This window comes from Kitasatospora sp. NPDC058218, from assembly GCF_042882445.1.
GTDB lineage: Bacteria > Actinomycetota > Actinomycetes > Streptomycetales > Streptomycetaceae > Kitasatospora.
This window is the reverse complement of the sequence record NZ_JBHVWC010000021.1, coordinates 1-57,177: the sequence shown is the minus strand read 5'-3', so window position 1 is coordinate 57,177 and position 57,177 is coordinate 1. Positions and strand designations below refer to the sequence as shown.

General features: G+C 71.9%; 49 protein-coding genes and 4 pseudogenes. 35 read left to right on the top strand and 18 right to left on the bottom strand.

Going from position 1 to position 57,177, the window contains the following annotated elements; translation table 11 throughout:
- The first annotated feature begins 17 nt into the window (after positions 1–17).
- The 3 genes and pseudogenes from ACFVYI_RS15610 to ACFVYI_RS15600 all read left to right on the top strand — a co-directional run.
- The gene (locus tag ACFVYI_RS15610) at positions 18–2,792 is read left to right on the top strand and encodes an AAA family ATPase (protein ID WP_387885403.1); all 2,775 of its coding nucleotides are present in this window, start codon (positions 18–20) and stop codon (positions 2,790–2,792) included.
- 238 nt (positions 2,793–3,030) lie between these two features.
- The gene (locus ACFVYI_RS15605) at positions 3,031–5,790 is read left to right on the top strand and encodes an AAA family ATPase (RefSeq protein WP_387885402.1); all 2,760 of its coding nucleotides are present in this window, start codon (positions 3,031–3,033) and stop codon (positions 5,788–5,790) included.
- Between the two features lie 186 nt (positions 5,791–5,976).
- Positions 5,977–6,612 (top strand): annotated as a pseudogene (locus ACFVYI_RS15600) (sigma-70 family RNA polymerase sigma factor); the annotation flags it as partial.
- A 154-nt stretch (positions 6,613–6,766) separates the two neighbouring features.
- Here ACFVYI_RS15600 and ACFVYI_RS15595 read toward each other — a convergent pair.
- The 3 genes from ACFVYI_RS15595 to ACFVYI_RS15585 all read right to left on the bottom strand — a co-directional run bounded on the left by ACFVYI_RS15595 (position 6,767) and on the right by ACFVYI_RS15585 (position 12,140).
- Positions 6,767–7,642 carry a ribosome-inactivating family protein gene (locus tag ACFVYI_RS15595; RefSeq protein WP_387885399.1) on the bottom strand — a complete coding sequence of 292 codons (876 nt, stop codon included), beginning with the start codon at positions 7,640–7,642 and terminating at the stop codon, positions 6,767–6,769.
- A gap of 105 nt (positions 7,643–7,747) precedes the next feature.
- Positions 7,748–8,092 carry a glycoside hydrolase family 88 protein gene (locus ACFVYI_RS15590; protein ID WP_387885486.1) on the bottom strand — a complete coding sequence of 115 codons (345 nt, stop codon included), beginning with the start codon at positions 8,090–8,092 and terminating at the stop codon, positions 7,748–7,750.
- Between the two features lie 235 nt (positions 8,093–8,327).
- Positions 8,328–12,140: an endonuclease/exonuclease/phosphatase family protein gene (locus ACFVYI_RS15585; protein WP_387885397.1), complete on the bottom strand. Its 3,813-nt coding sequence runs from the start codon at positions 12,138–12,140 to the stop codon at positions 8,328–8,330.
- 346 nt (positions 12,141–12,486) lie between these two features.
- On the opposite strand from ACFVYI_RS15585, the gene ACFVYI_RS15580 reads away from it, so the two are divergent.
- The 5 genes and pseudogenes from ACFVYI_RS15580 to ACFVYI_RS15560 all read left to right on the top strand — a co-directional run bounded on the left by ACFVYI_RS15580 (position 12,487) and on the right by ACFVYI_RS15560 (position 16,709).
- A complete protein-coding gene (locus tag ACFVYI_RS15580) occupies positions 12,487–13,404 on the top strand; it encodes an MBL fold metallo-hydrolase (RefSeq protein WP_387885395.1) in 918 nt (305 codons plus the stop codon).
- 310 nt (positions 13,405–13,714) lie between these two features.
- The gene (locus ACFVYI_RS15575; RefSeq protein WP_387885484.1) at positions 13,715–14,962 is read left to right on the top strand and encodes a cytochrome P450; all 1,248 of its coding nucleotides are present in this window, start codon (positions 13,715–13,717) and stop codon (positions 14,960–14,962) included.
- 132 nt (positions 14,963–15,094) lie between these two features.
- Positions 15,095–15,258 (top strand): annotated as a pseudogene (locus tag ACFVYI_RS15570) (pirin family protein); the annotation flags it as partial.
- Positions 15,259–15,657: 399 nt separating this feature from the next.
- Positions 15,658–16,341, top strand: coding sequence for a hypothetical protein (locus ACFVYI_RS15565; RefSeq protein ID WP_387885392.1), 684 nt, complete (start codon positions 15,658–15,660; stop codon positions 16,339–16,341).
- The gene (locus ACFVYI_RS15560) at positions 16,338–16,709 is read left to right on the top strand and encodes a hypothetical protein (protein ID WP_387885390.1); all 372 of its coding nucleotides are present in this window, start codon (positions 16,338–16,340) and stop codon (positions 16,707–16,709) included. Before ACFVYI_RS15565 ends, ACFVYI_RS15560 begins: the two co-directional genes overlap by 4 nt.
- A 127-nt stretch (positions 16,710–16,836) precedes the next feature.
- Here ACFVYI_RS15560 and ACFVYI_RS15555 read toward each other — a convergent pair whose 3' ends face one another.
- Positions 16,837–17,361, bottom strand: coding sequence for an NUDIX hydrolase (locus tag ACFVYI_RS15555; protein WP_387885389.1), 525 nt, complete (start codon positions 17,359–17,361; stop codon positions 16,837–16,839).
- Between the two features lie 79 nt (positions 17,362–17,440).
- Here ACFVYI_RS15555 and ACFVYI_RS15550 point away from each other — a divergent pair, with 79 nt between their 5' ends.
- The 3 genes from ACFVYI_RS15550 to ACFVYI_RS15540 are packed head-to-tail and all read left to right on the top strand — an operon-like array spanning position 17,441 to position 18,617.
- Positions 17,441–17,755, top strand: coding sequence for a hypothetical protein (locus tag ACFVYI_RS15550; protein ID WP_387885387.1), 315 nt, complete (start codon positions 17,441–17,443; stop codon positions 17,753–17,755).
- Complete coding sequence (locus ACFVYI_RS15545) at positions 17,752–18,078, top strand: helix-turn-helix domain-containing protein (RefSeq protein ID WP_387885386.1); 327 nt, start codon at positions 17,752–17,754, stop codon at positions 18,076–18,078. Before ACFVYI_RS15550 ends, ACFVYI_RS15545 begins: the two co-directional genes overlap by 4 nt.
- Positions 18,075–18,617, top strand: a complete 543-nt coding sequence (locus tag ACFVYI_RS15540; protein ID WP_387885385.1) for a hypothetical protein — start codon at positions 18,075–18,077, stop codon at positions 18,615–18,617. Before ACFVYI_RS15545 ends, ACFVYI_RS15540 begins: the two co-directional genes overlap by 4 nt.
- A 97-nt stretch (positions 18,618–18,714) precedes the next feature.
- Here the strand turns inward: ACFVYI_RS15540 and ACFVYI_RS15535 are convergent, their stop codons facing one another.
- Both ACFVYI_RS15535 and ACFVYI_RS15530 read right to left on the bottom strand, forming a co-directional pair.
- Entirely contained in the window at positions 18,715–19,032 is a 318-nt protein-coding gene (locus ACFVYI_RS15535; protein WP_387885384.1) for a hypothetical protein, read from the bottom strand.
- Positions 19,033–19,345: 313 nt separating this feature from the next.
- Positions 19,346–19,723: a VOC family protein gene (locus ACFVYI_RS15530; RefSeq protein WP_387885382.1), complete on the bottom strand. Its 378-nt coding sequence runs from the start codon at positions 19,721–19,723 to the stop codon at positions 19,346–19,348.
- Positions 19,724–19,871: 148 nt separating this feature from the next.
- Between ACFVYI_RS15530 and ACFVYI_RS15525 the strand changes: the two genes are divergently transcribed.
- Positions 19,872–20,078 carry a hypothetical protein gene (locus tag ACFVYI_RS15525; protein ID WP_387885381.1) on the top strand — a complete coding sequence of 69 codons (207 nt, stop codon included), beginning with the start codon at positions 19,872–19,874 and terminating at the stop codon, positions 20,076–20,078.
- A 114-nt stretch (positions 20,079–20,192) separates the two neighbouring features.
- Positions 20,193–20,513, top strand: coding sequence for a zinc-binding dehydrogenase (locus ACFVYI_RS15520; protein WP_387885379.1), 321 nt, complete (start codon positions 20,193–20,195; stop codon positions 20,511–20,513).
- 114 nt (positions 20,514–20,627) lie between these two features.
- On the opposite strand, the gene ACFVYI_RS15515 is transcribed toward ACFVYI_RS15520, so the two are convergent.
- On the bottom strand, positions 20,628–21,011 hold the full coding sequence (locus ACFVYI_RS15515; protein WP_387885378.1) for a hypothetical protein: 384 nt from the start codon (positions 21,009–21,011) through the stop codon (positions 20,628–20,630).
- A 270-nt stretch (positions 21,012–21,281) separates the two neighbouring features.
- Here ACFVYI_RS15515 and ACFVYI_RS15510 point away from each other — a divergent pair, with 270 nt between their 5' ends.
- The 7 genes from ACFVYI_RS15510 (at position 21,282) to ACFVYI_RS15480 (ending at position 28,525) form a co-directional block, all read left to right on the top strand.
- Entirely contained in the window at positions 21,282–22,157 is an 876-nt protein-coding gene (locus ACFVYI_RS15510) for a terpene synthase family protein (RefSeq protein WP_387885376.1), read from the top strand.
- Between the two features lie 82 nt (positions 22,158–22,239).
- Entirely contained in the window at positions 22,240–23,895 is a 1,656-nt protein-coding gene (locus ACFVYI_RS15505; RefSeq protein WP_387885374.1) for a prenyltransferase/squalene oxidase repeat-containing protein, read from the top strand.
- Positions 23,889–24,731: an SAM-dependent methyltransferase gene (locus ACFVYI_RS15500; RefSeq protein WP_387885372.1), complete on the top strand. Its 843-nt coding sequence runs from the start codon at positions 23,889–23,891 to the stop codon at positions 24,729–24,731. Before ACFVYI_RS15505 ends, ACFVYI_RS15500 begins: the two co-directional genes overlap by 7 nt.
- A gap of 44 nt (positions 24,732–24,775) precedes the next feature.
- Positions 24,776–26,173, top strand: a complete 1,398-nt coding sequence (locus ACFVYI_RS15495; protein WP_387885369.1) for an SDR family NAD(P)-dependent oxidoreductase — start codon at positions 24,776–24,778, stop codon at positions 26,171–26,173.
- The gene (locus tag ACFVYI_RS15490) at positions 26,170–27,528 is read left to right on the top strand and encodes a cytochrome P450 (RefSeq protein WP_387885367.1); all 1,359 of its coding nucleotides are present in this window, start codon (positions 26,170–26,172) and stop codon (positions 27,526–27,528) included. The genes ACFVYI_RS15495 and ACFVYI_RS15490 overlap by 4 nt, the downstream gene beginning before the upstream one ends.
- 160 nt (positions 27,529–27,688) lie before the next feature.
- Positions 27,689–27,907 (top strand): biotin/lipoyl-containing protein, encoded by a 219-nt coding sequence (locus ACFVYI_RS15485; protein ID WP_387885481.1) that lies wholly within the window; start codon positions 27,689–27,691, stop codon positions 27,905–27,907.
- Positions 27,908–28,144: 237 nt separating this feature from the next.
- Positions 28,145–28,525 (top strand): hypothetical protein, encoded by a 381-nt coding sequence (locus tag ACFVYI_RS15480; RefSeq protein WP_387885366.1) that lies wholly within the window; start codon positions 28,145–28,147, stop codon positions 28,523–28,525.
- Between the two features lie 667 nt (positions 28,526–29,192).
- Here the strand turns inward: ACFVYI_RS15480 and ACFVYI_RS15475 are convergent.
- Positions 29,193–29,411 carry a DUF2252 family protein gene (locus tag ACFVYI_RS15475; RefSeq protein WP_387885364.1) on the bottom strand — a complete coding sequence of 73 codons (219 nt, stop codon included), beginning with the start codon at positions 29,409–29,411 and terminating at the stop codon, positions 29,193–29,195.
- Between ACFVYI_RS15475 and ACFVYI_RS15470 the strand changes: the two are divergent.
- A pseudogene (locus ACFVYI_RS15470) lies at positions 29,347–29,572 on the top strand (IS5/IS1182 family transposase); the annotation flags it as partial. The gene ACFVYI_RS15475 and the pseudogene ACFVYI_RS15470 sit on opposite strands and share 65 nt — an antisense overlap.
- A gap of 4 nt (positions 29,573–29,576) precedes the next feature.
- On the opposite strand, the gene ACFVYI_RS15465 reads toward ACFVYI_RS15470, so the two are convergent.
- Positions 29,577–30,857: a condensation protein gene (locus ACFVYI_RS15465; protein WP_387885362.1), complete on the bottom strand. Its 1,281-nt coding sequence runs from the start codon at positions 30,855–30,857 to the stop codon at positions 29,577–29,579.
- 338 nt (positions 30,858–31,195) lie between these two features.
- On the opposite strand from ACFVYI_RS15465, the gene ACFVYI_RS15460 reads away from it, so the two are divergent.
- From ACFVYI_RS15460 to ACFVYI_RS15440, 5 genes are all read left to right on the top strand, one after another.
- Entirely contained in the window at positions 31,196–32,110 is a 915-nt protein-coding gene (locus ACFVYI_RS15460) for an SDR family NAD(P)-dependent oxidoreductase (RefSeq protein ID WP_387885360.1), read from the top strand.
- Complete coding sequence (locus tag ACFVYI_RS15455) at positions 32,107–33,318, top strand: hypothetical protein (RefSeq protein ID WP_387885358.1); 1,212 nt, start codon at positions 32,107–32,109, stop codon at positions 33,316–33,318. Before ACFVYI_RS15460 ends, ACFVYI_RS15455 begins: the two co-directional genes overlap by 4 nt.
- A gap of 39 nt (positions 33,319–33,357) precedes the next feature.
- Positions 33,358–34,344, top strand: coding sequence for an SDR family oxidoreductase (locus ACFVYI_RS15450; RefSeq protein ID WP_387885355.1), 987 nt, complete (start codon positions 33,358–33,360; stop codon positions 34,342–34,344).
- 88 nt (positions 34,345–34,432) lie between these two features.
- Positions 34,433–34,666 carry an acyl carrier protein gene (locus ACFVYI_RS15445; protein WP_387885354.1) on the top strand — a complete coding sequence of 78 codons (234 nt, stop codon included), beginning with the start codon at positions 34,433–34,435 and terminating at the stop codon, positions 34,664–34,666.
- 1 nt (position 34,667) lies between these two features.
- On the top strand, positions 34,668–35,975 hold the full coding sequence (locus ACFVYI_RS15440) for a cytochrome P450 (RefSeq protein ID WP_387885351.1): 1,308 nt from the start codon (positions 34,668–34,670) through the stop codon (positions 35,973–35,975).
- A gap of 85 nt (positions 35,976–36,060) precedes the next feature.
- On the opposite strand, the gene ACFVYI_RS15435 is transcribed toward ACFVYI_RS15440, so the two are convergent.
- Positions 36,061–36,525 carry a hypothetical protein gene (locus tag ACFVYI_RS15435; RefSeq protein WP_387885349.1) on the bottom strand — a complete coding sequence of 155 codons (465 nt, stop codon included), beginning with the start codon at positions 36,523–36,525 and terminating at the stop codon, positions 36,061–36,063.
- A gap of 782 nt (positions 36,526–37,307) precedes the next feature.
- On the opposite strand from ACFVYI_RS15435, the gene ACFVYI_RS15430 reads away from it, so the two are divergent.
- Positions 37,308–37,811 (top strand): SRPBCC family protein, encoded by a 504-nt coding sequence (locus tag ACFVYI_RS15430; RefSeq protein ID WP_387885348.1) that lies wholly within the window; start codon positions 37,308–37,310, stop codon positions 37,809–37,811.
- Between the two features lie 65 nt (positions 37,812–37,876).
- On the opposite strand, the gene ACFVYI_RS15425 is transcribed toward ACFVYI_RS15430, so the two are convergent.
- Positions 37,877–38,299 (bottom strand): hypothetical protein, encoded by a 423-nt coding sequence (locus ACFVYI_RS15425; protein WP_387885346.1) that lies wholly within the window; start codon positions 38,297–38,299, stop codon positions 37,877–37,879.
- A gap of 249 nt (positions 38,300–38,548) precedes the next feature.
- Positions 38,549–39,772, bottom strand: coding sequence for a hypothetical protein (locus ACFVYI_RS15420; protein WP_387885344.1), 1,224 nt, complete (start codon positions 39,770–39,772; stop codon positions 38,549–38,551).
- A gap of 1,165 nt (positions 39,773–40,937) precedes the next feature.
- On the opposite strand from ACFVYI_RS15420, the gene ACFVYI_RS15415 reads away from it, so the two are divergent.
- From ACFVYI_RS15415 to ACFVYI_RS15400, 4 genes are all read left to right on the top strand, one after another.
- Positions 40,938–41,897, top strand: a complete 960-nt coding sequence (locus ACFVYI_RS15415) for a formylglycine-generating enzyme family protein (protein ID WP_387885342.1) — start codon at positions 40,938–40,940, stop codon at positions 41,895–41,897.
- 465 nt (positions 41,898–42,362) lie between these two features.
- Positions 42,363–44,720, top strand: a complete 2,358-nt coding sequence (locus tag ACFVYI_RS15410; RefSeq protein WP_387885340.1) for an arylsulfatase — start codon at positions 42,363–42,365, stop codon at positions 44,718–44,720.
- 190 nt (positions 44,721–44,910) lie between these two features.
- A complete protein-coding gene (locus tag ACFVYI_RS15405) occupies positions 44,911–46,029 on the top strand; it encodes an HAD family hydrolase (protein ID WP_387885337.1) in 1,119 nt (372 codons plus the stop codon).
- 355 nt (positions 46,030–46,384) lie between these two features.
- Positions 46,385–47,935, top strand: a complete 1,551-nt coding sequence (locus tag ACFVYI_RS15400) for a DUF1254 domain-containing protein (RefSeq protein ID WP_387885335.1) — start codon at positions 46,385–46,387, stop codon at positions 47,933–47,935.
- Between the two features lie 93 nt (positions 47,936–48,028).
- Here ACFVYI_RS15400 and ACFVYI_RS15395 read toward each other — a convergent pair whose 3' ends face one another.
- From ACFVYI_RS15395 to ACFVYI_RS15385, 3 genes are all read right to left on the bottom strand, one after another.
- The gene (locus ACFVYI_RS15395; protein ID WP_387885333.1) at positions 48,029–49,339 is read right to left on the bottom strand and encodes a cation:proton antiporter; all 1,311 of its coding nucleotides are present in this window, start codon (positions 49,337–49,339) and stop codon (positions 48,029–48,031) included.
- A gap of 111 nt (positions 49,340–49,450) precedes the next feature.
- Positions 49,451–49,708, bottom strand: a complete 258-nt coding sequence (locus tag ACFVYI_RS15390; protein ID WP_387885330.1) for a hypothetical protein — start codon at positions 49,706–49,708, stop codon at positions 49,451–49,453.
- Between the two features lie 652 nt (positions 49,709–50,360).
- Complete coding sequence (locus tag ACFVYI_RS15385) at positions 50,361–50,525, bottom strand: hypothetical protein (protein ID WP_387885329.1); 165 nt, start codon at positions 50,523–50,525, stop codon at positions 50,361–50,363.
- A gap of 163 nt (positions 50,526–50,688) precedes the next feature.
- Here ACFVYI_RS15385 and ACFVYI_RS15380 point away from each other — a divergent pair, with 163 nt between their 5' ends.
- Positions 50,689–50,913 (top strand): hypothetical protein, encoded by a 225-nt coding sequence (locus ACFVYI_RS15380; protein ID WP_387885328.1) that lies wholly within the window; start codon positions 50,689–50,691, stop codon positions 50,911–50,913.
- Here the strand turns inward: ACFVYI_RS15380 and ACFVYI_RS15375 are convergent.
- A pseudogene (locus ACFVYI_RS15375) lies at positions 50,884–51,231 on the bottom strand (ABC-three component system protein); the annotation flags it as partial. The gene ACFVYI_RS15380 and the pseudogene ACFVYI_RS15375 sit on opposite strands and share 30 nt — an antisense overlap.
- Before the next feature lie 12 nt (positions 51,232–51,243).
- A complete protein-coding gene (locus ACFVYI_RS15370) occupies positions 51,244–52,152 on the bottom strand; it encodes an SDR family oxidoreductase (RefSeq protein WP_387885326.1) in 909 nt (302 codons plus the stop codon).
- A gap of 691 nt (positions 52,153–52,843) precedes the next feature.
- On the opposite strand from ACFVYI_RS15370, the gene ACFVYI_RS15365 reads away from it, so the two are divergent.
- The gene (locus tag ACFVYI_RS15365) at positions 52,844–53,824 is read left to right on the top strand and encodes an oxygenase MpaB family protein (RefSeq protein WP_387885325.1); all 981 of its coding nucleotides are present in this window, start codon (positions 52,844–52,846) and stop codon (positions 53,822–53,824) included.
- A gap of 47 nt (positions 53,825–53,871) precedes the next feature.
- Here the strand turns inward: ACFVYI_RS15365 and ACFVYI_RS15360 are convergent, their stop codons facing one another.
- The gene (locus ACFVYI_RS15360) at positions 53,872–55,050 is read right to left on the bottom strand and encodes an acyltransferase family protein (RefSeq protein WP_387885323.1); all 1,179 of its coding nucleotides are present in this window, start codon (positions 55,048–55,050) and stop codon (positions 53,872–53,874) included.
- A 222-nt stretch (positions 55,051–55,272) separates the two neighbouring features.
- Here ACFVYI_RS15360 and ACFVYI_RS15355 point away from each other — a divergent pair, with 222 nt between their 5' ends.
- The gene (locus tag ACFVYI_RS15355) at positions 55,273–56,751 is read left to right on the top strand and encodes a flavin-containing monooxygenase (RefSeq protein ID WP_387885321.1); all 1,479 of its coding nucleotides are present in this window, start codon (positions 55,273–55,275) and stop codon (positions 56,749–56,751) included.
- Positions 56,666–56,974, top strand: a complete 309-nt coding sequence (locus tag ACFVYI_RS15350; protein ID WP_387885479.1) for an MFS transporter — start codon at positions 56,666–56,668, stop codon at positions 56,972–56,974. Before ACFVYI_RS15355 ends, ACFVYI_RS15350 begins: the two co-directional genes overlap by 86 nt.
- Positions 56,975–57,177: the final 203 nt, after the last annotated feature.

Here is a 57,177-nt window from a genome sequence, read left to right as displayed (position 1 = left end):
CTGCATGGTGGTGGCGGATGGCGGGCAGCGCTCCGTGGCGCAGGCTGCGCGGCCGGCGCAGCGAGTGCGGAGTGCTGGATCAGGTGATCGCCGGGGCCCGGGAGGGCCGGGGCCAGGTCCTCGTGCTGCGCGGCGAACCGGGGGTCGGCAAGTCCGCCCTCGCGGAGTACCTGGTGGAGCGGGCGAGCGGGTGCCGCGTCCTGCGGGCGGTCGGCGTCGAGTCCGAGATGGAACTGGCGTTCGCCGGACTGCACCAGCTCTGCGTGCCCCTGATAGGGCGGCTCGACCGCATCCCCGGCCCCCAGCGCGACGCCCTGTCCGTCGCGTTCGGCCTGAGCGCGGGGACCGCGCCGGACCGCTTCCTGGTCGGCCTGGCGGTGCTCAGCCTGCTGGCCGAGGCGGCGGAGGAGCAGCCGCTGGTCTGCGTCGTGGACGATGCCCAGTGGCTCGACCGGGTCTCCGCCCAGACGCTGGCCTTCGTCGCCCGGCGGTTGTTGGCGGAAGGGGTGGCGCTGGTGTTCGCAGCGCGCACCCCGGCGCCCGTCGCGGGCGGCGACCCCTTCGGGGGGCTGCGCGAGATCGCGGTCCGGGGCCTGCGCGACGACGACGCGCGGGCGCTGCTGGAATCGGTGGTGCCCGGGCGGCTGGACGAGCGGGTCCGGGACCGCATCGTCGCCGAGACCCGCGGCAACCCGCTGGCCCTGCTGGAACTGACCCGCGGGCTGTCGGCGGCGGAGCTGGCCGGCGGGTTCGGGCGCCCGGACGTCCGCCCGCTGGCCGGCCAGATCGAGCAGGCCTACCTGCAGCGCATCGGCGCACTGCCCGCCGCTGCCCAGCGGCTGCTGCTGGCGGCTGCCGCGGAGCCGATGGGGGACGCGCCGCTGCTGCGGCGGGTCGCCGAGCGGCTCGACCTCGGCGCGGACGCCGAGGGAGCGGTCGAGGCCACGGGGCTGATCGAGTTCGGCACCCGGGTGCGGTTCCGCCACCCGCTGGTCCGCTCGGCGGCCTACCGTGCTGCCGACCCCACCGTGCGCCGGGACGTGCACCGCGCGCTGGCCGAGGCCACCGACCCCGCCTTCGACTCGGACCGCCGGGCGTGGCACCGCGCCCACGCGGCGGTGGACCCGGACGAGGCCCTGGCGGGCGAGCTCGAACGGTCGGCCGGCCGGGCCCAGGCCCGCGGCGGGATCGCGGCGGCGGCGGCCTTCCTGCGGCGCGCGGCCGAACTGACGCCCGATCCGGCCCTGCGGGGCACGCGCGCGGGTGCCGCCGCCCAGGCCGCGTTTGACGCCGGATCCCCGGACGCGGCGCTCGAACTCCTCGCCGCGGCCCAGCTCGGCCCGCTGGACGAGGCGCAGCATGCCCGACTGGTCCGGCTCCGCGCCCAGGTCGCCTTCGCCCGCCGGCGCGGCGGAGAGGCGCTGCCCCTGCTGCTCGACGCGGCCGGCCGGCTGGCGCGGGCCGGGGACGCGTTCGCGCGCGAGGCGTACCTGGACGCCCTCGGATCGGCGGTCTTCGCCGGCCGCCTGGGCCGACAGATCGGGGTGCGGGAGGTCGCCGAAGCCGCCCGCACGGCACCGCCCGGGGTGCTGCCCGCACGGCCCACGGACCTTCTCCTCGACGGCTTGGCGGCCTGGTTCCTCGACGGCTGCGCCGAGGGCGGGCCGCTTCTGCGGTCCGCCTTGGGGGCCTTCCGGCAGGCCGCCGTCCGCGAGAGCGGCGACGCCATGCGCTGGCTCTGGCTGACCTGGCTGGTCGCCGGGGAGCTGTGGGACGACGAGGCATGGCACTGGATGACCGAGCAAGCGGTCCGCTCGGCCCGCGAGGCCGGCGCCCTCAACGTCCTCCCCCTGGCCCTCGGCTACCGGGCCGCCCTGTCCGTGCACGCCGGCGACTTCGACCTCGCGGCGGCGCTCATCGACGAGGCCGACACCATCGCGGAGGCGACCGGCCACTCGCCGATGGCGTACCCCGCGCTCCTGCTGACGGCCTGGCGCGGCGAGGACGCGCGGGCCGCCGAGGTGATCCGCAGCGCCGCCCGGGACGCGAACTCATGGGGCGAGGGTCGCGCGATCGGCCTGGAGCACTACCTCCTCGCTGTCCTCCACAACGGCCTCGGCCGCTATCAGGACGCCCTGGCCCACGCGGAACGGGCCGTTGCGCACGAGGACCTGGCCGTCCACGGCTTCGCCCTCGCCGAACTCGTCGAGGCGGCCGCCCGCGCCGACGCCCCCGAGCGGGCCGCGGCGGCCCTGCGCCGGCTGGAGGACTGCGCCGGGGCGGCCGGCACCGACTGGGCCCTCGGCGTGCTGGCCCGCTCGCGCGCCCTGCTGGACGACGGCCCGGGTGCCGACCGGCTCTACCGCGAGGCCCTGGCCCGCCTCGAACGCAGCCGCATCGCCGTCCACCTGGCCCGTACCCACCTGGTGTACGGCGAGTGGCTGCGCCGCGAGAACCGGCGCGGCGACGCGCGCGGGCACCTGCGCACCGCCCACGAGCTGCTGCGGGGGTTCGGCGCGAAGGCCTTCGCCGAGCGCGCGCGGCGCGAACTGCTGGCCACCGGCGAGACGGTCCGGCCGCGACCCGCCGACGCGGGCGGGGCGGGGCGCGAGGCCCTCACGGCCCAGGAGGGCCAGATCGCCCGCCTGGCCGCCGACGGCCTGACCAACTCCGAGATCGGCGCCGAACTCTTCATCAGCCCCCGCACTGTGGAATGGCACCTGGGCAAGGTGTTCACCAAGCTCGACGTCAAGTCCCGCAACCGGCTCCGCGCCGCCCTGGCCGACGCCTGAAGGCCTGCCCTCCCCGGACCCCTGGGAGCCCCAGGGGGACACCCGGGGGTCGACCCGGGGTTCCCCGGGCGCCGGCCGGCGGTCCGGGGCGGCAGGGTGGGCCCGGCGGCGCCGACCGGCGCCGCGCGCGAGCGCGGCCGCCCTCGGGGACGGCACCGCGGTTCGCGCCAGGAACGACCGCGCGCCGGGCCCGGGGACCTGGGTCCGGCGGGGACGCGAAGGGGAGGCCGGCCGGCCCATGAATCAGGAGATGCTGGGGCGCAGCCGCGAGTGCGGGGCACTGGAGGAACTGCTCGACGCCGTGCGCGGCGGCGGGAGCCGGGTCCTGGTGCTCCGCGGCGAGCCGGGCGTGGGGAAGACCAGACTGCTGGAGCACGCCGCCGCCGGGGCGCGGGGACTCCGGACCGCCCGGGTCACCGGCGTCCAGTCCGAGATGGAGCTCCCGTACGCCGGGCTCCACCAGCTGTGCGCACCGCTCCTGGACCGGCTCGGCCGCCTGCCGGCCCCGCAGCGCGACGCGCTGGGCACCGCGTTCGGCCTGACCGCGGGCACCCCGCCGGATCGCTTCCTGGTCGGCCTCGCCGTGCTCAGTCTGCTCGCCGACGCCGCCGGACAGGACCCGCTGCTCTGCCTCGTCGACGACGCCCAGTGGCTGGACGAGGTCTCCGTGCAGACGCTGGCCTTCGTCGCCCGGCGCCTGCTCGCCGAGCGGATCGGCCTGGTCCTCGCCGTGCGCGAGCCGTCCCTGGAGCCCCGGTTCACGGGGCTGCCGCAGCTCACGGTCGGACGGCTCGGCGACAGCGACGCCCGCGCCCTGCTGGACTCCGTGGTCCCGGGCCGGCTCGACGAGCGCGTCCGCGACCGCATCGTCGCCGAGACCCAGGGCAACCCCCTGGCCCTGCTCGAACTGCCCCGCGGGCTCGGCCCCGAGGAACTGGCAGGCGGCTTCGGACGCCCCGACGCGCGGCCGCTGGCCGGGCAGATCGAGCAGAGCTTCATGCACCGGATCCAGGCCCTGCCGCCCGCCGCCCGGCACCTGCTGCTCCTCGCCGCGGCCGAACCGGTCGGGGACGTCGCCCTGCTGGCCGAGGCCGCCGCCCTGCTGGGCATCGAAGACTCCGCCGCCCCGTCGGCCGAAGCCGCGGGCCTGGTCACGATCGGCACCCGGGTGCGGTTCCGGCACCCCGTGGTGCGCTCGGCGGCCTACCGGGCCGCCGCGCCCGAGGTCCGGCAGCAGGTGCACCGGGCCCTGGCCGAGGCGACCGACCCGGACACCGACCCCGACCGCCGCGCCTGGCACCTCGCCAACGCCACTGCGGGGCCCGACGAGGAGGTCGCCGCCGAACTGGAGCGCTCCGCCGGCCGGGCGCAGGCCCGCGGCGGGGTCGCGGCCGCCGCCGCGTTCCTGGAACGGGCGGCCGAGCTCACCCCCGACCCGGCCGCCCGCGCCGTCAGGGCCCTGGCGGCCGCCCAGGCCAAGTACCAGGCCGGCGGCTACGACACCGCGCGCGAACTGCTGGACGCCGCCGCCCTCGGCCCGCTGGACGAGCGCCGGCTCGCCCAGGCGGACCTGCTGCGCGGGCGGATCGTGTTCGCCTCCCAGAACGCCGGCAGCGCCCTGCCGGTGCTGGTGCGGGCCGCCGGCCGCCTGGAGGCGCTGGACACCGGACTCGCCCAGCAGACCTACCGCGACGCGCTGCACGCCGCCCTCATCATCGACCGGCCGCCGAGCGGCGCCGCGCTGGCCGACATCGCCCGGGCCGCGCTCGCCGCACCGCCCGGGCCGCCCCCGGAGCACAACGACCTGCTGCTGCGCGGCCTGGCCGCGATGACCGTCGACGGCTACCGGGCGGGCGCGCCCACGGTGCTGCGCGCCCTGGGCGCCCTGTGCACCGAGGAGGTCTCCGCGGAGGAGGGCCTCGGCTGGTTCCCGCTCGCCGCCCGGATGGCCTTCAACGTCTGGGACTTCGACAGCAACACAGTGCTCTCCTCGCGCCTGGTCGAGCTGGCCCGCGGGACGGGCACGCTGTCGGTGCTGCCGTCGGCCCTGCTGCAACTCGTCTCCAACCGCGTCCTGGCCGGCGAACTCGACCTCGCGGACGCGCTCATCGCCGAGGCGCAGGCGATCGGCGAGGCCACCGGCAGCCGCTACCTCGCCCACTACGCCTCCCTGGTGACCGAACCGTGGAGGGGCCGGGAGGCCGAGGTGCTCAGGGCGACCGACGCCATGGCCCGGGACGCCGGCCCCCACCGGGGCAGGCCGGGCGACGTCCCCGGCTCTGGCGAGTGGGCGAAGGCCGTGTTGTACAACGGGCTCGGCCGCTACGAGGAAGCCTGCGCCGCTGCCGAACGCGGCGCGGAGAGCCTCCAGGAGCTCGGCCTCGCGATCAGGTCGACGGTCGAGCTCGTCGAGGCCGCCGCCCGCAGCGGCCGGCCGGCCCGCGCCGCCGAGGCGGCCCACCGGGTCGCCGACCTGGCCCGGGCCAGCGGCACCGACTGGGCCCTCGGCACCTCCGCCATGGTGCGCGCCCAGGTGAACGCGGGAGCGGCCGCCGAGGCCCTCCACCAGGAGGCCGTCGAACGCCTGGGCCGCACCGGGGTCCGGATCACCCACGCCCGCGCCCACCTGCTCTACGGCGAGTGGCTGCGGCGGGAGAACCGCCGGGCCGACGCCCGCGAGCACCTGGGCACCGCCTACCAGACGCTGAGCCGGATCGGGGTCGAGGGCTTCGCGGAGCGCGCGTGGCGGGAGCTGCGCGCCACCGGCGCGACGGCGCCCCGGCGCCCGGCCGAGTCACGGACCGCGCTCACCGCCCAGGAGACCCAGATCGCGCGCCTGGCCGAGGGCGGGATGACCAACCCCGAGATCGGGGCCCAGCTGTTCCTCAGCCCGCACACGGTGGAGTGGCACCTGCGCAAGGTGTACACGAAGCTCGGCGTCACCTCCCGCAAGCAGCTCGGCGGCGCCCTGCTCGGCAGCGCGGCGGCCATGGCCTGAGCCCGCGCCCGAGCCCCGGTTCCCGCCGACGGTGTGCCCGCCCCGGTACCCCCGGGTGTGCCCGCCCCGGTACCCCCGGGGCGGCGGACCAGGCACCTTCCGGGGCGTCACGGCGGGGGCCGCGGCGGGAGCGTGTTCCCCGGGGGCATCGACGGATGCCGCAGGCGAAACGGAGCCGTGATGAGCATGTTGACAGACCTGCCCGGGACGCGTCCGGACACCCGGCCGCCCGCCGGGGAGGCCACCCTGGACGAGGCCGCGGCCGCCTTCGAGGGGCTGCGGCCCCGCCTCTTCGGCGCCGCGTACCGGATCCTGGACAGCGCGGTCGAGGCGGAGGACGTGGTCCAGGACGTGTGGCTGCGCTGGCAGCTGACCGACCGCTCGGCGGTGGTCAGCCCCGCGGCCTTCCTGTCCCGCGCCACCACCCGGCTGGCCCTCAACGTGGCACAGTCCGCCCGGGCGCGCCGCCAGACCCCGCTCGGCCCCTGGCTGCCCGAGCCCGTCGACACCGGCAGCGACCCCGAGGCCGGCGTGCAGCGGGCGGAGGAGCTGGCGTCCGCGCTGCTCGTGGTCCTGGAGCGGCTGACGCCCACGGAGCGGGCGGTGTACATCCTGCGCGAGGCCTTCGAGTACGCCAACGCCGACATCGCCGCGATGCTGTGCCTCAGCGCCGTCAACGTCCGCCAGATCACCAGCCGGGCCCGCCGCCGCCTGGCTGCCGAGCAGCGGGGGGCCGCCGACCCGACGGAGCACCGGCTGCTGCTGGCGGCCTTCGTCGCGGCCGCCCGGGCCGGGGACACCGCCGCCCTGGAGTCGCTGCTGGCGGCGCGGTGAACGGGGCCTCCGCAGCGGCTCCGGGCACCGCCGGAACCACACCGCCCCACCCGCGGCGCAACGGGCGGAGCGGGGGCGGCCCGTTGCGCCGACCCCGCTCCGCCCGTCCGCCCCGGCTGCCGCCGGGAGGCCCGCGGGCCCGCTATCGGCGGATCACCCGCAGGTGGTCCCGGACGTCCTGCCAGGTGGCGAACGTGCCCACGCCGTTGACGGTCAGGGGAGGCGTGGACGGGACGGTGGTGATGTCGATCGCGAACTTGGAGATGGATCCCCAGGCGCCGCGCAGCGCCCGCAGCCGGGGGTTCGATATCTCGAAGAAGGCGCCGCCGTTGCGCCCGGCGACGACCGCGTCCCAGGTGTCGCGGAAGTCGGTGAACCGGGCCGCCTCGGAGAAGGCGCCGATCAGCTTGATCAGCGCCCGGGCGACGGTGGCCCGGCCGGCGGCCTCGCCCAGCTGCTGGTCGGCCCTGCCGACGGTCTCGGCCGAGCCGAGGAATCCGTTCAGCCACTCGATCGACGGCTCGTCCCCGGCGGTGGAGATGAGCGAGCCGTAGCTGCCGCCGAAGGCCAGCGTGTTCACCTGGCCGCCGCGGCCCATCTCGGTGCGCACGTTCTCCGAGGCGTCGTTGAATGCGTACAGCTTGCCGCTCTTGGTGCGGAAGCCGCCGACGTAGAGGTTCGCCGGGTTGAAGTAGAGGCTCGACAGCTCGTTGCCGTCGCGGTCCTGGATCCGCAGGGCGATCAGGCCGGGCGGCGTCGCCTGGGTGATGTAGACGTCGTCGTCGCGGAACTGCCGCCCCGCCGCCTGGCGGAGGCGGATGAGTGCCGTGTGGTACCCGGCGACGTTGCCCCCGGTGTAGTTGTAGTCGAGCTTCACCTCCACGACCTTGGTGGTGCCGTCGGGCGTGTCCGCCCGGGCCGGGGACGCGGCCCCGAGGCCGGGGACGGCGACCGCGGCGGCCACGGCGAACGCCAGCAGGGCGCGGACCCCGCGGCGCTGGAGAACTGTTGTCGTCATTCGGTGCTCCCGATGGGTGGTGCCGGCCCGAGGGCCCGGCGTCGGAGGGGGCGTTCCCGCTCCCGCAGAGGAAGACCGGGAACGCCCCCGTTCTGTGACAAACCGTCAGTGATCGTTCAGTCGGGCCACTTCGGAGCCCGCCAGCAGGAAGGCGCCGACCCCGAAGTCCGCGGTGGACCCGTGGCCGACGGGCTGGTTGGACTCCGGCTGGTCGCCGACGCCCTGCACCCAGCCCAGCCGCCCGTCCGGGTGGACCGCGTCGCGCACCAGCGCGTTCCAGCCCCGGGCGAGGACCGGCAGGTACGCGGCCCGGTCGATCACGCCCGTGCGGATGGCGAACGCCAGGCCGAAGCAGAACAGGGCCGTGCCGCTGGACTCCTTGCCCGGCAGGTGCGCCGGATCGCCCAGGGAGGGGTTCCAGAAGCCGTCCGGGCGCTGCGAGGCGAGCAGGCTGCGGCTCGGGGTGGGTGCCGATCCAGTGGTCGTTCACCAGGCGGACGGCCCCGGTCACGGCGGCCCGGCTCGGCAGAACGTCCGCCGCGGATGCCTCCGCGGCGGCGCCGGCCGCGTTCGCGGGGCGGGGGAGCGCCGCGGCCAGCGGGAGCGCGGCGGCGGCCCGCAGGACGTCACGTCGTCGCACGCCGCCGCCTCCGTCCGCCGGGCCGCGTGTGCTGCCTCGGGTCGTTCACTGGGGGATCTCCTTCCAGGTCCACAGGTCCGCGGCGGCGAGGCTCTCGGTCACGGCGATCCCCCGGGCGTTCCCGCGCGAGGTGAGGTAGAGGCGCTGGCCGGTGGCCGTGCGCTGGGTCAGCCGCACGCCCGCGGTGGCGTGCCGGTCCGGCGTGTCGGTGCACCACAGGTAGCTGGGGTGGTCGGGGCGGAACGCGTCGAGCGTCACGAGCGCCTCGTGCCGGGGGTAGGGGTCGGAGGCGGAGGTGTTGACGTACCTCCCGTTGTTGACGAGGTAGTAGCAGTAGTCCTCGCCGATCCGGTCCGCGGAGACGGTGGTGAACTGCTCGCGGGCGCCGTTGCCGTCGACCACCAGGTCCAGCGGGAGGCCGGTGCCGGTGCCGGTCGGCACGCCGACCACCAGGTCCTGAGAATCGTCGTCCTGCCGCAGCAGCTTGTCCACGTCCAGCGCCTCGACTTCGGGGTCCTGGAAGAACCACCGCTGGGAGGCGTCCTCCGAGTCGAAGTCGCGGAGCATCACCTCCTCTCCCTCGGGCCCGTCGACGGCGGCGAGCACCTGCGCGGTCTCGGCGTTCAGCACGACCCAGGTGCCGTCGCCCATGTCGATGACGCTCCAGATCTGCGTGAGCCCCTGGTCGCCTTCGGGCAGCAGCACCGCGGGAGTGTTGAGCAGGCCGAACTCCTGGCTCAGGTAGGTGCGGGTCATCCGGTGCAGGATGCGGAACTGGTCCGGGTGGTCGGCGGCCGGCTCGAACACGAGGGTCTCCATGTCGCGGTTGCCCCGGTTGAGCGGCCGGGTGCCGAGCGTCCGGCCGCTGCCGCCCGTGCCACCGCCGGGCTTGCTGCTGGGGTAGGGCGCGTAGGTGCTCTTGGCGGAGCGGGCGGTGCGGTCCCCCTTAGGCTTCCTCTTCTGGGGGGCCGGCGTCGGCGTCGGCAGCGGATCGCCCGGTGTGGGGGAGAGCGTGAAGGCGACGGGGTAGTGGTCCGAGGTCCGCACGGACTCGACCCGGTCGGCGCTGGTGAAGTACACCTGCGGTTCGGGTCCGAAACGCGCCGAGATCGCCCCGAAGTCGTAGTTCCCCGGGGGCTGGTCGCCGTTGACCGGGTAGGTGTGGTCCCGAGCCCCCTGGAAGTCCCACAGCCTGCTCATCGTCCGGCGGAACGTACCGAGATCGGTGTTGAAGTCGCCGAAGACGGCGGTGGGCAGCCCCTGCGGCGAGGCCACCCGGGACCTGATGGTGTTGAGCAGGACGGTGGCGTTCGCGCCGCCGCCGGTGTCCATGTGCACCGTGAAGTAGATCGTTCCGCCGACCCGCACGCCGAGCGCCGGTCGGGAGAGGCCGGTCCCGGGCGAGGGAACGACGAAGATCCGCCCGGCGCCGGTGGGGTCGTTGGGGTCGAGGGCCCGCTCCCGGGTCCAGATAGCCAGGTTCATCTGGCCTACACCCGTGGTGTTGGTGTCCGTCTGCAGCCAGTACAGGTAGCCGTTCACGCCGCTCAGGGTGCGCCGGTACTCGCGGACGGGGGGCGTGTCGATGACCTCGCCCGCGGAGTTCCGCCGCTGGTACGCGGTCTGCTCGATGTCGATGCGTTCGGCGTTGATCCCCAGCGGGAAGGGCGGGGCGCCGGCCTCCTGCAGGAGGATCACGTCGGGCCGGCGGGTGGCGACCATGTGCTGGAGGCTCGTCTCCCACTTGTCGGAGTTGTTGTTCGACCCCGTGATGGACCGGCCTCGCATGTTCCAGGTGATCACCTTGCGATCGCCGTCGGCGCGGGGGTCGAGCTCGCCGCCGGTGTACCGCAGGAACAGGGAGTGCCGCTTGCCCACGTCGAGCGGCACCACCCCCGCCCCGGTGTAGTCCAGGGTCTCCCGGCCGGTCCAGTCGGCGATGGCCTGCCCGCTCTGGCCGAGCGGCTGGAAGCGGTCCGGGTCCTGGCTGTCGGAGCCGAACTGGAAGGCGGTGCCGGTCCGGGTGCCGTAGGGCCCGTACGGCTCGAACGGGCCGCCCGGGACGGTCTGTTTGAGCATCGTGTTGTTGTAGAAGACGTTCTGCGGCCCTGAGGAGCCGGACCACTTCCCCGCCTTGGGGCCGGCCGCCCACCAGATCGGGTACCACGTCCCGTCGTCCATCTCGCCGCCCTCGCCGCCGCAGTTGGCCTGGCAGCTGCCCGAGCGGTGCTCGTACGGGATCCGCAGGGTGTTCTGCTCGAAGAGGTTGTTGTGCTCCCAACCGCCGTGCAGGTTGAGGTCCGAGTCGAGGTCGTTGCGGAAGGCGACGTTGCCGCTGGCCGACCACTGGAAGGTGAAGTGGCGCAGGTTGCGGCTGACGTTGTGGGCCCACAGGGAGTCCCAGACGCGGCTGCCGCGCAGGTAGCCGTTGCCGCCCTTGCCCTTGTTCCAGGCGCCGTCGAAGCTGTTGCGCTCGATCTGCAGGTTGCGCGCGTTCTCCGTGACGATCGGGTGCGAGCCGGTCATCTCGGCCTTCAGGCCGCGCGCCCAGCTGTTCGCGGCCCACTTGAAGACGATGCCGTGCATCGCGTACTCGGGCGCCAGGTTGCCGTAGTTGTGCACGGCCTGCTCGGGCGTCAGCCGGTAGGTCTCCTGGCCGCCGATCTTGGGCAGGCCGTTCATGTCCTGGGTGAAGGCGAAGTCCTCGAAGCCGACGCCTTCGACGGTCTTCAGCGGGGTGATCTTGCTGGCGTACGGGGTGCCGCTGCCGTTGATCGGGGGGGAGCCGTCCGACTCGGAGTTCACCGGCAGGTCCCACTCCAGCGCGCGGTCCAGGGTGACCGTCCTGGCCGTGGCGTCGACGCGGACGACCTTGAACATCTGCTGGCGCATGTGGAGCGCCTCGATCATGCTCGGGTCGGTGATGCCCTGCTGCGCGTAGAAGTTCTTGCTGTTGGCCGCGCCGACCCAGACGTAGCCGCCGGTCCGGAACTTCTTCATGTCGGTCTTGGCGTCCAGGCGGACGACGGACGACCCCTTCCGGGCGGAGTAGCCCGGGTCGCCGTCCCGGGCGGCCAGCTTCAGGCCGGAGACCCAGTGCTGGTTGACGCTGCCCTCGAAGATGTCCTTGCGCATGGGGACGGTCGTGGCCGCCTCCCAGTCGTCCTGGTACCGGGCCGCGACCTCCCGGGTCTGGACCCGGAACATGCCGCGCCCCGGCCAGATCCAGCCACCCCCGCCGACGTCGCCGCCGGTCCCGGCCACCATGGAGTCCTGGTCCCAGCGGCCGTTGGCCACCTGGTCGTACCGGGTGCTGAGGTCGGGCCGGAAGACCAGCCGGGTACCGCCCGCGCCGGAGCCCTTCCCCCGGAGGGTCAGGAAGCCGGCGTCGACGTAGACCTGCCGGGACAGGTCGATCCGGCCGGCGGGCAGTTCGATGAGGGAGAGGCGGTTGAAGTCGGCCTTGGGCGAGCACTGGGCCTTGATGTCGTCGATCGCCCGCTGCAGGCCGGCGGTGTCGTCGGCCCCGTCGTCCGCGCGCACCCCGTAGGTGGCGGCGAGCTCCTGCGGCGAGATGCGGCAGGCGGCGTCCTCGGTGAGGGCCGACTCGCCGCGCGACAGGTCCTGCCCGCCCCGGTAGCCGACGCGCGACCAGTCTGGCATGCCGATCGGCGGGGAGGTGCGGTTGGCGTAGCTGAGGTCCGGCTCCTCCGCGGCCGCGGAGGCGGCCTCGGACGCCGCTGCCGGGGCGGAGACCGCCGGTGGGGCGGGTGCTGGGGCCGCGGTGGCCAGTTCCGGTGCTGCGAGGGGGATCACCAGGGCGGCCAGTAAGGCCGCCGCTGGTCGGAGGTGTTTCACGTGGCCTCGTTTCCTGCGTCGTCGTGCCGTCGGCATGGGCGCGGCGGGCCCATGCCGGAGGCCGCCCCGGGCGGCCCGCCGCCGGAGCGGCCGCCCCGCCCGGCCGGGCTCACCCGTGCCGGGTACCGGGGCGTCCGTTCCCATGCAGGAAGACCGGGCTCGCACCCCATCTGTGACACCTCGTCGCTTCGGCTCGGGCGCGGTCAACGGTGTGCTGCGGTGGCTTCGGAGCGGGGCGGCTGTCACAGACCGGACCGCTCGCCGGTCTGTAGGGATGACTGGACGGCGCAGCCCGCGGTGGCGCCGTCGAGGCCTCCGGCTGACGCCCTTCGTAAGGAGAACACCCATGACCCAGGCCAACTTCGCCCGCCCCGACGCGCCGGGACGCGACGAACCGGTCCCGTCGCGCTACGCGTTGAAGGTCGGCGACATCGACGTGCTGGTGATCAGCGACGGGGTGCTGCCGATCTCCCCCACCACGCTGGCCACCAACGCCGCCCCGGCCGACCTGAAGGCCTGGCTCGGCGACATGTACCTGCCGCTGGAGTCGATCAACTGGCCTCTGAACGTGTCCGTGGTGCGCAGTGGCGGCCGGACCGTCCTCGTCGACTCCGGCCTGGGGACGGAGTTCCCGGGCTTCCCGCGGGCCGGGCAGCTGGCCGCGCGACTGGACGCCGCCGGGATAGACCCCGCGTCGGTGACCGACGTGGTGCTCACCCACCTGCACATGGACCACATCGGCGGGCTGCTCGTCGAGGGGCTGCGGGGTCGGCTGCGTACGGACCTGCGGGTCCACCTGGCCGCGGCCGAGGCCGAGTTCTGGGCGGCGCCCGACTTCTCCCGCACCGACATGCCCGCACCGGTGCCGGACGTGCTCCGCACGACCGCCTCGCGGTTCCTCGATCTGTACCGCGGCCAGTTGCGGCCCTTCGAGCAGGAGTACGAGGTGGCGCCGGGCGTCCTGATCCGCCGCACCGGCGGTCACACCCCCGGCCACAGCATCGTCCGCCTGGAGTCCGGCGGCGACCGGCTGACGTTCGCGGGCGACGCCGTGTTCCAGTGCGGGGACCGGAAGCCCGAGTGGCACAACGGCTTCGATCACGATCCCGAGGAGTCGGCCCGCATCCGGACCCGGCTCCTGACGGAAATGGCGGCGACCGGCGAGCAACTGATGGCCAGTCACCTGCCGTTCCCGTCCGTCTGCCACGTGGCGGATGCCGGCAGCGGCACGTTCCGCTTCGTGCCGGCGGTCTGGGACTACTGACCTCCCGACCCGGACACCCCCGCCGTGCGCAGGAGGTCGACCCCGCCGACTTCCTGCGCACGGTGTGCCCGCGCCTGGGTTTCCGGTACGGGCCGCGCGGTCGTCGCGTCCGTGTACGGCTCGGTCGTCGACTCACCCGCGGGCGAGCGAGAAGCCCGACTCAGCGGTGCACGGGCCCGCATTCTTCTCCGGCGCGTGGCCGACGACCGCGCACTCGTACCGCATCGACTGGAGGACCCCTGTGGAGCGTCTCGTACCGGAACTGAACGCGCCGGACCCGATCGTGCTCGACCCGATCGTGCTCGACCCGATCGTGCTCGACCCGATCGTGCTCGACCCGACCGGCCGTGCCCGTGAGGCCGAGACCGCCGAGCTGTTCGCACGCGGTCCGGCCACACCGGTCGACATCCTGGGCGTCCGGGCCTGGTCGGTGTCCGACCCCGTGCTGCTGGAGGAACTGCTCAAGGATCCCCGGGTCTCCAAGGACGGCCTGCTGCACTGGCCCGCATTCGACGAGGCGGTGCGGACCTGGCCGCTGGCACTGTGGGTGAGCGTGCGCAACATGTTCAACGCGCACGGCGCCGACCACCGGCGACTGCGCCGACTGGTGAGCAACGCCTTCACGCCCCGCCGGGTCACCGCGATGACGGCGCGCATCGAAGAGCTGACCGACGCCCTGCTGGACGACCTGGCCGCGAGCGCCCCCGGCGAGGTGGTGGACCTGCGCGACCGTTTCGCCTATCCGCTGCCGATCCGGGTCATCTCCCAGCTGCTGGGCCTGCCGCACGAAGTGACCGAGGGCTTCCGGGGAGTGGTCGACAAGGTGTTCTCCACCACCCTCACCCCCGAGGAGTCGGCGGCCAACGGAGCGGCGTTCCAGGCCCTGCTGGAGGAGCTGATTGCCGTCAAGCGCCGCGTGCCGGGCGACGACATGACCTCTCTGCTGATCGCCGCCCGCGACACCGAGTCCGACGGCGGCTCCGGCGCACTGAGCGAGGAGGAGCTGCGCGACACCCTTCTGCTGATCGTCACGGCCGGCTACGAGACCACCGTGAATCTGATCGACAACGGCATCACCAACCTGCTCACCCACCCCGACCAGCTCGCCCTGGTGCGCGCGGGCGAGGTCGGCTGGGACGACGTGGTGGAGGAGACGCTGCGCCGCAACGCCCCGCTCGCCCACCTGCCGCTGCGCTTCGCGGTGGAGGACATCGAGCTGCCCGGCGGGGTGACGGTGCGCCGGGGCGAGCCGATCCTGGGCAGCTACGCGGCCGCAGGACGCCACCCGGCGCGTTACGGAGACAGTGGCGCCGCGTTCGACGTCACCCGGCTGGTCAAGGACCACCTCGCCTTCGGGTACGGCCCGCACTTCTGCCTTGGCGCGCCGCTGGCCCGCCTGGAGGGGCGCACCGCGCTGAGCAGGCTGTTTGCGCGATTCCCCGGCCTCGCGTTCGCCCCGGACGCGCGGCTGGAGCCAGTCGACTCGCTGATCTCCAACGGGCACCGCACGCTGCCGGTGCTGCTCGGCGAGCATGTGCCGGTCGCTCGCACTCCTTGAAGAGGTTGCCCGTGCCGCGGACGAGGTTGGTGGTGTCCATGGCTGTCGACTCCCGGGCGTCTTGCTGACCTTTCGCTGGCCCCGGATGGTCGATCAAGCCCCTGACCTGGGACGGAACGGCAAAGCCGTGCAATGTGGTGGAACTTCATCGGACGATCCGTGATGAGATCGTATGGGCACGAAACGACTGGGAGAAGAGCTCACGCTTCGGTGAAGTCCACGGCTACGACGGCGCCCGCCTGCGTGCGCCTGGGCTCCCCGACATCCCGTTGAAGGCACGGGGGAGGGTGCGCTGACCTGGTGAAATGCGTCGGGTAGGCGTGCCTATCTGATCCTCTTCAGAGGGTAGATCCGAATAGTGCGGCGTGTCGGACTGAGACAGATGCGGGGCACTCAGCTCGGGTGAATGTGCCCTGCGCGATGCTCTGCCGAGTCGCATGTCTGGGCTGGTACGACAGCCTCTGATCGGATCGATGCTGACCTTTTGCTGACCTTTCTGACTAGCCGTCATTTCTACTCTGGGTTCGGGCGCCTCTCTCCGGTTGGCACGGGCGGTTCATGAATGGCGTCCCGCCCGGACCCTCGACGCAGTCACCACCGCGATGCTCACCCCAAGCCCGTCCAGTGCTATGCGGCGAACTCAGAACTTTCTCCTGGCGCTCAGCCCTGTCCCGCAAGGGCCGGTGAACCTCCGGATGCTCCGAAGGACCCTCACCCTGGAGATGGCCTACCGGCCCGGCGGCGTCCTGGCCACCAAGATCCATCTCAAGCACATCAGCGTCGCCACCACCGAGGGCTATGCTTCCCGGCCCGGCGGAGCCCAGGCTGAACTCCTGGCAGAGGTCAACAAGCACGAGAGCGAGCGCAACCTCCAACTCGTGCTGGAGGAGTTCCGCAACTTCCAGCAGGGCGTCCTGCCCGCCGGGCCGGGAGCGCGCAGCCTCACCGACTTCTTCGCCAGTATCGACGGCACCCCTGACGACGCGCCAGCCCTCGCGCCGAAGACCCAACGCGGCGACCGCGACATCCTCAACCTGCTGACCAAGCGCGCCAGCACCCTCCACCTGGGCCCGGCCAACTACTGCTGGTTCACCGACCCCTCCCGGGCTCTCTGCCTGAAGCTGGCCGGCACTCCGACGGCCGACCGGCCGCTGGTGGGGATGTGCGACTCGGCCCGCTGCCTGCAGGCCACTCATCATCCCCGCCATCGCCCCGTCTGGGCCGAGCACACCGAGCGAGCCCGGATCTTCCTCGGCGAGCTCGGCACCACCCGCAAGACCGAACGCGCTCGGCTCCAGGCCGACCACGACCGGGCCGCCCGCGTGGTCGCCGAGATCGACGGGGCCTCCGCCACAAGCAATGAAGAGGAGTCGGCATGAGGATCTCCGCAGCCCAGAGGACCGAGAACGAGAACCGCATCAGGGCCGCCATGGACCGGCTCCTGCGTGGCGAGATCCCGCCCGGCGGAAAGTGCGACACCAAGACCCTCACCGGCGAGGCCGCGGTCGACCGCACCGCGTTCTACGGCACCCGCCCCTACTCTCACCTCCGCGTCGAGTTCGACCGGCGCCTCCAGGCCCTGCACCAGGCCGGAGAGATCCCCGACCCCCGCGAAGCCCAAATCATCCGGCTCAAGGCAGAGATCACCAAGCTCAAAGACCGGCTGACCCTGTCGGAACAGACGATCGACGAGCTCACCGACTTCCGCACTCAGGCCCTGGCCCGGCTCGCCGCACAACACGAATAGATCGTCCGGCTCCGCGAACCCTCCGCCGAAACCACCCAGGTCAGGCGCCTTCCAGCACCACGAACTACAGTGATCGGGTCGTGCAGCTGAAATGGCCGCCCTGAACCGAGGCAACCCGCACCGCCGATCACCAGGCTGCCACTTCGCCCGCACCGCTGGCGGACCCGGAATCCAGATATCGGCGCAGCGCTTCCCGCCCTCCCGGAACGAAGCACCATTGATCAACGACTTCGCGCAGTTCAGCCACCGTCAGCCAGCCCAGCCAGTCGATCTCACCCGGGTCCGGGACCAGGGACTCCGACAACAAGAGGGCCTCATGCACCCCGAACCATATGGGGCCAATCCCTTCCCTGCAGAGGAACTTGAACAGGAAGCGCACCGGCACGCGAACGCCGAGCTCTTCAGCCAGCTCGCGGACCGCCGCCTCCTCATACGACTCGCCCACGTCCACGGCACCGCCGACCATCACGTCGTAGTGGCCCGGGAACCGGGACATCGTCTCGGCCCGTCGCACAACCAAGATCCGCCCCTCGCGGTCACCGCAGATCGTTGTTGCAATGCGATGCGGCCAGTTCTCGCGCACCGCTTCGTCTCGCTCGACTATCCCCAACACCCGGTCATGCTCATCGACATGCTCAACCAGCTCGCTCACGGAGGCACGATCTCAGCCCCCACTGACAACACGGCCCCACGAGCACCAGCAGCGAGTGATCCGCATCACAGGAAACCCCGTGGAAAGCAACACGACCGACGATCTGCGTCGCGAATGCGGCCTCGACACCTGGCCTGCTCAATCGCGACACGAGGTCATCCGCACACGGCCGGCCTCTGCGGACACAAGGCACTCGTACGTCACGCACAACATCGAGGACGGCGTCGACCCAAAGTTCATCAAGGACCAGGTCGGCCACCTCTACGCCTCGACGACGGCTCTCTACACGGCGGTCAGCAGCGACTTCGCGAACACGATGATGCGCAAGGCCATCGACCTGGCCTTCAACAACGACACCGCCCGCACGGGCACGGCAAGGAGCGGACGACGATGACGGCGAAGCTGGACTACCGCTGGCACCTGCGCGAGGTCATGGCGACCCGGGGCATGTTCTCCACCACCGACCTGCGGCCACTCCTGCCCGAACGGGGCATCGACCTGTCCGCCAGCCAGATCTACCGCCTCGTGGTCGAGACGCCCGAGCGGCTGAACCTGAAGGTTCTGATGGCACTGCTGGACATCCGGGGGTGCTCGATGGACGAGCTCATCGAACCGGTCTCCACCGGACGGGCACGGGCCAGGGAGACCGCAGACGGCACCGAGGCCATCGGCGTCGGCGAGTGCCGGCCCAAGCGGGCCCGGATCACCGGGCCGTGAGCGCCCGGGCCGAGCGGATCACAGCCGATCCGCACGCCGTCCTCGTCGAACTGGTCGCCGCGATCGAACCGGGCCTGGCCACCGCCGGCGTCCGGGCCGCCATCGAGGAGGTGACCAGCTCCAAGGTGTCGGTGGTCCGCCTGGCCCAGGCCGCGGACCGCGGCCTGCTGACGTCGGGCCGAGGCGAGGGGCCACCGACCGTCGAGCGGTTCATCCGCGCCCTGCAGACGATCGGCGCCGCCAACGTCGTCCTGCTGTTCTGCGGCGACTGCGGCGATCAGCGGCCCTTGGTGACCACCAACCCGGCAGGCCGCCGAATCTGCGAACTGTGCCAATCCAACCGCCACCGGGGCGGCCGCTGCGAAGCCTGCGGGACGGCCACCAAGACAGGTCGACCTTTGGCTGGCCGATCGCGGCGATCAGGGAAACTACGGTGCCCAGCCGTTCGTGACTTGGGCAGTCCGAAACAACCACGCCGCCGGAATCACAACTCACAGGCGTCCAAGGGTAGTTCACGAGGTTCCGCTCGACGCCGATGAGTGTTGGGCCATCGCGCGACGCCTCCTGGGCGATGACTCGGTCGAGCTCAAAGACCGGGTTGCCGGCCTGCTGGTCCTGCTCTATACCCAGAAACCCTCAATGATCTGCCAGCTCACGATCGCGCATGTGATCCAGAACGAGCGAGGCGTCGCCCTGAAGCTCCAACAGCTTCCTCTTGAACTGCCCGAACCTCCTGATGACCTTGTTCTCCAACTCGTCGACCAATGCCGGGCCCATCCGGCCATCGACAGCAAACACGACGTGCCCTGGCTCTTCCCGAGCCAGCGGCCAGCCCGACCGTTGACCGCCCGCCGCCTCGGCGCCCGGCTTCGAGCGATCGTCCTTCCGTCTGGGGTCGGCCGGAAGGCGGCACTGATTGATCTTGCTGCCCAGATGCCCCCCGCCGTCCTCCATCGGCTCCTGGGGATCAGCATCGCGAGCGGCCAGTTCTGGTCGGCAGGGGCCAACAGGAACGCCTACGCAGCTGAGGTAGCCCGTCGATCGTGAGGCTACTCCGCACTCTCGAATCGCGGAGACCGCCAACAGCTGCCGACGCCCTTGGCAAGGGCGAGGTCTACCGCCTCAACTCCGTTGGCATGTACGGAAGTTACCTAATGGACCTTCTCTGCACCAAGGCGGTGCGTGCTGGTTCCGGGCAACCCCGGATCATGCCGCGGCTGCGGGGGCACCGCAGGCCGCGGCGTGACCGATGAGCCTCGGACGAGCGTCAGAGCGGCTTGATGCGGGCCTTGAGCAGGCAGAACTCATTGCCTTCAGGGTCGGTCAGGACATGCCAGTGCTCGTCCCCGGTCTGGCCGATGTCGGCCCGGCGGGCACCGAGCTTTACAAGGCGTTCGAGCTCGGCGTCTTGGTCGCGGTCGGTGGGGTTGAGGTCAATGTGCAGCCGGGACTTCCCCGGCTCCGGCTCGTTCCGGACGCTGAAGAAGATCGTGGGCTGCGGACCGCCGAACCCTTCCGGCGTCCCGATCTCCACGCAGCCCTCCTCGCGGCCGACCACGACGTAGCCCAGGACCTCGCACCAGAACTGCGCCAACAGTTCGGGGTCGCGGCAACCGAGCACAAGCTCACCGATACGACATGCCATAAAGAAACCTGCTCTCAGTCGGCGGGCGCCCAGGGCCACGCGCGCAGCTCATGGCCCCCCAGCAGCGAAAACAACTCCGCGACCGTACCGGACGAGGCGAGCATGGAAAAGATCTTTTCCATGCCGAGAGCCTGCCGGGCGGCCGGGCATGGCAGGTGGCCGGGCCGTCGACGTCGAGCGCGGGAGGCTATTCCACACTCTCGAATATCGGAGATCACCAGTACTCCTGGAGCGCACCGGCTCACCGGACTTCGTCACGCTCCAGTCCGGCGGCATCAGCGGACCGTACCTCGCTGACCAGGCCCTCCACGCGACTGTGCTGCTCGGGTCGGCCGTGCTGCTCACCCGCTTGTGAGAACGACGGCGTTCGCATGGGCCGGACCGGGCGGGTTGGGTCAGTTCTCGGCGGCGCGGTAGACGAGGTGGAGGTCGCTGCCGTCGAGGCGCACCGGACGACGTCGCCGCCGCCGTGCTGCGCCTGGCCCCGGGCGGCGTCGACGGCATCTTCGACGCGGCACTGATCAGCGATCCGCTGCTGTCCGCGCTGCGGACGGGCGGGAGCTTCGTCTCCGCCACCCGGACCCGTGTCCCGTCCCCCGAGCGCGGCATCCGCGTCTCGGCCGTCGGCGGCACACCCGACGGCGCCCAGCTGAAGGAGATCCTCGAACGACTGGCCGCCGGCAGGCTCAAGACCCGCGTCGCCGGTGTCCTGCCGTTGGAACAGGCCGCCGAGGCCCACCGCCGAGCCGAAGCCGGCCACCTGCCCGGCCGACTCGTCCTGACGATCTGACCCTCCCGACGCATACACGGCGTCGCGTTCAGGGTGACGGCACCCCCCGGGGAAACCAGCGATGCCGCGTGAGCTTCGGGCTGCACGGTATCGGGGCGGTGCGGGCCGCCTTGGTCAGCGGGAATACCCGTCGACATTGACGATGGTCTCGCCGGTGAAATCGTCCTGGCCGACCTGGTCGTGGTCCCAGAGCTCGACCTTCCAGAACTGGTTGGTGCTGCGGGCTGTCGGTGTGATCGCGTCGGCCGCGGCGGAGGCGGCGGCCGCGGCGGTGCTGGCGGTCACGATGGCGTAGGCGCGGGCGAGTGCCTCCAGCCTGGTGGCCGCCTGGCCCGGGGACTTCTCCGCCAGGAACTGGGCTTCGGCACCGATGGCCGCCAGAAGCTTGTCGCGGGTATCGGCTGCGGCCGGCGTCTGCGCCACCCTGATCACCGCTGGCACCTGCTGCACTGTCTCAGCGGCGTCGACCGTCGTGGGCTCTGCATCGGGGCTGGTCACAGATACTCCTTGTAGTCGGGCGTACACATCGATGCCAGGCTAAGGCGACGAGGGGTCCTGCGGTGGTCGATTCATCCATTCCCATAGGGCCGCGCCACTGACAGTTCTGACATTCAGTCATGGCAATGCTGCGCACTCGCGGCCGAGAGGCAGGCCCCATTGTCTGCCCGGGTTCGCTCTGGGACTGTGGGGGACATGACACCTATCCCTCCTGCCCCTGCGGTCACCGTGTCCGAGGCAGTGCTGCGGTGGGCGCGACAGGCGGGGTTGGTGACAGAAGCCCGGCATCAGCGGCGACTGGCCGTGATGCGCGTGGAGGTGCTGGCCGAGTGTGCCCTGCCGCGGGCCGACCGGGCGGATGTGTCACTGACGGCCCAATGGGCAGCGTTCATCTGTCTGACGGACGATCTGATCGACGAGCACGGTCTGGGCGCGGTCCCCGGCGAGTTGGAGCGCTTCACCGCCGGCCTGCGTCAGGCGCTCGTCGGCGAAGGGCCGGCGCTCCGTGCGGCGAACCCGCACGCCGCAGCGCTCGCCGGGCTCTGGGAGCGCACGGCCGAGACGATGTCGGATCGGTGGCGGGAGCGCTTCAGACAGGACTATGGGGACTTCCTGGACGTCACCGAGCAGGAAGTCGCCCTGCGCCGTGACGGCGTCCGGCTGCCGCTTGCGCACTACCTGCGGCTGCGGCGCCGCACCATCACCCTGCAGCCCATGTTGAACGTGCTGGAGCGCACCCGGCACGCACCCCTGGTGGAGCACCCGCTGGTCGACGACCGACTGCGCGAACTGCAAGAAGCCGCGGCGGACATCGCGGGATGGGCGAACGATCTGGCCTCGGCAGTCGGCGACGCCGCCGCAGGCCACGACAACCTGGTGACAGTCCTCGCCCGGGAAGCCGGCTGCACCACAGCCGTGGCTGTTGAACGTGTGACAGCCATGATCGAGCGACGCCGCGCCGGCTTCGACGCCACCGCGCAGGCCCTGCGCACCGCCTCCGGCCTACCGGACGGCGACGCGGCGGCGGTGCCTCGATACGTCGACCTGGTCGAGGCGTACAAGTCCGCGGCGCTGCACTGGTTGGCCGCCACCGGCCGCTTCGTCCCGCCGCCCGCTGATCCTGGCCCCGCACCAGAGCGCCCCTGACCCTCCAGGACCCTTCCCCACCGGGCACGCTTCGCCGGGCGGGTGGCGGGCCGCGGTCGACCGACGAGCAGAACGGACTGCCATGAGAACCGCCGCTCTCCCAGCACACCTGTCCCGCTGGCCGCGTACCGCGTTCCCCACGGCCCTCGGACCGGCAACCGACGCGCTGCGCGGCCACCTCCAGGGCCGGATCGACGCCGACGGTGCGGTGCGCGACCAGTGCCACAGTCGCGTGCTGGAGTCCGCGCTGCTACTGGCCCTGCTGGACCGCACCCGCTCGGAGCCCGCCACCCGCCGCCATCTGGCGGCTTTCCTGGCCGCCGGCCGCGAGTCCCCGGATCCGCTCAACCGGCTGCTGGCCCGGGCCGCGCTCCACGACCGGCCGGACGTCACTGACCTGCTCGACGTGGACCGCTTCCTCGGTGAGGCGCCGGACTTCACCGGCCCGCGCAAGCGCGCGCTCCTGGACGCGGTCCTCCTACTGCTGGGCACCAGTCCTGGGCCGCCGTCACCCGCCCCCGCCGCGGCGTTCTCCCCGCGCGGCCTGCACTCCTGGGCGCTCGTGCAGGTCGCAGCGGTCAAGGCCGTTCTCGCGCACGCCCACGGGTACTCCCCACTGATCGACGACCGGGACCTCGACCTGCTCCGCTCCACCCAGCAGCCCGGACGCGTGTGGGAGGGCAACCTCCTCATCCACCTGTTCGTCCTGCACGCCCTGGCACTCCTACCGGGCCACCAACGCCTCCTCGCCCAGGGGATACGCACCGCGCTGGCCTACCAGCGCGCCGACGGAGGCATACCGTTCATCTGCGACGAGGACACCTGGGTCACCGCCACCGCCGGCCTAGCCCTGCACACCGCCGGCGCCGACACACCGGCCCTCGACGCCATCGCCCGGCGCCTGCTCCGCCTGCAGCACCCCGACGGCGGGTGGTCCTACAGCGAACACGCCCACCTCACCGACGCCGACTGCACCTCGGCCGCCGTCGAAGTCCTCCGCCTCACCGGTCCCCACTCCTCCCGCGCATCGATCCGCCGCGGGTGCGACGCCCTGTACGCCCTGCGCGGGGAGGACGGGGGCTTCCCCACCTATCTGGCCGGTGCACCGTCAGAAGCCTGCATGACCGCGGCCGCCGCCAACGCCCTCAGCACCCAGGGCCCGTCCCAGCACCTCACGCTCGACGCAGCCCTCGACTTCCTCGCCGACCGGCAGCTCCCCGACGGGTCCTTCCCTCCGGACTGGAGCAGCAGCCGCCAGCACACCGTCTTCCGCGCCACCCTCGCCGCGGCCCGCCGACCCGGCACGTCCGCCGCCGAACGAATCACCCGGCGGGCCGTCCACCTGGTGCTTAACACCCAGAACTCCGACGGCGGTTGGGGACGCCGGGACGCTGCGCCCAGCGACGCGCTGAGTACCGCCTACGCCCTGATCACCCTCAGCGCCGCCCACGAGGACCCCGGGCCTGCCGCGCGGGGAGCCGCCTACCTGCTCACCCAGCAGCGCCCGGACGGCTCCATCGCCAGCGTGTCGGACTCGATCGGGCCGCGCCCCTTCGGCTTCACCGTCCCCGTCCTTACCGACGCCTTCACCCTGCTCGCCCTCGGACACCTCACCCGCCGCCTGACCGCACCGTCCGCCGCTCCCCGCCCGCGCGGCCCGGGGCCGGCCCCACCCGCTCAGCGTCGGCCCGAGCCCGCCATGGAAGTGTTCAACTCTCGGAAGGAAGCCGCATGGTAGACAGCCGGCGGAACACGCCCCACCCGTCGAGCGAGGCGGTCGGTGACTACTACGACCAGATGGGAGTGTTCCTCTCCTCGATTTTCGGCGAGGACATCCATGTCGGTATCTGGGACGTGGACGATACGTCGTCGATGTCCGCCGCTCAGACTCGCCTGACCGATCGTCTGATCGACCTTCTGAGACTGCCGGACAGCGCCTATGTTCTCGACGTCGGCTGTGGCACGGGAAATCCCGCCATGCGGCTCGCCGAACGTACGAAAGCCAGGGCGTTCGGGGTGAGCATCAGTTCCTCGCAGGTGACCAGCGCCGTCGCGAAGTCCCACGACGCCGGCCTGTCGTCGCGGCTGGAGTTCATCCGCGCCGACGCCATGGACCTGCCGTGCGAATCCGCGGTGTTCGACGCCGCATGGGCGATCGAGATGCTGTTCCACGTGCCGGACCGGCTCCAGGTGCTGCGCGAGATCTACCGCGCCGTCAAGCCGGGAGGGCGAGTGGTGCTCACCGAATTCGTCGAGCGAGAGCCCTTGACGGACCAGGAACGGGATCTTCTCACGCAAGGGTTCGCGTTCTCCTCGCTTCTGCGCCCGGAGAACTACGGCGACGCGATCTCCCGGTCCGGCCTTGAGGTGATCCAGGTTCACGACGTCACGGCCGAAACCAGGCAGAGCATGCCCTGGTTCCAGTCCCGGTACGACAGTGCCCGGGACGCCCTGTCGGGGCACTACGGACCGGAGTTCGCGGCTCAGCTCGACCAACTCCTTCCGACCGGACTGTCCGTCTACTCGGAGAAGCTCGGCTATGTGATCGCCGAAGCCCGCCGCCCCATCGACTGAGTCCTCCACCCCCCGTCTCACCGACCTGAACGGAGAACACCGCGATGGAAACAACGGACCGACCCGACGGCCCGGCCGCGCTGCGTGGAAAGGTGTGCCTGGTCACCGGCGGTGCTCAGGGGATCGGCCTGGCCGTCACCCGGGCACTGGCAGGCCAGGGCGCGCACGTGCATGTCGCTGCTCTCACCCAGCACAGCGTGGAGTCGGCATCGGCAAAGCTGAGGTCCGCCGCGCTGGAATCCTCCGTGACCTTCCACCTCGTCGACGTGAGCAACCGCAACGCCTTCGAGAAGTGCATCGCGGATGCGCACGCAGCCGGCGGACGGCTGGACATCCTCGTCAACAACGCCGCGTTCACCCACTGGCGAGACGTGGCCGACACAAGGGTCGAGGACACCGAGCAGACGATGCGCACCGGCTACGACGCCATGGTCTACGGCGTGAAAGCGGCACTCCCGCTGATGCGCGCGGGCGGCGGCGGGCACATCGTCAACATGGGCTCCGCAGCCGGCGTCGTCTTCGTCAAGGGCCCCTCCGCCGCCTACGCGGCGGTGAAGGCCGCCATCAACGCCTACACCCAGATCCTGGCCGGCGAGCTCGCCTGGACCCCGGTGCACGTCATGCTGGTGCGCCCCGGAACTGTGAGCGGGACCGAGTTCTTCGGCAAACGCGTCCCCTCCAACCGGATGCCTCGCATCGCCGACTTCCTCCCCGTCTCCACCCCCGAGCAGGTCGCCGACGCCATCCTCGACGGCCTGCGCCACCGCCGAACGATCGTCGATGTACCGGGCTACCTGCCGCTCATGTACCGCTCGTACGCCCTGGCGCCCCAGTTCTTCGCCAAGCTGGCGTCCCGCGGCGGCCCCGCTCGCCGCGACTTCGCCAAACCCGCCAACCGGCCTTCAACGCGCACCGAGCCCCAGTCCGGCTCGGCCGACAACGCCCCCGTGACAGGGCCGGGCTCTCCGGCCCTGCGGCTGCTGAACAAGCTCAGCCCCGGCGCCGTCAGGCTGGCGCAGCGGATCGTCGTGCCCCTGGACACCGCACTCCACCGCCACAGCACCGGGCGGTTGAGCACCGGCCGCGGCCTGGGCGTGCCGTCCCTGCTGCTCACCTCCCGTGGCGCCCGCTCCGGCAAGCCGCGGCACGTCCCGCTGTACTACGCACCCCACCGCGACGGCTACGGCGTCGTGGGATCCAACTTCGGGCTCCTGCACCACCCCGCCTGGACCGCCAACCTGCTGCACCACCCACGCGCCGTCGTCACCACAGCAGGCCGGCGCATACCCGTCACCGCCCGCCTGGTCGAAGGCGAGGAGCGCGAGGAGATCTGGCAGAAGCTCCTCGAACTCGGCCCGGCCTATCAGACCTACAGCGACCGCAGCGGCCGGGACCTGCGGATCTTCCACCTCCAGCCCACCGCTCCCGAGGCCGGACGATGACCACACCCCAGGCCGCATCCGGCCGCCACGTCCCGCTCGCCCCCGGGCGACTGCCGCTCCTCGGGCACGCACCGCAGCTCGCGCGCCGGCCCCTGCCCTTCCTGCGCTCCCTGTCCCAGCACGGCGAACTGGTCCGCATCCGCATCGGCCCCAGGGACGTCTACGTCGCCACCAGCGCACCCCTCACCCGCCAGATCCTGGTCACCGACAGCCGCAAATTCGACAAGGGCGAGATGTTCGACGAACTGCGCCAGCAGATGGGAAACGGCCTCGTCACCTCCGCCGGGGACTTCCACACCCGCCAACGCCGCCTGGCCCAGCCCGCCTTCCACCCCGACCGCGTCACATCCGCCGCCACGGTGATGAGCAACCACGCCGCCGCTTGGGCCGCCTCCTGGCAGCCGGACACCGTGCTCGACATGACCCGGCAGATCGACACCATCACCCTGAACACCTTCCTCGACGTCATCTTCACCGACACCAGCACCGACATGAAGGCCGCCGTCCGGGCCTGGACGGGCGTGCGCAACGGCGCCATGCGCCGCGCCCTCTCCCCGCTGGCAGCCTGGCGCTCGCACCTGACCCACACCCCGCGTCCCACCGCCGACCCGCAAGCCGACCGGGCCCTGGCCGCACTGCGCCACGCGATCCAACAGGAGATCGACCAACGGCGCACCGGCGAACAGGACCCGGGCGGCATGCTGTCCACCCTCGTCCACGCCCGCGACCGCCAGAGCGGGGCCGCCATGCCGGACGAGCAGGTGTGCGACGAAATCCTCAACCTGCTCGTCGCCGGCACCGGCACCACCAGCGCCACCCTCAGCTGGGCCTTCCACGAGATCGCCCGCCACCCCGCCGTCGAGCAACAACTACTGCGCGAGATCGACGCCGTGGCCCCCCGCACCCAGGTCCTGGCCGGCCACATCCCCCGCCTGCCCTACACCAGGCAGGTCCTCAGCGAAGTCCTACGCCGCCACCCCGTCTGGCTGCTCATGCGACGCGCCACCCAACCAGTCGCCATCAACGGCACACACCTGCCCACCGGCACCCGCCTCTACCTCAGCCCCCACATCCTCCACCACGACCCCGACCACTTCCCCGACCCCTTCACCTTCGACCCCGACCGCTGGCACCCCGACCGCCTCACCCCCCACCACACGGACACTTTCATCCCCTTCGGCGCCGGCCGCCGCCGCTGCGCCGGAGACGACCACGCCTGGACACAGCTGACCCTCATGGTCGCCAACGTCCTGACCCGGTGGCGGCTCCGCCCGGCCGACGACCACCCCGTGCGCTCCCGCGTCGGCACCGTCGAGCGCCCCGACCGGCTGCTGATGGTGCCCACCCGCCGATGAACGATGGAGCGTGATCCGCAACGGTTTTGCAGACACGTGCGTCGGCCATGTCCCCCCATCCAGGTGCAGCCTGTACGCCCACCCGGTCGTCCACAAGGTCGGCGGCTCTCGGCCATTCGGGCCCGCCCATGCGATATCCCGTGGGTTCGCGTGAGCGTCCATCCCTCGGATCGACCGCGTTGTCCCAAGGCACAAGAGGGTTGGTGGTCTGGTCAAACGTGACGATGACCTGATCGATGTCGAGACCGACAAGGCGGTGCTCGAAACCCCCTCTCCTGCGGACGGGATCGTAGTGCAGATCATCGCGACTGACGGCGCGACAGTCGCCGTAGATCAGATCCTTGCCAGCATCGACACCGACGCATCCCTGGTGCGATAGGCGGCGCCGCACACAGCACCACATCCCGACTCTCTGCCGCCCCGGTGCGGACCTGTCAGAGCCCGTGCCGGGGCGGAGTGCTGTCCGGCTCGGGGCCCGGGGAGCGAGTACGGGGCGTGGTCGTCGAGGGCATGGCGGGGCGCCTCCGGTCTGTCAAGAGTGATGGCGTGGTGACGGTTCGTCATGGGAAGATCCACGCGGGTCGGTAGAGCACCGGGCCCGAGGAGGGATGCGTGCGTGTCTGACGATGTGAACGACCGCGAGAATTACCTCTACGACGGTGCGGGCATGCGCAGTGCGTCGGTGCGGATTGAGCCGACCACCGAGATCCCCGGCCTGACGGTCATCCCGGCGGAAGAGGTCAACCCCGAGGACGTGGGCACGCTGAGCCTGCGGTACGTGGACGGGGTGCCTCAGCTCGTCGTCAGCGGCGGGACAGTCGTTCCGGCGGGGCTCACGGTCGTGGATGGCACCGGAAACGCTGTTGCCGTGTACAACGCGGGCCCTGTTCCGGTGGCTCAGTCTCGAACCTCCAGCGTCACGATCTACGGAATCGTTGATACGGGAGTGACCTTCTCCACCAACGTCAACAACGACGACCCCGTGCCCGACTACTGAGCGAGTCGGACCGGCGGATCGCGAGGGAGCGTCAGAACGGCGCGTGCGAAGTACGAAAACAATCCGGCCAGCAGCGAGTCGACCAGCGAGGAGAGCACATCTCCGAGAGCATCCCCGAAGCGATCGACCTCGGCGCCATCCAGGGGGCCGATGGCGGCCCCGCGTCACTGTGGTCTGGAAGTACCGGACAGGCGCACCGTGGCGTGATCTCCTCGGGAGGTATCGGCACGACTCGCTCTTCTTCGAGGCGGTCATGGTCGCATCCATGTCCCCCGCGCCGGCGCCGGGCGGCCACGCACCCGCCCGGTGCAGGTGAGCGCAGACGAAACGTCGACCTCGCCGTTCTCACCCTCGATGGCTTTGACCGCATCGCGCCCCTCGCGCAGGACATGGACGACACCCGCTCGCTACAGCGGGTCGAGAGCCAGGGGAGCCTTCGGGCCGACTGGGTGTCCACCGTGACTGCGTTGCCCGTGATTCAAGCCTGGCCCATGCCGCCGACACCGCGGGACGAAAGCCCCCGACCGGGATGTTGCCCCGCTCGCTCCGAGCCGTGACCCACGTGGTGCTCATCGACCTCATGGTCCGCCGGCTCACCGGCGGACCAGCCTGAGCCGACGCGGAACCTGGCCCGGGATCAGGCGGAAACCACGAGACGGAGCACGCGTCAGATCCCGGTGCTGGCTTCGGCTCTGCCCTCCTTCGCAGCGGCCTGCAGGACGGTGAAGTCGTCTTCGTTCTGGTCGGCGTAGGTTTCGGCGAAGTCCGCGATGGCTTGGTCGAACCGGTCGGAGCCGCCGAGGTAGGCGGCCAGGCGCCCCGGCCGGCAGTTGCTGACCACGGTCCCCGCCGACCACCCCACCCTGCGCGAGGCCTGGGCCGACATGGGCTACAAGAACGCCGTCGTCGAACACGGCGCAATCCTGGGCATCGATGTCGAGATCGTCCGCCGCGACCCGCCACCAAGGGATTCGTCATCCAGCCCCGCCGCTGGGTCGTCGAACGCAGCCAACCGGCTGGCTCATGAACCACCGCCGCCTCGCCCGCTCACCTACCGGCTCGGGGCAGGTGTCCTCTGCGCGGTCCCGCCGACGGGAGCGGAGTCTCCGTCGGACGCTCCTGTCAACGGGTGTTCCAGTGCCTGGAGGGCGGCCAGCCAGAAGCGGGGCAGGTCGGTGCCGATGGGTGCGCCGGGTTGGTGGACGACGGTGAGGCGGACGGTGTCCTGGTAGCTGGTGAGGCAGGTGTAGCACTGGCCGGGGCCGGGGGCGTCGGTGAGGCCGTACGCGGCCAGGGCCATGTCACCGCGGTGGGTCAGTGCGCCGCCGACCGCGATGTTGCTGGCGGTCAGGGCGTGGGAGAGACGGCCGACGAAGTGCACGGCGGCGGCGCCGGGGGTGAGGGCGGACAGGACCCGCAGAGCGTCGCGCTGGCGGACCTGCTTCTGGCGGCCGGTCTGCTCCGCTACCCGGCGCAGTGCCTGGAGGGGGGACGCCTCGTCGCAGGGCAGCACGACGCGGGCGAGCGCGATGCGGTTGCCGACGGTGGTCTCCTCGCCCGGGCGGCGGTAGGAGACCGGCACGCCGGTCGCCAGCGGGGGATGCGTCTCGCCGGGCTGCCCGCGGTTCCACAGGTGCACGGCGTGGGTCAGGGCCGCGAGGTGGACGTCGTTGACGCTGACGCGGTGCGCTCGGGCCAGGTCGCGCAGCCGTGACAGGGGCGCATCGGCGTGCCGCACCTGTCGCGGGCCGGCGGCGGGGGCGGTGAACGCGGGGGCGGGGCCCGGGGCGCGCCACAGGGCGGCTTGCTGGGCCAGTGTGTCGGTGATGCCGGTCAGCCGGGGGCGGCAGGGACGGGGCAGAGGCGCTCCGGCGGCGGGTCGGTCGTCGATGAGGGCCCGGAGGAGCGCGATGGTGAGGGCGCCGTCGTAGAGGCCGTGGTCGCCGTGGAAGCCCAGGCTGTATCCGCCTGTGGGGCGGGTGATCAGCAGCAGTTCCCACGGCGGCCGCTCGTCGCGGGGCGGCGGCCCCTGGGCCAGGACGAGTTCGGCACCCGGGTCGTTGGCCGCCGCGTGGTCCGCGGCCACCACGCCGGCGGCCACCACGCGCACGTGCCGGCCGGGATCGAGCTGCCCGCTCCAGCGTGCGGTTCTGCCGTTGCCGGACGGACGGTAGTGGAGGGCGGGAAGACGAGCGGCACGCTCGGCGACGCGCTCGCACAGGTCGTCCACGGTGGGTGGGGGTCCCGCGAAGTCCAGTAGCAGTACGGCCGGCATCGGCTGGCCGCCCGGTCCGGCCAGCATTCCCCGGTCGGCGGCCCTCAGCCTCAGCATCCGCGGCACCGCGGGACCTTGGGCGCCTACCGTCGTCATCTGCTCTCCTGCCGTCGCGGGACCGGGGGTTGCTGCGCAGCAGTCGCAGCTGGACCGGGCACCGCCGAGATGGCCGTGCAGCCGGGTTCCTACGGTGCACAACGGCGTCGACCCGCTCCGGACACGGCTCCGAACGCGGGACGAACCCGTCCCCTCCCGCCGTGCGTCCGCGGCGCTCACCCGGTTCCGGGGCGTGACCCAAACGGGCACAGGTCGTTCCACGGGTGTGGCGTCGTTGGTTGGGCGCATCCGTGTCGGCCCAGCCGGGGCGCGTGACCGGTACCTGGAGTGGAGAAGCAGTGGACGCACGCGGCAGTGACCAGCCGGACGACCGGAGGACTCCGCGCAGCGTGCTGGTGACCGGAGCGACGAGCGGGATCGGGCTGGCGACCGCACTGCTCCTGGCGGGACGGGGGTGGCAGGTGGTCGGTACCGCCCGCTCCCGGGCGAAGGCGGACGAGCTGCTGCGCGTCGCGGCCGCGCAGGGAGTGCGGGTCGAGGCGGTGGTGATGGATCTGGCCGATGCCGCGTCGTGCGAGGCCGCGGTGGCTGAAGCGGCCGAGCGGACGGGCGGCGGTCCGCATGCGCTGGTGGGCAACGCGGGGATCCCGCTGTCGGGCGCCGTCTGTGACCTGCCGGACGAGCGCGTGCGCGAGGTGCTGGAGGTCAACGTCCTGGGCACGATGCGGATGTGTCGCCTGGTGCTGCCCGCGATGCGCACCCGGGGGCGGGGGCGGATCGTGACGGTGTCGTCGGCAGCCGCGCGGATCCCGGCGCCGATGAGCGGCTGGTACACCGCCAGCAAGCACGCCCTCAGCGCCGCGACGCACAGCCTGCGCATGGAGGTCGAGCGGCATGGCGCGCAGGTGGCGCTGGTGGAACCCGGCGCGTTCGCCACCCCCTTCTGGGACCGCGCCCGCGCCGACCTCGCGCACCCGGACCTGGGCGCCGACCCGGCCGGGTACGCCCGCAGCGCCGCCCTGTTCAGCCGTGTCCAACGGCTGCGGGGCGGCCCCGAACCGGTGGCGCGCACCATCGCGCGGGCCGTGGAAGCCGCGCGCCCACGCCGGCGCTACACGGTGGGCGTCGACGCCCGGCTCGGAATCGCCGCCCAGGCACTGACACCGCTGTGGCTGAGCGACCGCATCAAACGAGGCCTCTACGGGCCCGGCCCAGCCCCCACCGCGCTGCCCGCCCTCAAGGAGGGGCGATGACCTCCTCGCTGACGGACACCCAGGCCGTACCGCGGCGCAAGCCCACGGCCGAGCGCGACGGGGAGTTCGGGCCCGGGCTGGACCGGGCCATGCTGGAGTGGGCACGCCGGCGCCCCGACGACGGGTTCGTCGTCGGAGTCGCGTTGCGCCTGCGCGGCCCCAAGCCGTCGCCGCAGCGGATCGCGGACCTGGTCCGGGACCGGCTGCCGCTGCTTCCCGCATTGGCCGAGCACCTGGACGGGCCACCGGGCCAGGAGAGGTGGAGCCGGTTCGGGAGCTTCGATCCCGCCCATCACGTCCACGCCCTCGACCTCGGAAGCGCTTCGTCGAGGCCGGCCGTGGAGCTGCTGGCGAACACGCCGGTGTGGGAAGACCGGCCCCGGTGGGGACTGTGGGTGACGGACACGCAGCGCGAGGACGAGTACCTGCTCACCTACCGCGTCCACCACGCCGCCCAGGACGGCCTGGCCATCACACACACCCTCGGCGGGCTCTTCGACGCCCGCTTCCCGGCCGCCCCGGCCACCGAGGCCGGCGGTGCGGGCACCTGGGCGACGGGCCCGCCGGGCACCGGTGACCGCCTGTTGGCCGTGGCGGACGTTTCCTACGACGCGATGCGCGCCATCGCGAAGGCCGAGGGCACCACCTTGCACGACGTCTACCTCGGGGCGCTGGCCGGGGCACTGCGCAGCTGGCCGGCGCCGGCCGGCCGCTCGGGCTGCGCGCCGGTGCCGGTGCGGGTGCCGTTCAGTGTCCGCCTGCCGAGCGAGCGCCAGGACCGCGGCAACCGGGTCGGGCACGCCCGGGTGTTCCTACCCGTGGACGAGCCGGACGCACGCCGGCGACTGGCGGGCGTGGTCGCGCAGACCGGTCGCTGGGAGCGTGAGCGCACCCGGCGCGTTCTGGACCGCATGCCCGCCAGGATGCTCGACGAGCAGATCGCCGGCTCCCCTGACCCCGGCGACGCGCTGGCCTGCGCGACGTCCATGAGGATCCGTCCGGCCCTGGCCTTCGACGGTTCCCCCGTGACCGGCGCCGTCGCGCTTCCCCCGCTCAGCGCAGGCCACCTGTTCACCAGTGTGCTGTGCGTCCACGGCTCCCGCGCCACTGTCGCGTTCACCGCCCGTCAGGCGGACCAGCACGTGCGGGAGCTGCCCCGCCTGTGGGAGCAGGAGGTGGCGCGCCTGGCCACCGCGACCAGCCACTGACCGACCCAAGCCGCCTTCCAGCCCTGCACCGAGGTCACTGTGACGAACCCCCGTCCCCATGTCCTGCTCACCGGCGCCACCGGCGTCATCGGCTCCCGCCTGCTCCCGGCGCTCGTCGCCCGCCACCGCGTCACCGCCCTCGTCCACCGCCGTCGGCCCGAGGGCGCGGACGCCTGCGTGCGGGGCGACCTGACGGCCGAACACCTGGGCCTGGAGCCCGGCCGGTACCGCGAGCTGGCCGACGTCATCGACGTCATCGTGCACTGCGCGGCCCTGACCGACTTCGCACCGGCCGACCTCGCGGCCTTCGACGACATCAACGCCGACGGCACGAGCCGGATCATGAAGCTCGCCGAGGACGCCCGGACGCCCGTGGTGCTGCTCTCCTCCGCCGCCGCGGCGCTGGAGGTGACCGGCGACGACCTCGCGGCGCGCAGTGTCCGCGCCTACGGCCTCTCCAAGCGCCGGGCCGAGGAAGCCGCCACAGCCTGCTCGCAGCCGGTGGCGATCGTCCGCACCGCCCTGCTCTTCGCCGCCCGCGACAGCACCGACGTGCCCGTGCACCAGTTCCCGCACGCCCTGTTCGACGCGCTGCTGCAAGGCCGCGCCCGGGGACTGCCCGTCACCGCCGACCACTGGTGCGACGTCATCCCGGTGGAGACCCTCATCGACTACCTCACCGCCCTCACCGAGGCGATCCTCGCCGACGACCCCGACGCCGCCGGCCTGCACTGGGCGGTCGCCGGCGACGCGCGCCTCACCGTCGCCGACATCGAACGCGCCTGCGCCGACGTCCTTCTCGCACACGACCTGCCGGCCGGTGCGCCGCTGCCCGCCGACCCCGCAGCGCCGCGGCCGCGACGCTTCTACGGCATGGCCCGCCTCGCCCAGATCGGCTTCCAGCACCCAGACCGCCCGCCCTTCCCCTCCCATCTGGACCGCCTGCTGCCCCGACCCCTCACCCGCCCCGCCGTCCTGGACGCCCTCACCCACAACCTGCGCCGCTGCGCCCCGCAAGAGGCCTGACCCGCACGTCGGCCGTCACCCGGCCGCCCGCCCATCGCTCCCCGAACCCATTCCGACGGACAGACCACCAGTGGAAAGAGGACCAACCGTGTACGACACCCTCACTCACCTGCTCACCGAAGAACTCGGCCTCGACCCCGCCGACGTCCGCCCGGACGCCACCTTCCGCGACCTCCGCCTCGACTCCCTCACCCTCGCCGAACTCGCGATCCTCGTCGAGGAGTCCACCGGACACGCCGTCTCCCTCATGGGCCCGGACACCACCCTCGCCCAGGCCGCCGAGCGGTACGTCGCAGCCCCCACCCCCCGACAGGCCACCTGACGTGCTCGAACAAGCGACCACGGACACCACGGAGCACCCGGGCGACGCCGAAACCGCCAAGCTCACCCTGCGCACCTCCGCCCTGCTCCTGCGCCTACGCCGCACCGCCGAACCCGCCCCCGTCTTCCGCGACCTGCGCCGCCTGGGCCCCGTACTCCCCACGTCCTGGGGAGCCGTCCTGGTCACCGACCCCGCACTGGCGCGCGCCGTCCTGACCGACCCCGCCTACCGCATGCCGGACGCCCCCTGGCGCGACACTCACACCCCCGCCTGGCGGCGGCACCCCAGCCTGGTCGACATGTGCCGCTCGATGGGCCTGCTCAATCCACCCGAGCACACCCGCCTGCGGACCTCCCTCAGCGGCGCGTTCGGCACCCGCGCCCTCAAGAGCCTTGCCCCGCAGATCCACAGGATCACCCACCACGTCCTCGACGACCTCGCCGCCGAACTCGACACCCACGGCCGGGCCGACTACACCGCATTGGTGGCCGAGACCCTGCCCATCCGCGTCATGTGCGCCTGGGCCGGCCTCCCGCAGCACGACGCCCCGGTCCTGGCCGAGTACAGCCGCCGCCACGCCGCCACGTACGAGTTCTCACCCACCGAAGCCGAGCTCGACGCAGCCGATCACGTCCGCGACGAGAGCCACGACTACTGGCTGCGCCGAATCAACCTCCGCGGCAACCGTCCGGGCGAGGACCTCCTGTCCGCCTGGCTCACCACCCTGCGGCCGGCTCCGGACGCCCCCGACGACCTGACCGTCGCCTCGACCCTCATCGCCGTGTTCGTCGGCGGCTACGAACCTCCCGCCATCGCGCTCGCCCACGCCGGCGCCGCACTCGTCCGACACTCCGACCAGGCCGCCGCGTTGCGCCGAGACGCCACCGCGGTCGCCCGAGCGGTCGACAACCTCCTGCGCGTGCGTCCACCGGTCACCATGCTCGTGCGTGTCGCCTCCCAGGACACCGTCCTGGCCGGTCACCCCGTTCCCGCGGGTCGGCTGGTCCACATCCTGATCGCATCCGATGCCGCCGACCTCACCGGCTTCGCCACCGATCCACCCCCGGCCCCCACCGGACACCTCCCCTTCGGTGCCGGTGCCCACTACTGCATCGGCGCCCAGCTCGCCCGCCTCCAACTCGGCGTCCTCCTACCCGCTTTCGCCACCCGGTTCCCCGACCTGCGCCTCGCCGGCCCGGTTACCGTTCCGCACGGCAGCATCGCCCGACCCGCCGCGCCTCGCATCCACCTCGCCCGCAGACAGCCGGCACCCGGCCGCACGGGTCAGCGGCCACCACCTGGCTTGTGACGGGCGTCCTGGATGAGGCTGGCTGGAGGCTTGTTGGGCCCACCTCGAAGCGACCGGGCCTACCGCCGCACCCCGGGGAACGCTCCTACGGAGCTTCGTGTCCCGGTCGCGCACCGCCGGCTTGGCCCTCCGCTCCCGGCCCTGGCCTCGGCCGGTTGAAGGCCAGGGTGAGGACGTCACGCCAGTGCATGGGCGGATCGGTCGCCGGGGCTCCCGGGCGGTGCCGCGGTACCAGGACTCGCAGTGCGCCCGGGCGTATGGAGCAGGTGACGGGTGAGGGCATGGTGAGGGCCTCTCCGTCCACGGCTACCGGGATGCGCTCCGCGTCAGATCCGACGACGATCTGGTGGGAGGTCAGTACGTTGAGGCCGGCTGCCTTCGTGCCTCGGAGCGCGATGTCGGCCGCCTGGGCCGCGTTGTTGACGCGGATCCCGAGGAGGCCCAGCACGCCGAGGTCGAGCCGGGATCTGCGGCCGCCCGCGGCCATCGGTTCGGGGGCGGCGTAGGGGTTGTTGCTGACCAGCAGCGCCTGCTGGGCTTCCAGGCGCATCGCACCCCGCGCAGCGCCGACCGCGCGCACAGCACGGCGGCCACCCACAGTGCGACGGCGGCCAGCGCCGCAGGCCACACGTCCGCCCGGGCGCAGATGCGACCGTGACATCGTCCTCACGTCCTCACGTCCTCTGGCCGGTCCTCGTGCTGACCCGGCGGCGATTGCGGTGGACACTCCCCACGACTTGCCGCGGAGGCCGGCCTGAAGCGGACCAGCACCTCCGCGCGGAGCTGAACCGGAGCGCCTTCGTCCTGGCGGGACTGGAGGCACGTGTATGAGAACACCGAGACGGGCCGACGCGCCGCAGCCCCGTCGAGGGCGTCGGGTGCGTCGGGACTCCGATGCACCCGCGGCGTTCGTCGTACGTCAGGTTGCTTCGAACGCCAGCCGGATCAGTGGTGCACCTCTTGCAACGACCGTTAGGAACCACCCACCAGCCCGGGCCTTCGTCGTTCTCTGGTTACAGCGTTGGTTGCATTCGCTGCCGTTCGGCGCTGTCCGAAGCCCGCCGAGCAACGGTCTCGCCGCAAGTGGGAAGCATTCGAGCCGAGACCGTCCCTGATCCTTCTCGGTGGAGCACTCGGCGCACTCACATCGACCGGACGCCGAGTAGGTGGCCGTGCGCGACGTTCTGCCCATGCCCGCGTGGATGAACGGGAAGGCCGACTTCGGACGGCTACTGCCACTGGCAGAGATGATCGACGCGAGATGATGCCGTCTCTTCAGATGCAGCCCACCCTTGTAGTGGCACTGCACCTGCAGAACGGAGGGCCACTGGGATGGCACGGCACCTGCGACCCGAGACCCTGGACTTCGTCGGCACCGCGCCGGTGCGACTGTCTTTCACCGCACGTCTGGCGGCTTCGCCCGAGGAAGTGTTCCGGGAGCTCGCGCAGACGCCGCAAGGCTGGCCGGCCTGGGTGCGCCTGGCCAAGGCCGGGTACTACGTGGGGCACCCGCCGTACGGCATCGGTACCGACCGCCGGCTGCGACTGCACGGCGGCGTGCGCGTCAGCGAGACGGTGCTGGTGTGGGAGTCGGCGCGGCATTTCGCCTACCGCATCGACGAGGTGAACGTGCCCGGCGTCCGCGCGATGATCGAGGAGTGGCGGCTGACGCCCGGGCCGCAGGCCGGCACCGGGGTGCGCTGGACCATCGCCCTCGACACCGGCCGACCGGCGGCGACGCTGTGCACGGCTGCCCGAGCGGTTCTAGGACGGGCCTTCCAAGGAGCGATGCGGCGCCTGGACGCACGGATCGCGGCGTCCCCGAATCGCTGCTGAGCCTGCCCGGACGGGCTTCCCCTGCAGGTCCGCTAACTCCGGTCCACCCGTCCGGGTGAATCCATTCAGTCTGTTCTGGTCGTTCCGGCGCAGAGTGCCCAGATGATGAAGATGTCGGTGGCGATCAGCACGATGGCCCAGAACGGGTAGTAGGGCAGCCACAGGAAGTTGGCGATCATGCCGAGCCCGACGACGACGACACCGACGGCACGTGCCCAGACAGCGCCCGTGAAGAGGGCCACGCCGGCCAGAACGACGAGTATGCCCAGGATGAGGTGGATCCAGCCCCAGCCGGTGGTGTTCATCTTGTAGGTGTAGTCGTGGGTGACGACGATCAGGTCGTCCTTGGCGATGGCGGCGATCCCCTCGAATATCGCCATGGCGCCGCCGAAGATCATCAGAACTGCGGCCAAGACGGTCCAGCCGGTTGCGAACGGCCTTCGGGACGTCTGGACACCCGTCGGAGTTCCACTGACGTTGCTGGTCATGGTTCGGGCTCCTTCGAGAACAACCTCGTCGCCGCACGGGCGACCTGGTCGGAGACTCCATGTCCAGGCTGCCACGGCGGAAGCCGGGCAGCACGCCCGGACTGCCCGTTGCCCGCTCCCCTCGGGCCCGCCCGGCGGTATCCGGCGGAGGTTTGCGTGCGGGCGCGGACCGGGGCCCCGTCAGGCCGTCAGGCCAGCATGCGAAACCACCGCCGCTGCCAGCTGCTGCCGGACGCCCACGGCAACCGGCTACTTCCCGTCAACGCGCTCGGTGGGCCCGGTCGGCTCGCCGGTCCGGCCGGTGGCGGCCAGCAGCGCGAGCACCGCGAGCATGGCGAGGAGGATGAGGACGAGCAGCAGGACGGTCAGTACCGTCGGGTAGCTCCACAGCGCGAGCACCAGTGCGAGCACCAGCAGAACTCCCAGGGTGAGCCACTGCCGGTACTTGGCCGTCCAGGTGCCGACCCGTCCCGTGTGCACTCCGTGGGCACCGCCCCAGCGTGCGGCGGAGTCGGCCGTACGGTCCGCCCTCCCGCGCACGGCGCGCGGCAGGCGGCCGGGGCCGGACAAGTAGGCGCCGATCGCCACCACGACCCCAAGGACCAGCACCGTGCGGATGCTGACCCGCAGGAAGCGCAACAGGGTGTCGAAGACCGCAGCGGCCGCTGCTGGGGACTGCACCTGCGCGGGCAGGTGATCGAGGTAGTAGCGGCGGATGAGGACCAGGCCGATGGCGAGGACGAGACAGGCGCCGGCCGCTCCCAGCGCGGTGGTCACCAGGGCGCGGCGGCGCCGGCGGGCGAGCAGCACTCCGATCGCGCCGAGCAGCACCGTGAGTACGGGCAGCCAGTTGCCGATGACGTCCAGTGCGTGTGCCAGACCCCTGATCTTGGCCAGTTTGTCGGACTGGAAGAGCACCAGGGTCTTGTTGACGTCGGGGATCTTCTCGGCCGGGGAGAGGCCGGCGTCCACGAGGTCCTGTTTGACCGTGTCCACGGCTGTGCCGACGTTGAGCGTGACGGTGTCGCCGTTGACCTCGACCGCGCCGCGGCCATGACCGGTGAGCACCTGTACGACCGCGTTGTGCACACCGCGATTGGCATCGACCCAGATCGTCTCGAACCTGTCGCTCTGCACGAAACGGGTGGCGGCCTTGTCGACCACGCTGTCGACGGCCTCGTCCAGTTTCGGGCCCAGCGTCTTGATCCCGGCCGCGGCCTTGGGCGGCAGGCCCTGGGACTGCAGCCAGTCTGCGATGTCCGAGGTGACCTCGTTCCCGTTGACCTTGACGTCGACGGCCTGCGTGATGCGGTCGACGGCGGCGTCCTCGATCGCGGGGTTCGTCGCGAGCGGCGCCATCGTCGAGACGTACCGGTCGGTGTCCAGCACGATGTCGTGCACCCAGACCGTGAGCAGGGAGACCGGCACGAGGATGCAGGTGAGCGTGATCAGCACGGCGGAGACGGTGCTCATCGCGATCCGCCCGGCACGCGAGGCACCCGTCCGGCCCTTTGCGGGTGGGACGGGGGCCGGTGCCTCATCGGGTGGTTCGGACGGAGGCGGCTCGGGCGGTGTGCTCATGGCGCTCCAGGACGACAGGTGCGGCCGGAATGCCGCCGCCCTCCATTGGTACGTACTGTGACGGTCGCCGCACCCGGGGCTACGCCTCCCGAGCGGCCCCGTCCGGCGCCGATGCTGCGACGCACGCGCCACGACTTCACGTTGGTCCGCCAGGCGGCCAACGGCCCCACCCCGCCCCGGTGAGGTCCGGCAAGCCGCCGGAGATGGCGGTCACCGCCCACGGGCGCGTAGTGACCGGTTGATGACGACCCACGTCGGAAGATGCCTGTCCCGTCGTCATCGGCCATAGTGAAGAGGAGAAGTGCTTTCGGCGGAGGTCCCACAGGTGTAGGCGTTCATGGTGAGGGAGCCGGATGCCGCCGACCGAACCTGGACGGGCGTGCGCAACGGCGCGGTGCGCCGCGCGCTGACACCGGTGGCAGCCCGGCGAGCGGGGTGTCCAAGGTGACGGTGTCCATGTGCCGCGTCCTGTCGGGTGAATCCCGGGGCATCGTTAGGAGGGAGGTTGCACGGTGCCACGTTGGCCACGCGACGCAGGAGGAGACATGGCGACACAACCTCACCCGGCCATGGCAGAGCGAGATTTGCGCGCAGCGCTCGCTGCGGTGGAGGAGGCGTACGACCGCCTCATGAGTGCCCCCAGGCCTGAACCCCGACTGATGCTCGACCTCCAGCGCCGGACCCGCGAACTGGATGCCGCGGCCGCCCGGGCGCGGCATCCTGCGCCGCATCGGCGCTCGGAACGAATCCAGTGCCGCTGCGCCGGCGCCGGGCGCGGGGGCCCGCTGGATCATCCAGCACTGGGCCTGACCTCCACCGCGGCACACCTACGGGACGCGTCCGACCTCAGGGGTGCCAGCTGCCGGCGGCCCTCTTCCGCCCGCCCGCCACGCCGACCGGACCGTTGTCCCGTCCGTCGGCGCTCCCCTGACGGACAATTCCCCCGCAAGAGCGCCCGGCCCGAACGATGTCCCGCACCAGCGGACGCGCCCGCCCCCCCGCACGGGCCGGAGGCACACCCGGGCCGCAGAGCCCAACAGTCAGAGAGCCATCCAGGATGAAGCACGACAGGCCCGCCTGCTGCAGCCCCGGCCGATCCGCCCGGCCGCCGGACACCGGGTCAGCCCGGCCGGAGCCGGCCGCCGCGGCTGCTGCCACAGTTCCGGTACCGGCCGTTCGCCTGGAAGGCGGCCCGTTCACCATGGGCAGCGCCGACGCCCTCGCCTACCCCGAGGACGGCGAAGGGCCGGTACGCCGTGTTCGACTGAGTGCGTTCACCATCGATCCGCACTGCGTCAGCAACGCCCGGTTCCGCTCCTTCGCCGAAACCACCGGCCACGTCACCGACGCCGAGTGCTACCAGGCGTCGTTCGTGTTCGGCGGCCTGCTCCCCGACGACTTCCCGCCCACCCGCGCGGTGGCCGCCGCGCTCTGGTGGCGCGAAGTCCCCGGCGCGGACTGGCGCCACCCCGAGGGCCCGCACTCCGATCTCACCGGCCGGGAGAACCACCCGGTGGTGCACGTCTCCTGGAACGACGCGGCCGCTTACTGCGCCTGGGCCGGACGCCGGCTGCCCACCGAAGCCCAGTGGGAGTACGCCGCACGCGGCGGCCTGGAGGAGCAGCCCTTCCCCTGGGGCAGCGACCCGCGACCGGATGGCCGGCACCGGATGAACGTGTGGAACGGCACCTTCCCCTCGCACAACACCCGAGAGGACGGCTACCTCGGCACCTGCCCCGTCGACGCCTTCGATCCCAACGGCTACGGCCTCCACAACATGACCGGAAACGTGTGGGAGTGGACCGCCGACTGGTTCCACCCCACCTGGCACGCCACCGGCCCCCGGCAGGACCCGACCGGCCCGCCCACCGGTACCGCCCGCGCCCTGCGAGGCGGCTCCTACCTCTGCCACGCCTCCTACTGCCGCCGCTACCGCGTCTCCGCCCGGATGCCCAACACGCCCGAATCCTCCACCGGCAACATCGGATTCCGCTGCGCAGGCCCGGCCGAACCATAGCCCGGAGTACCTCAGTTGACTACGGTGGCCGGCGTTCCACCGCCCGCCCCGGAACGCTCTTCCCGGCCGCCCTGTGCATGAGGCCGTCCCCCGCCAGGCGCATCTCCTCCTTCGTGGTCAGCCCGGCGGCCTTCGCACCTCGACTCTGATGTCGGCACCCGAGCCCAGCTCACAGCAGCGGTGCGGAGCATGCACCGAACCTCTGTTGTCCGTACTGCACTGGGTTGCGGGCCGTCGCGCCAGCCGGCCCGCGGCGGGCCTCGACACGCCACACCCACTACGCGCCGGTCCGGCTTGAGAACGCATTGGCGCCGACACTCCGTCCCGGCCGTTGTCCGGCGGCCCGCTGGCCGATGCCCTCGGCCGGTCGCGCTGGTCACCGGTTGAGATCACCTTTCGCGGGTGATGCGGGCGCGTGCGTGGTCGCCGACACTGGGAGGCGGACCACCTGTGAGGAGATATGCCATGGCCAAGCCTTTCCGTGGTGTCGTCAACCTGGACATCCGTGACTCGGTCCCGGACTGGGGCCCGTACGAGCAGCCGAAGGCCCCGCCCGGCTCACCGAACGTGCTGTACATCGTGCTCGACGACGTGGGCTTCGGCGCCATGGGCTGCTACGGCGGCCCGATCGAGACGCCGAACATCGACCGGATCGCCGCCAACGGGCTGCGCTACGGCCAGTGGCACACCACCGCGCTGTGCTCCCCGACCCGTTCGTGCCTGCTGACCGGCCGCAACCACACCACCAACGGCATGGCCTGCATCAGCGAGGCGGCGGTCGGCTTCCCCGGCGGGAACGGGCACATCCCGCCGGAATGCGCCAATCTCGGCGAGATCCTGGTCGAGCGCGGCTACAGCACGGCCCTGGTCGGCAAGTGGCACCTGTGCGCCGAGGATGAGATGAACCTGGCGTCCAGCAAGCACAACTGGCCGGTGGCTCGCGGCTTCGAGCGTTTCTACGGCTTCCTCGGGGCGGAGACCAGCCAGTGGTATCCGGACCTGGTGCACGACAACCACCCCGTCGAGCAGCCGTCCACTCCCGAGGAGGGCTACCACTTCGGTGTCGACATCACCGACAAGGCCCTGGAGTTCATCGACGACGTGAAGGCGATCGCCCCGGACCGGCCGGTGTTCCTGTACTACGCGCCCGGGTGTGCGCACGCTCCGCACCAGGTGCCGGGGGAGTGGGCCGAGCGCTACCGCGGCCGGTTCGACGCCGGCTACGAGGTGCTGCGGGAGGAGACCTTGGCCCGGCAGAAGGCGATGGGCTTGGTCCCGCAGAACACCGAACTGCCGCCGCTCAACCCGATCGGCACCCCCGAGACCCGCAGCGGCCCCGACGGCCAGCCGTTCCCGCCGATGGACTACACCCGCCCGTGGGACTCCCTCTCGGCTGACGAGCAGCGGCTCTTCGCCCGCATGGCGGAGGTGTACGCGGGGTTCCTGTCGCACTGCGACGACCAGATCGGCCGTCTGCTCGACTACCTGGAACGCTCCGAGCAGTTGGAGAACACCATCATCGTGGTGGTCTCCGACAACGGTGCGAGCGGCGAGGGTGGTCCGAACGGCTCGGTCAACGAGAACAAGATGGCCAACGGCGTCCCGGACGACCTGGCCGAGAATCTGACCCTGCTGGATGCACTCGGCAGCACCAGGACCTACAACCACTACCCGAACGGCTGGGCGATGGCCTTCAATGCCCCGTTCAAGATGTGGAAACGCTATTCGTTCAACGGCGGCACCTGCGACCCGTGCGTCATCTCCTGGCCGGCCGGCATCAAGGCCCGTGGTGAGACCCGAGACCAGTACCACCACGCCGTCGACGTGGTGCCGACCCTGCTGGACTGCCTCGGCATCGAACTCCCCGACACGGTGAAGGGTTTCACCCAGCGCCCGCTCGAGGGCGTGAGCATGCGCTACAGCTTCGACACGGGAAGTATCCCGACGGCCAAGCACACGCAGTTCTACTCGATGCTCGGAACCCGGGGCGTCTGGCACGACGGCTGGAAGGCTGTCACCACCCACCCCGCGATCAGCGGGTGGGGCCGTTTCCCGGAGGACACGTGGGAGCTCTACCACACCGAGGAGGACCGGGCCGAACTCCGTGACCTCGCCGCCGAGGAACCCGCCAGGCTCGCCGAACTGGTCGGCCTGTGGTTCCACGAGGCCGGCGCCCATCAGGCGTTCCCGCTCGACGACCGCTCCGCCGTCGAGATCATCACCACGCCGCGCCCCCAGCTCGCCCCGCCGCGCAACCGTTACGTGTACCGTCCCGGCGGCGCGGAGGTCCCCGAGTCGGTCGCGGTCGCCGTCCGCGGTCGCTCCTACTCGATCGGCGCGCTGGTCGACCTGCCCGGCCCGGGCGCGGAGGGCGTGCTCTTCTCCCACGGAGGCCGGTTCGGCGGACACGCCCTGTACGTCAAGGACAACCGGCTGCACTACGTCTACAACTTCCTCGGCAGCGAGGAGCAGCGGATCAGCGCGACCGAGGACCTGCCGACCGGCGCCAACCTGATCCTGGCGGCGTCCTTCGACAAGGACGGCGAGGACCCGCCCGGCACCGCCCGCGGGACGCTCAGCCTCTACTACGGCGACCGCAAGGTCGGCGAGGGCCGGATCAGGACCCAGCCCGGCAAGTTCAGCATCGCGGGCGAGGGCCTCAACGTCGGCCGCGACAGCGGCGACGCTGTCACCGACGACTACCCCGGCACCCGCCCCTGGCCCTTCACCGGCGGAACGATCGACCGGGTGGCCATCGACGTCAGCGGCGAGGCGTTCATCGACCTCGAACGCGAAGCCGCCGCCATGCTCTCCCGCGAATGACGGCACCGCCGACGGGGCCCGGGGCATGCCGAACCCGGCGTGCCCCGGCCCCACCACGTCCAGCGGCGGCCCCTGCCCCGGAGATCGACGGCTCACGCGCGCGGGGTGGCAGAGCGGGCGCCCTGCACGGCCGGCACGAGAGAAGGACAAAGCACGAGACAAGGACAAGATGGGTGATGGGATGACAGGCGTGGACCTCCCCAGTTGGCGTGACAGCGGCTCCAGGCGCGCGGTGGTGGAGTTCGTAGAGTCGGTCACCCGGCCCGGCGCGGCATTCGTGCCGCCGGCGGACCGGATCGCGGCGTTCGACAACGACGGCACCCTGTGGGTGGAGCAGCCGGCGCCCCCACAGTTCGACTTCCTGCTGAGGGTCTGGTCCCAGGAAGCGCGAGAGAACCCGTCGCTGGCCGAACGTCAGCCGTACAAGGCCATCGTCGAGCGGGACCCGGCCTTCTTCGAGGGGCTGGTGACCCAGGACCCCGACGCCGTGTCCTCGCTGGAGAGCGCGGCGGCCCGCTCCTGGGCGGGAACCACGCCGGACGTGTTCGAAGCCCAGGTACGCCGATGGGCCGAGACGGTCAAGCAGCCCAGATTCGGCGTCGCCTACACCGACCTGGTGTACCGGCCCATGCTCGAACTCTTCGACTACCTCAAGGCGCACGACTTCCGGGTGTTCGTCTGCTCCGGCGGCGGTCGGGACTTCATGCGCGTGTTCGCCGAGGAGATCTGGGGCCTGCCCAAGGAGAACGTCATCGGGACGGCGCCCGCATACGAGTACACCGACGGCCGGATCGTACGGACCGACCGGATGCTCGGCGGACTGGCCCTGGGCGCCGGCAAGCCCGAGCACATCTACGCCCACACCGGACGCCTGCCGCTGTTCGCCGCCGGCAACGCCGATGTGGACATCGAGATGCTCACCACCGCCTCGTTCGCCCTGCTGATCAGCCACGACGACGCGGAACGCGAGTACGCCTACACGAAGGCGGCGGACACGTCCCTGGCCAAGGCCGAGAAGCTCGGCTGGGTCGTCGTGAGCATGAAAGGCGACTGGAGTGCCGTCTTCTCATCCATGTATGACGAATGGTCACTTCACGGCTGTCATGAATCGATAGCGGATTCCAGTCGGTCTCCCGCAGCTCGGGACCGGTCTGAGACGTCGGGTGGTGGCGGCGGTCCGCCTGGCGTTGCCCGCGCCGATGGCGATCGCGTCGTCGTAGGAGCTCACGCCTGCGACTCTTCCGGCGCCGGGCGCGTGATGCCCAGCTCGGACAGGGCGAGGGCGACCGCCCTACCGGGCTGCCGTTGAACCCCAGTGCCTGGTATGCCTCGTGGGCGAAGCGCACGTCGGCCGCGATCGGCTCGCTGGCGTTGCGTAGCGGGCGGGCCCGTTCTTGGAAGTCGTCGGCCGTTCGCGTGTCGGTAAGGCCGGGCTTTGTGACCGGCGGTGCCGGTTGTGCGCCGACCGCGCCAGGTGGTTGGGACCGGCGTGGTGCAAGGCCAACGCCGAGCGGCTGCCTTGCCAGGGGCCGGTAGCTGCCCACGTCGACCGACGGTGCGATGACCGCCCACGCCGTCGCAGCGCCGGGGCGGCCGCGTAGGACGCCGGCTCCCGTGCTCGAGCCGCGGGTGCAGGGTGTCCGGGGTGCCCGCACGATGGAGAGATGAGCGAATCTTCTCAGGAGGCCCCGGCGTCGGTGTCCACGCCCGAGGCCGTCCAGACCCGCCTTGGCACACTGAGCTTCCGCGACGGCATCCCCGACGCCGCCACCGGCGAGAAGGTCTTCGACCATCTCGATCTGATGCACGGCGTGGACGCCTACCTCGCCGGGCTGCCGGGGGTGTCGGTGAACGCGATCCGCCGCGGCTTCCTGGAGGCGGGGGTCGCGGACAACGCCGTGCTGCTCTACTCGGGGCTGATGGACAGTCAGTCGCTGTTCCTGACCGGCAATGCCGACACCGTGTACTTCGTCAGCTTCCTCGACCTCACGGCCGGCCCTGTCGTCCTGGAGGTCCCTCCGGACTGTCTGGGCACCGTCGACGACATGTGGTTCCGCTGGGTGACCGACTTCGGCCTGCCCGGCCCGGACCGCGGCACCGGCGGGGCCTATGCGATCCTTCCGCCCGGCTACGACGGCCCTGAGCCCGAGGGCGGCCTGTTCGCGTTCCGCTGCTCCACCTCCCGCGCCGTCGTGCTCGGCCGCAGTTTCCTGGTGAACGACGACCCTGCGCCGACGGTGGCCCGGATCAAGGAAACCCTGCGGATCTACCCCTACACAGCGGGTGGCTTCGGGTCGAGTGTGGGCGCGTTCCTGCAGGGCAGGACCCCGCTTGCCCAACTGAAGCAACCGGAGCCGCCCCAGTTCGTGGAGGGCACCGGGCTGGCGATCAACACTCTCCCCCCGAACGACTTCACCTTCTACGAGCACCTCGACAACCTCATCCAGGACGAGAGCGCCGAGGCCCCGGACCCGGAGGCCGCCGGTGCGTTCCGGGCCGTCGGGATCGCCAAGGGCCACACGTTCCGGCCCGACCAGCGGATGCGGGCGCTGCTGGAGGAGGCGGTGGCCATCGGCAATGCCACCGGCCGCACCCTCGGCCTGAAGGCCCGACCCGAGGAAGACTTCGCTTACTACGAGGGCTCCGCCTGGTACAACCCGCTGTTCACCGGCGGCTACGACTGGTCGGTACCCCCGCCGGAGATCACTCCCGAAGGCGTCAAGCCCTACCCGGCGACCACCGGGCGGGCGCTGAACTCCCGGGTGGCGTTCTTCTACATCGCCACCGGCGTCACGCCCGCGATGTGCATGCGCCTGACCGGTGTCGGCTCCCAGTACCTGATGGTCGCCCTCGACGGGAACGGCGAGCCGTTCGACGGCGGTCGCGGCTACAAGGTGACCCTGCCGCCCGGCATCCCGGCGGGCAGGTTCTGGTCCGTGACCCTGTACGACAACCAGACCCGATCCATGCTGAAGACTCCGCAGCGCTACCCCCGCTCGGGAAGCCAGAGCTACCCCAGCCCCGCTGCCTCCGCCAGTGGTGACGGCTCCACCACCGTGCACTTCTCGCCGACGCGCCCCGACGGAGTCGCGGAGGGCAACTGGATCCAGACCACCTCCGGCAAGGGCTGGTTCGGGATCCTGCGCCTCTACAGCCCCGGGCAGTCGTTCTTCGACCGCAGCTGGCGCCCCACCGAGGTCGACCCCGTCGGCTGAGTCCAGGTGCACGGCCGCGCCGGTCCTCCGACGCCCGCAAGGACGAGGAGGACCGGCGCGGCCGTGCGCAGGCAGCAACCTCAGGCGGCCCCGTCACGCCTCGCTTCCGAGGCCCTTGGGGCGGTGCGGGGCCGAGTCGGAGGCGAGTGCGTTCTCCCGCAGGTTCGGCTCGGTGGGCAGCGTCCTGGCGAACCAGTCGCCGTAGCGGTCGCCCAGGAAGGGGGCCGAGGCGCCGTGGAGGACGATGCTCAGCCCCACGGTCACGGCGATGACTTCTGTCAGCAGTGCCGTTCCGGGAAGGTGTTCTTCGAAGGCGATCAGGCCGAACACCACGGAGGCGAGTCCGCGCGGACCGAACCAGCCGATGTAGGCGACGGAGGCCGGACGTAGGCCCGTGCCGATGAGTGAGAGCGCGACCGGCAGCATCCGGACGACGGTGAGGCTGATCAGCGCGTAGACGACCGTGCACCACGTCAGGTGTTCAAGGACGGGGCCGAGGATGATCGCCCCGAAGACCAGGAAGCTCAACGAGGCGAGCAGCAGGCCGAGAAGCTCGGTGAACCGGGTGTTCCGGGCGGGATCCGGGTTGCTCACGCCGCCGGCCCGGGTGGTCTGTGCCCTGCGCGAGCCGACGCCGAAGGCCAGGCCAGCGGCCCAGGCGCCGATGAAGCCGCTGCCGTCGACCGCGACACACAGTACGTAGGTGACGACCGGGAGGGCGATCGTCAGGAACTGTCGCCAGTCGGTGGTGCTCCAGCCCCGGTCGACGGACCAGCGCAGCACGTACGCCCCGGCCCAGCCGACCGCGAGCCCGATGGCGCCGCTCAGCAGCAGCGCGCGCAGGAACGTCTCGACGACGCCCGGATGATCGTGGCCCTCGCCCGCCGCGGCCAGGGCCAGGACGAAGAACGGGAGGGCGAGGCCGTCGTTGAGTCCTGACTCGACGCCCAGGCCGCCGCGGATCAGTGGCGGGACCTTCTTGTTGGAGAACGCCTGCTGTCCGAGTGCGGAGTCCGTCGGCGCCAGGATGATGGCGACCAGGGCCAGCTCCCACACGTCCAGGCCGGGCAGCAGGGGCCAGGCCAGGAGCCACCCCAGCGCGACGGTGGCCGGCAGTCCGAGGGCGAGCAGCCGCAGCGGCAGGAACCCCTCCGTGCGCAGGTCACGGCGGCGGATCGCCGCCGCGTCCGCGAAGATCAGCAGCGTCAGGGCGCTCTCCAGTAGCAGGCTGGTGAACTCCGGATCGTCGGCCCGGTCCAGCAGTTCCAGGCCCAGCGGGCCGATCGCCAGCCCGACGGCCATGAACACCAGGGGAGCGGAGAGCACCGTCGTCGACAGACGCCGCGACAGCGCCCCGTAGCCCACGACCACGCCACCCGCGACCACCACGGCCCACTGAACCATCAGCACTCCTCACGCCGGACGTCGAACATCGACCCGGCGGAAGCACCGAGAAACGCATCCGGTGCCCTGGCCACGCCGCCGCACCTCACGCAGAGAGCGCAGGTCATCACCCTAAGTGTCCGGCCAGGTCCTCGCCCCTGCGCTGCGACAGATGGTCGCCTGCGCCCGGCCGAGGTCCGGGGATGCGAGACCTGCAGGCGGGTACGCCTTCATCTCCGGGCGGGCCACGCCGTCCTGGGAGACCGGGCTCGGGTCGAAGCCGAGTGCCTCGTACGCCGCGTGCGCCTCCGGCGCGAAGTACACCCCGGCCGCCACCGGCTCCACCGCGTTGCGCAGCCGCCGGGCGTTCTTCTTGTAGTCGGTCGTCATGCACGCTGCTCCTCGCGTGGCCGACAGGGGCCTCGGCACCGCCTGTCTTCTCCGGACAAGCCTCCGGCCGAGGGACGGACCCCGCATCATCTGCCGAGGGTGAGACCCGGGAATGTCCCGCCCGTGCGGGCGTGACGCGGTGGGCGCACTGGGCCGATTGCCCGCCGAAGTGCTGTCCGCGGACGGAGAGGGGAGGGTGGGGCGATGGACCTCATAGCACTGCTGGAGTTGGACGTTCCTTCCAACGTCCGGATCTGTGGACCGTCCACCAGGGACCTTCCGGACGTGGCCGTCGTCCGCGTGCACGCCGCCACTGCAGGATCCGACGGCGCCGGCAGGCTGACCTTGTGCGGCCGGCCGACCGGGCTCATGGAGTCGACGGGCCGGGGCCCGGTGCCGAGCGGCGACCCGTGGTGGCCCTCCCGGTGGAAGCGGCGCGTCTGCCCGGTCTGCGACCATCACCATGCCGCCGGACAGGGTCGCACTACACCGGACGGAAGCGGTCGGAGCGGATCGTCGGGGACACGCGTCCACAGAACCCGCCGTGCGGTCAGGCTCAGGTCGGCGCCCGAACGCAAGCGGCTCCCGGGCACCGAGACGGGCCCGGCGCGCAAGAGCTGAACCGACCTGACGGCCGGCAGGCAATGAGTGGTCAAGCCTGGTCGGCCGTACCGCTCCCGGGCGGCGAGGCGCCGGTTTCCCGGTGCGTGCGCGCCGCCGCCCGGCTGCGCAGGTGCTGACCGAACGCACTGGCGGCCGCCGTCAGGAACAGCACGTTGTAGACGATCTGGACCATCACGAGGACGTCGGAGACCACCTCGGTCGCGCATTCTGGGCAGGAATCGGTGGGGGTCGGGTGGTGCTGGGTCCCGGTACTGCGCGCTTGTCGAGGCCAGCTCCAGCTCCGCCGCTCTTGAGTTCGGTTGCCTTGCGAACCGGTCCGGGAACGCCCAGGACCGGCGGCACAGGAAGCCGAGGCCATGTTGCCTGCCGATGCCGCGGCTGTTGTCGCTGTCGATGCGCGGGGTGATGGTGAGGCTCTCGCGTCCTGCCTCGATGGCCAGAAACGCACTGCGGGTGCCGTAGAGGGCCTGGGCGAAACGGGAGAAGAGCTCGGTCGCTTCGCGCCGTTGCCGGCCGCGCTCGTCGAGGTCGGTCTCCACGGCCTGCTGGAGTTAGATGCGCTTGGTCGTGATCTGCCGTGAGCTGGACTCAAGGGTCTGGGCGGCCTCGAAGCGGTGCCGCAGAGCTTGTGGAGCAGCCTCTTCCCGGGCGAGGACCTGTTGCGGCGCCGTTGGGGCCTCCAGGGCTCCGCCCTCGGCCAGAGCGCGCAGGAGGCGTGCTTGTTCCTCGCCAAGCCGGGCGCGTTCGGCCCGGCGGTCAGCCAGCCGTTCGGTCAGCTCGTGGATTTCCTCGTCCAGGAAACGCCGACGGTTACGCACGATCGACTGATGGAAGGCCTCGACCTCATCGAAGCGGCGCCGTACCTGGTCGCTCAGGACGATGCCCAGCTCCCGGTAGACGGGATGGAGGTCTCACCCGTCGCTGGTCTGCCCGGCCGGGGCGGGGGCAGTGGCGGCCGGGGTGTGGAGGGCGAACAGGCGGCTCTTGAGGTGGTCGCTGAGCCACAGGGGCGTGGCGTATTGCAAGGCGGTGCCCAGGTGGGCGTCGAGGCCGACGGTGTACCTGCGACGCGGGCGCGGGGCGCTCAGAGCCCTGGCGATGGTGCGGGCCACTGGTTGCGGGCCGCCGGCCGAGCGCTGGATGCGGGCGAGGAGTCGCGCGACACGGTCGTAGGCACCGGTGTCGGTGGCGGTGAGGGCGGGCAGGTCGTCCTGGGCCCGCGCCCAGAACGGGGTCGCGACTGCTCCCGGCTCGACGAGGACCACCTGCACGCCGTAGCGGCGGGTCTCCATGCGCAGGCTGTGCGTCGCTGCGCTGAGCGCGTGCTTGCTGGCGCTGTACCAGCCGCTCATCGGCGCCGGGATCCGCGCGGAGGCGGAGGAGACGGCCACGATCCGGCCCCGGCCCCGCCGGCGCATCGAGGGCAGTACCAGCGTGCACATGCGCAGCGTGCCGACGACGTTGACCTCCATGATCTCGCGGATCCGGTCCTCCGACGGGTCGGTGATCGCACCCGTCAGCGGAATACCGGCGTTGGCCACCAGCGCGTGGGGGCCGCCGTCGGTGAGGTCGGCCACTTCCGCGACGGCCTTGCGGCAGGATGCCGGATCAGTGAGATCCATGACCACCACGTCCAGCGCCAGGCCTTGGTCGCGGGCAGTGCGGGCCAGCGCGTCGGCTTTGTCCTGGGAGCGGGCCGTCCCGATCACCTGCCGGCCCTGGCGGGCCAGGAGCAATACCGTGGCCAGGCCGATCCCGCTGGTCGCACCTGTCACCAGTACGCTGGCCGGCCAACCGGCACCGCTTGTCTGCTCATTCACAGCTTGTCCGCTCCAGAGGTATGCCCGTAGCCGTCCCGCCCGCGAGCCGGCCCCCGGCAGCTTCCGAGTCCGGCCGGGGAGTCGCGGGACGCGCTCGGTGACAACGACCATGCAGGCGCCCGGGTCACAGCGCCTTCCTGGTCGCCGTCCTGGCCGCCGCTGGCGACCGGGCCGGCGTGGGGCTTGTGGGAGCCGCCGTGGCTGCCGCCGCCGACTGCTCCGCCTCCGGTGGGGCCTGCGCTGCCCCGCCGCCTCGCGGGCAGGATCTTCTTCGGGCCCCATGGCGAACTGCGCCGGAACTACCTCGACGGCGGAGATTCGTCGGCGTCGTCGTACTGCGCTTCGAGCACCGTCCGGCCGTCGTTCTGGCAGGCGGTGCGCAGGGTGGTCTCGCCGGTGATGACGACTTCGCGGGTCATGACGTCGCTGTGCAGTGGCGTCACGGCCGGCTGGCGCGGGGTGCGGCGGGTCTGACCGTCCTGTCGGCGAGGGCCGGCAACCTGTCTGCCCGTGGTCCGGCCGGCACGGTGCAGGGTCGACGCGATCCGGCCTGCCGGACCTCGTGCTCGAGGTTCGGCAGGCCGGTGGCCGTAACGCCCTTCGCCTCCTGGCGTTGATCTTGGTGTGCTGCTCGACGGGTTCGAGCGGCCCGCTGTTTCGCGGATTCCGCTGTCGGGGGATGGGGACGTTGGTGCGCAGGGCTACGGTACTGGCGGAGCGGATCCGCGCTCGTGTCGACGCAACCGTGTACGGCGAGAGTCTGCAGCTCGCGCGTTTGCAGCAGCCCGCGGGCGATCCGGGGTTGTTCGGCCCGGACAGCATGGTCTGGCGCGTCCACAGCAACATGCTGGGGATGTTCACGGGCGGATTGGCAGCCCTGCTCCTGCAGACGTTGCACCCGCTGGCGGTCGCGGGCGTGGACCAGCACTCCGTCTACCGGCAGGATCCGGTCGGCCGTCTCAACCGGACCGCCGGCTTCATCGCGGTGACCAGCTTCGGGCCGAGCCGTGAGGCCCGGGCGGCCCTCGCCCGCGTCCGCCGCCGTCACGACCGGGTCCGGGGGGCGGCCCCGGACGGGCGCCCGTACGCGGCCGGGGATCCGGCGCTGCTCACCTGGGTGCACGTCGCCGAGACCAGGTGCTTCCTGGCCGGCCACCAGGCCTACGGCGGCCGCCGGCTGACGACTGCCCAGTGCGACCGCTACTTCCGCGAGACGGCTGTCCTCGCCGAACACCTTGGCGCCACCGCCGTCCCCGCCTCGATGGCGGACGTCCGCTCCTACCTGGCGTCCGTCCGCAGCGAACTGGCGCCCAGTGACGCGGGCCTGGCCACCGTCGGGTTCCTGCGCGGCCTGGGCAGAGACCCTCTGGAGCGCGCGGCCCTGCGCGTCCTCCTGAACGGCGCGGGCGCCCTGTTACCGGACTGGGCCGCGCAGCAGCTGGATCTCGACCGCCCCGGCCCGGCCCTCGGCCTGCTCCACCGCGCCGCCACCCACGCACTGGGGGCCGTCCTGCGCTACGCCTGCGAGCCGTCCCCCATCCTTGAGACAGCCCGGACCCGCGCGAACACCCCGCCGGCCCACGTCGGCAGCCCGCAGTTTCCCCGCCCGCTCGGCCAAGGGCCGTCCGCCTCGACGAGGACGAAGGCGGATGTCGGGTCCGATCGCCTCTGAGGGGGTACTCGGACCCGACATCCGTCTTCGGGGCGAGCACCCCGGTGTCATGCCCGGTGGGTCCTCTCAACCTTGCTCTCGAAGGGCTCGGCCGGCTGCTCCTGGCGCGGCCGGGCAGGGCCCGGGAGCGCGGTGGGTCCCGGGATGCGCGAGGCGGGCCGGCTCCAGGCGAGGGTGAGGGGGAGTTCGTAGCAGCGATGGACCACCCGGGCGGCGCCCGCGGACAGGGCTGTGAGGGCGAGGACGACGGAAAAGCCCGTCCAGGCCGTGAAGGTGTGCCCGACGCCCAGCAGCCGGCGGGCGATCAGTAGGAGGGGGAAGTGGATGAGGTAGAGGGCGTAGGAGGAATCACCCAACGCGACGGCGGCCGGCCCGGCCAGGCGCCCGGAGCGGCCTTCGACATCGGCGAGGGCCAGCCCGGCGATCACCACCGCCATGGGAGCGGCCATCGCCGCGCCCAGCGCGTACTGGGGCGGCAGGAACGGCACCGAGATCAGCACGGCCGTCGGCAGCACACGCGTCCACACGCGGGTCGGCCGGGGCAGGCAGCCGGTTTGCAGCAGCCTCGCGGTCACGATGCCGAGAACGAACTCCGGCAGCCTGACGGGTGGCAGGACGTAGCCGAACCACAGGCTGTTCTCGTTGACGGGCAGCCACTCGTACAGCACCGGCCCGGCGATCGTGAGGGAGATGAGCGGCAGGGCCAGGATGACCAGGACCGTGCCCGCCCACACCGCCCGCAGCCGGTGCGCGGGGATCCGCCGGACCAGCACCAGCAGGGCGGGGAACAGCGCGTAGAAGAACGCCTCGCAGGAGATCGACCAGGCCGGGGTGTTGTGGCTGAAGAACCAGTCCGCGTCCGGAACCCAGGCCTGCAGCAGGAGCAGGTTGGCGGCAGCGGCGCCCGGACTGTGGCCGGTTCGCATGGTCAGTACCTGTCCGGCCTCGGTGGACGCGAAGAACACCACCGCGAGTGCCCAGGCCAGCACGTGGTTGGGGAAGATCTTCCACAAGCGCCGCCGCCAGAACGCCCGCGGCCGGTCCCCGGCCCGGTGGGCCCACGTCAGAACGAAGCCCGACAGGATGAAGAAGCCCGTCACAGCGGCGGCTGCCAGCGGCTCGAGCGCTCCGAGAGCCATCTGCAGCGGCCCGTCGAACAGCCCGGAGACATGGGCCATGTGGCTCAGCACCACCGCCAGCGCGAGGACGAAGCGAACTCCCGTCAACGACGGCAGCCTGGACGGTGGTGCGGGCGCATCGGCCCGGCCCGGGTCGGTCACAGCGCAGCCCCCCGGTCGTGGACGACCCGCACCTGCCGAAACAGTGCTTCTGCCCGTGCCGCCGGCAGGGCCGTGGCGTGCGGGAAGCACGGCCGCGAAATCCGGGCTTTCAGGAGCTGAGTCACGAATCCGTCCGATCACGTCCGGCGAGCGAAGACACTGCCGACCGTGTCCAACGCGCGGACGGCACGACGGGTAACGATCTTCAGCTGTCCGGTCCAGCCCACCGCACCACGCACCCGCACGGTCGCCACGCAGTGGGCCCAAGAGCACGGCGCAGATCCGGCTGCACACCGGTTCCGAAGCAAGGACGTGCGTGTCGTGGTCGTCGGAGCAGGGTTCTCCGGTATCGGCGCCGCCATCCGGCTGCGGCAGGCAGGGCTGCGAGACGTGCTCCTTCTGGAGAAGGGGCCGCAGCTCGGAGGCACGTGGCGGGAGACCACCTACCCGGGCTGCGCCTGTGATGTGCCCTCGACGCTCTACAGCTACTCGTCCACCCCGGACACCGCCTGGAGCAGGGTCTTCGCCGGGCAGCGGGAGATCCATGCGTATCTGCGGACGACGGCCGAGCCGTACGGGCTCGGCGACGTGCTGCGGTGCGGAGTGGACGTGCGGGGAGCCCGGTGGGATCCGGCGGCCGGGCGCTGGCTGCTGGAGACCAGCGACGGGCCCTACAGCGCCGCGGTACTGGTCCTGGCCACCGGCCCGTGGCACATCCCGCGCCACCTCGACGTCCCCGGGATCGAGGAGTTCACCGGGCCCGTGCTCCACACCGCCCGGTGGGACCAGACCGTCGACCTGACCGGGCGTCGGGTGGCAGTGGTGGGCAGCGGCGCCTCCGCCGTCCAGATCGTCCCCGCCATCGCGGCCCGCGCGGCAACCGTCCACCTCTTCCAGCGGACCGCCCAGTGGGTGCTCCCCAAACCCGACCTGCCGGTGCCCGCGCCGTTCAACCGGTTTCTGGACCACGTGCCCGGTGCCCGCGGCACCTTGCGCGCCGGGCAGTACGCGCTGCAGGAGGGCTTCGGCCTCGCCTTTCGTCACCCGCCACTCGCCCGCCTGATCGAGGTGGGAGCCCGCGCGCACCTGCGGCTCGCAGTCCGCGACCGGCGGCTGCGCCAGGCGCTCACGCCGGACTACCGGCTGGGCTGCAAGCGCGGCCATCGGGTCAACGCGTCCGGGAACCGGGAAGGTAGGTGCCAGGGCTGTCTTCGGCGGTGCGATGGGCATCGTTGTCCAGGGTGCGGCCGTCCCGCGCCGTCGCCGTCGCCGTCGCCGTCGCCGTCGCCGTCGCCGTCGCGGTGCCGGCTGCCCGTGCTGTGGGCACACTTGGGACTCCGGCTGCTGTGCCCGGAGCACCGTTCCGGCTGTGGTGCCCTGTTTATGGTGCCTCGCATTCACACCGCGTCCGATGGTGTGCATGTCGGTACCAGTGCCAGGAGGGCAGCCGATGAGCGCAGTCTCAGTACAGTTCGGAGTCGCCGGAGTCCCGGATGGGGTCGGCGGCGCCGAGCCCGTGGGTGCCTACTTCGAACGCATGCCGTTCGGGAGGGCCCACGTGATGATCGCCCTCGCCCTGTTCATGGCCTTCGTCATCGAATCGTGGGAACAGCTCGCGCTGGTCTACGTGTCCGCCGACCTGGGTGACGCCTTCGCGCTCGACACCGGCCGGATCGGGTGGGTTCTGTCGGCCGTGGCCCTCGGCATGATCCCCGGCTCGCTGGTCTGGGGGCCGGTGGCCGACCGCATGGGGCGGCGGGCCGTGTGCCTGTGGAGCCTCGGCTCGTACGGTTCCGTGGCGCTGGCGAGCGCGTTCTCGCCGCCGTGGGTGTCACGCAGGCACTGTCCGGGATGGGCTGGCACGTCGTGACCATGGCCAGCGCGCTGGCAGCCCTGTGGGTGTTCGCGATCCGGGCCTGGGTGCCCGAATCCCCCTGCTGGCTGGCTCCGTTGGGAAATCCGCAAAACGGGCCGGGGATCAGGCTGCCAGGTTGAGTGCGGTGAGATGTGAGGTCCGGGTCTTGCCGAGTGGTGTGCCGGTGAGCCAGGCGTCGAGGCGGATGAGGTTGATCG

Excerpts from the sequence above, each read along its gene's own strand:
- ACFVYI_RS15415 (WP_387885342.1), top strand. The coding sequence starts at position 40,938 with ATGAAGCACGACAGGCCCGCCTGCTGCAGCCCCGGCCGATCCGCCCGG.
- ACFVYI_RS15410 (WP_387885340.1), top strand. The coding sequence starts at position 42,363 with ATGGCCAAGCCTTTCCGTGGTGTCGTCAACCTGGACATCCGTGACTCG.
- ACFVYI_RS15605 (WP_387885402.1), top strand. The coding sequence starts at position 3,031 with ATGAATCAGGAGATGCTGGGGCGCAGCCGCGAGTGCGGGGCACTGGAG.
- ACFVYI_RS15430 (WP_387885348.1), top strand. The coding sequence starts at position 37,308 with ATGGCACGGCACCTGCGACCCGAGACCCTGGACTTCGTCGGCACCGCG.
- ACFVYI_RS15535 (WP_387885384.1), bottom strand. The coding sequence starts at position 19,032 with ATGGAGGACGGCGGGGGGCATCTGGGCAGCAAGATCAATCAGTGCCGC.
- ACFVYI_RS15545 (WP_387885386.1), top strand. The coding sequence starts at position 17,752 with ATGACGGCGAAGCTGGACTACCGCTGGCACCTGCGCGAGGTCATGGCG.
- ACFVYI_RS15610 (WP_387885403.1), top strand. The coding sequence starts at position 18 with ATGGCGGGCAGCGCTCCGTGGCGCAGGCTGCGCGGCCGGCGCAGCGAG.
- ACFVYI_RS15530 (WP_387885382.1), bottom strand. The coding sequence starts at position 19,723 with ATGGCATGTCGTATCGGTGAGCTTGTGCTCGGTTGCCGCGACCCCGAA.
- ACFVYI_RS15350 (WP_387885479.1), top strand. The coding sequence starts at position 56,666 with ATGATCGCCCTCGCCCTGTTCATGGCCTTCGTCATCGAATCGTGGGAA.
- ACFVYI_RS15425 (WP_387885346.1), bottom strand. The coding sequence starts at position 38,299 with ATGACCAGCAACGTCAGTGGAACTCCGACGGGTGTCCAGACGTCCCGA.
- ACFVYI_RS15580 (WP_387885395.1), top strand. The coding sequence starts at position 12,487 with ATGACCCAGGCCAACTTCGCCCGCCCCGACGCGCCGGGACGCGACGAA.
- ACFVYI_RS15390 (WP_387885330.1), bottom strand. The coding sequence starts at position 49,708 with ATGACGACCGACTACAAGAAGAACGCCCGGCGGCTGCGCAACGCGGTG.
- ACFVYI_RS15380 (WP_387885328.1), top strand. The coding sequence starts at position 50,689 with ATGTTGCCTGCCGATGCCGCGGCTGTTGTCGCTGTCGATGCGCGGGGT.
- ACFVYI_RS15560 (WP_387885390.1), top strand. The coding sequence starts at position 16,338 with ATGAGGATCTCCGCAGCCCAGAGGACCGAGAACGAGAACCGCATCAGG.
- ACFVYI_RS15500 (WP_387885372.1), top strand. The coding sequence starts at position 23,889 with ATGGTAGACAGCCGGCGGAACACGCCCCACCCGTCGAGCGAGGCGGTC.
- ACFVYI_RS15395 (WP_387885333.1), bottom strand. The coding sequence starts at position 49,339 with ATGGTTCAGTGGGCCGTGGTGGTCGCGGGTGGCGTGGTCGTGGGCTAC.
- ACFVYI_RS15420 (WP_387885344.1), bottom strand. The coding sequence starts at position 39,772 with ATGAGCACCGTCTCCGCCGTGCTGATCACGCTCACCTGCATCCTCGTG.
- ACFVYI_RS15455 (WP_387885358.1), top strand. The coding sequence starts at position 32,107 with ATGACCTCCTCGCTGACGGACACCCAGGCCGTACCGCGGCGCAAGCCC.
- ACFVYI_RS15435 (WP_387885349.1), bottom strand. The coding sequence starts at position 36,525 with ATGCGCCTGGAAGCCCAGCAGGCGCTGCTGGTCAGCAACAACCCCTAC.
- ACFVYI_RS15475 (WP_387885364.1), bottom strand. The coding sequence starts at position 29,411 with ATGTCGGCCCAGGCCTCGCGCAGGGTGGGGTGGTCGGCGGGGACCGTG.
- ACFVYI_RS15400 (WP_387885335.1), top strand. The coding sequence starts at position 46,385 with ATGAGCGAATCTTCTCAGGAGGCCCCGGCGTCGGTGTCCACGCCCGAG.
- ACFVYI_RS15525 (WP_387885381.1), top strand. The coding sequence starts at position 19,872 with ATGGCAGGTGGCCGGGCCGTCGACGTCGAGCGCGGGAGGCTATTCCAC.
- ACFVYI_RS15565 (WP_387885392.1), top strand. The coding sequence starts at position 15,658 with ATGCTCCGAAGGACCCTCACCCTGGAGATGGCCTACCGGCCCGGCGGC.
- ACFVYI_RS15490 (WP_387885367.1), top strand. The coding sequence starts at position 26,170 with ATGACCACACCCCAGGCCGCATCCGGCCGCCACGTCCCGCTCGCCCCC.
- ACFVYI_RS15505 (WP_387885374.1), top strand. The coding sequence starts at position 22,240 with ATGAGAACCGCCGCTCTCCCAGCACACCTGTCCCGCTGGCCGCGTACC.
- ACFVYI_RS15465 (WP_387885362.1), bottom strand. The coding sequence starts at position 30,857 with ATGCTGAGGCTGAGGGCCGCCGACCGGGGAATGCTGGCCGGACCGGGC.
- ACFVYI_RS15495 (WP_387885369.1), top strand. The coding sequence starts at position 24,776 with ATGGAAACAACGGACCGACCCGACGGCCCGGCCGCGCTGCGTGGAAAG.
- ACFVYI_RS15595 (WP_387885399.1), bottom strand. The coding sequence starts at position 7,642 with ATGACGACAACAGTTCTCCAGCGCCGCGGGGTCCGCGCCCTGCTGGCG.